46 protein-coding genes (1 of these 46 running past the window's edge) are annotated in these 57,671 nt (G+C 62.5%); 18 read left to right on the top strand and 28 right to left on the bottom strand.

What is annotated here, in order from left to right:
• A protein-coding gene (argS, locus tag EGM97_RS14735) for an arginine--tRNA ligase (protein WP_238961219.1) crosses the window boundary here: on the bottom strand, positions 1–702 show its 5' portion. 1,035 nt of this gene lie to the left of the window's left edge; 702 of the gene's 1,737 nt are visible here — the first part of the coding sequence; it begins with the start codon at positions 700–702; its stop codon lies beyond the left edge, outside the window.
• A 229-nt stretch (positions 703–931) separates the two neighbouring features.
• Positions 932–3,151: a primosomal protein N' gene (locus EGM97_RS14730; RefSeq protein WP_238961217.1), complete on the bottom strand. Its 2,220-nt coding sequence runs from the start codon at positions 3,149–3,151 to the stop codon at positions 932–934.
• Between the two features lie 293 nt (positions 3,152–3,444).
• On the opposite strand from EGM97_RS14730, the gene rpmE reads away from it, so the two are divergent.
• The 3 genes from rpmE (at position 3,445) to EGM97_RS14715 (ending at position 5,944) form a co-directional block, all read left to right on the top strand.
• Positions 3,445–3,666 carry a 50S ribosomal protein L31 gene (rpmE, locus tag EGM97_RS14725; RefSeq protein WP_053147746.1) on the top strand — a complete coding sequence of 74 codons (222 nt, stop codon included), beginning with the start codon at positions 3,445–3,447 and terminating at the stop codon, positions 3,664–3,666.
• A gap of 41 nt (positions 3,667–3,707) precedes the next feature.
• A complete protein-coding gene (locus tag EGM97_RS14720) occupies positions 3,708–4,493 on the top strand; it encodes a thermonuclease family protein (RefSeq protein ID WP_238961216.1) in 786 nt (261 codons plus the stop codon).
• 182 nt (positions 4,494–4,675) lie between these two features.
• Entirely contained in the window at positions 4,676–5,944 is a 1,269-nt protein-coding gene (locus tag EGM97_RS14715; protein ID WP_053147743.1) for a malic enzyme-like NAD(P)-binding protein, read from the top strand.
• Positions 5,945–6,088: 144 nt separating this feature from the next.
• On the opposite strand, the gene EGM97_RS14710 is transcribed toward EGM97_RS14715, so the two are convergent.
• Complete coding sequence (locus EGM97_RS14710) at positions 6,089–8,533, bottom strand: penicillin-binding protein 1A (RefSeq protein ID WP_238961306.1); 2,445 nt, start codon at positions 8,531–8,533, stop codon at positions 6,089–6,091.
• Between the two features lie 209 nt (positions 8,534–8,742).
• Between EGM97_RS14710 and EGM97_RS14705 the strand changes: the two genes are divergently transcribed.
• From EGM97_RS14705 to hemE, 11 genes are all read left to right on the top strand, one after another.
• The gene (locus EGM97_RS14705; protein WP_238961214.1) at positions 8,743–9,807 is read left to right on the top strand and encodes a type IV pilus assembly protein PilM; all 1,065 of its coding nucleotides are present in this window, start codon (positions 8,743–8,745) and stop codon (positions 9,805–9,807) included.
• Positions 9,807–10,373, top strand: a complete 567-nt coding sequence (locus EGM97_RS14700; RefSeq protein WP_238961212.1) for a PilN domain-containing protein — start codon at positions 9,807–9,809, stop codon at positions 10,371–10,373. Before EGM97_RS14705 ends, EGM97_RS14700 begins: the two co-directional genes overlap by 1 nt.
• A complete protein-coding gene (pilO, locus tag EGM97_RS14695; RefSeq protein WP_238961211.1) occupies positions 10,370–10,993 on the top strand; it encodes a type 4a pilus biogenesis protein PilO in 624 nt (207 codons plus the stop codon). Before EGM97_RS14700 ends, pilO begins: the two co-directional genes overlap by 4 nt.
• On the top strand, positions 10,990–11,535 hold the full coding sequence (locus tag EGM97_RS14690; RefSeq protein WP_238961210.1) for a pilus assembly protein PilP: 546 nt from the start codon (positions 10,990–10,992) through the stop codon (positions 11,533–11,535). The genes pilO and EGM97_RS14690 overlap by 4 nt, the downstream gene beginning before the upstream one ends.
• The gene (locus EGM97_RS14685) at positions 11,532–13,619 is read left to right on the top strand and encodes a type IV pilus secretin PilQ (protein WP_238961209.1); all 2,088 of its coding nucleotides are present in this window, start codon (positions 11,532–11,534) and stop codon (positions 13,617–13,619) included. The genes EGM97_RS14690 and EGM97_RS14685 overlap by 4 nt, the downstream gene beginning before the upstream one ends.
• A gap of 4 nt (positions 13,620–13,623) precedes the next feature.
• Complete coding sequence (gene aroK / locus EGM97_RS14680) at positions 13,624–14,142, top strand: shikimate kinase AroK (RefSeq protein WP_053147728.1); 519 nt, start codon at positions 13,624–13,626, stop codon at positions 14,140–14,142.
• A gap of 177 nt (positions 14,143–14,319) precedes the next feature.
• Positions 14,320–15,420 (top strand): 3-dehydroquinate synthase, encoded by a 1,101-nt coding sequence (gene aroB / locus EGM97_RS14675; protein WP_232777145.1) that lies wholly within the window; start codon positions 14,320–14,322, stop codon positions 15,418–15,420.
• Positions 15,421–15,430: 10 nt separating this feature from the next.
• On the top strand, positions 15,431–17,020 hold the full coding sequence (locus EGM97_RS14670) for an AAA family ATPase (protein WP_238961208.1): 1,590 nt from the start codon (positions 15,431–15,433) through the stop codon (positions 17,018–17,020).
• Positions 17,021–17,371: 351 nt separating this feature from the next.
• Positions 17,372–21,820: a glutamate synthase large subunit gene (gene gltB / locus EGM97_RS14665; RefSeq protein ID WP_053147721.1), complete on the top strand. Its 4,449-nt coding sequence runs from the start codon at positions 17,372–17,374 to the stop codon at positions 21,818–21,820.
• Between the two features lie 33 nt (positions 21,821–21,853).
• A complete protein-coding gene (locus EGM97_RS14660; protein ID WP_003196992.1) occupies positions 21,854–23,272 on the top strand; it encodes an FAD-dependent oxidoreductase in 1,419 nt (472 codons plus the stop codon).
• Between the two features lie 243 nt (positions 23,273–23,515).
• The gene (gene hemE, locus EGM97_RS14655; protein WP_238961207.1) at positions 23,516–24,583 is read left to right on the top strand and encodes a uroporphyrinogen decarboxylase; all 1,068 of its coding nucleotides are present in this window, start codon (positions 23,516–23,518) and stop codon (positions 24,581–24,583) included.
• 88 nt (positions 24,584–24,671) lie between these two features.
• Here hemE and EGM97_RS14650 read toward each other — a convergent pair whose 3' ends face one another.
• On the bottom strand, positions 24,672–25,946 hold the full coding sequence (locus tag EGM97_RS14650) for an MFS transporter (RefSeq protein ID WP_238961206.1): 1,275 nt from the start codon (positions 25,944–25,946) through the stop codon (positions 24,672–24,674).
• A 119-nt stretch (positions 25,947–26,065) separates the two neighbouring features.
• On the opposite strand from EGM97_RS14650, the gene EGM97_RS14645 reads away from it, so the two are divergent.
• Positions 26,066–26,962 (top strand): LysR family transcriptional regulator, encoded by an 897-nt coding sequence (locus EGM97_RS14645; protein ID WP_238961205.1) that lies wholly within the window; start codon positions 26,066–26,068, stop codon positions 26,960–26,962.
• A gap of 84 nt (positions 26,963–27,046) precedes the next feature.
• On the opposite strand, the gene EGM97_RS14640 is transcribed toward EGM97_RS14645, so the two are convergent.
• From EGM97_RS14640 to EGM97_RS14545, 20 genes are all read right to left on the bottom strand, one after another.
• Positions 27,047–31,132 carry a dermonecrotic toxin domain-containing protein gene (locus EGM97_RS14640; protein WP_238961204.1) on the bottom strand — a complete coding sequence of 1,362 codons (4,086 nt, stop codon included), beginning with the start codon at positions 31,130–31,132 and terminating at the stop codon, positions 27,047–27,049.
• A gap of 148 nt (positions 31,133–31,280) precedes the next feature.
• Positions 31,281–32,507 (bottom strand): beta-ketoacyl-ACP synthase, encoded by a 1,227-nt coding sequence (locus EGM97_RS14635; RefSeq protein WP_053147709.1) that lies wholly within the window; start codon positions 32,505–32,507, stop codon positions 31,281–31,283.
• Positions 32,507–33,235 (bottom strand): 3-oxoacyl-ACP reductase FabG, encoded by a 729-nt coding sequence (gene fabG / locus EGM97_RS14630; RefSeq protein WP_238961203.1) that lies wholly within the window; start codon positions 33,233–33,235, stop codon positions 32,507–32,509. The genes EGM97_RS14635 and fabG overlap by 1 nt, the downstream gene beginning before the upstream one ends.
• Positions 33,232–33,699 carry a hotdog family protein gene (locus EGM97_RS14625; RefSeq protein ID WP_238961202.1) on the bottom strand — a complete coding sequence of 156 codons (468 nt, stop codon included), beginning with the start codon at positions 33,697–33,699 and terminating at the stop codon, positions 33,232–33,234. Before EGM97_RS14625 ends, fabG begins: the two co-directional genes overlap by 4 nt.
• Entirely contained in the window at positions 33,696–34,892 is a 1,197-nt protein-coding gene (locus EGM97_RS14620) for a beta-ketoacyl-[acyl-carrier-protein] synthase family protein (protein WP_238961201.1), read from the bottom strand. The genes EGM97_RS14625 and EGM97_RS14620 overlap by 4 nt, the downstream gene beginning before the upstream one ends.
• Positions 34,889–35,392: a hypothetical protein gene (locus tag EGM97_RS14615; RefSeq protein ID WP_238961200.1), complete on the bottom strand. Its 504-nt coding sequence runs from the start codon at positions 35,390–35,392 to the stop codon at positions 34,889–34,891. The genes EGM97_RS14620 and EGM97_RS14615 overlap by 4 nt, the downstream gene beginning before the upstream one ends.
• Positions 35,389–36,117, bottom strand: coding sequence for a class I SAM-dependent methyltransferase (locus EGM97_RS14610; protein WP_238961199.1), 729 nt, complete (start codon positions 36,115–36,117; stop codon positions 35,389–35,391). The genes EGM97_RS14615 and EGM97_RS14610 overlap by 4 nt, the downstream gene beginning before the upstream one ends.
• Positions 36,118–36,127: 10 nt before the next feature.
• Positions 36,128–37,375 (bottom strand): NAD(P)/FAD-dependent oxidoreductase, encoded by a 1,248-nt coding sequence (locus EGM97_RS14605; RefSeq protein ID WP_238961198.1) that lies wholly within the window; start codon positions 37,373–37,375, stop codon positions 36,128–36,130.
• 42 nt (positions 37,376–37,417) lie between these two features.
• Positions 37,418–39,769 carry an MMPL family transporter gene (locus tag EGM97_RS14600; protein WP_238961197.1) on the bottom strand — a complete coding sequence of 784 codons (2,352 nt, stop codon included), beginning with the start codon at positions 39,767–39,769 and terminating at the stop codon, positions 37,418–37,420.
• Positions 39,753–40,346, bottom strand: a complete 594-nt coding sequence (locus tag EGM97_RS14595; protein WP_238961196.1) for an outer membrane lipoprotein carrier protein LolA — start codon at positions 40,344–40,346, stop codon at positions 39,753–39,755. Before EGM97_RS14595 ends, EGM97_RS14600 begins: the two co-directional genes overlap by 17 nt.
• The gene (locus tag EGM97_RS14590) at positions 40,343–40,768 is read right to left on the bottom strand and encodes an acyl-CoA thioesterase (RefSeq protein ID WP_238961195.1); all 426 of its coding nucleotides are present in this window, start codon (positions 40,766–40,768) and stop codon (positions 40,343–40,345) included. The genes EGM97_RS14595 and EGM97_RS14590 overlap by 4 nt, the downstream gene beginning before the upstream one ends.
• Positions 40,761–42,305, bottom strand: a complete 1,545-nt coding sequence (locus EGM97_RS14585) for an HAL/PAL/TAL family ammonia-lyase (protein WP_238961194.1) — start codon at positions 42,303–42,305, stop codon at positions 40,761–40,763. Before EGM97_RS14585 ends, EGM97_RS14590 begins: the two co-directional genes overlap by 8 nt.
• The gene (locus EGM97_RS14580) at positions 42,286–43,224 is read right to left on the bottom strand and encodes an LpxL/LpxP family acyltransferase (RefSeq protein ID WP_238961193.1); all 939 of its coding nucleotides are present in this window, start codon (positions 43,222–43,224) and stop codon (positions 42,286–42,288) included. The genes EGM97_RS14585 and EGM97_RS14580 overlap by 20 nt, the downstream gene beginning before the upstream one ends.
• Entirely contained in the window at positions 43,221–43,955 is a 735-nt protein-coding gene (locus tag EGM97_RS14575; RefSeq protein ID WP_238961192.1) for a glycosyltransferase family 2 protein, read from the bottom strand. The genes EGM97_RS14580 and EGM97_RS14575 overlap by 4 nt, the downstream gene beginning before the upstream one ends.
• Positions 43,948–45,627 (bottom strand): acyl-CoA synthetase family protein, encoded by a 1,680-nt coding sequence (locus EGM97_RS14570; protein ID WP_238961191.1) that lies wholly within the window; start codon positions 45,625–45,627, stop codon positions 43,948–43,950. The genes EGM97_RS14575 and EGM97_RS14570 overlap by 8 nt, the downstream gene beginning before the upstream one ends.
• On the bottom strand, positions 45,624–46,169 hold the full coding sequence (locus EGM97_RS14565) for a COG4648 family protein (protein WP_238961190.1): 546 nt from the start codon (positions 46,167–46,169) through the stop codon (positions 45,624–45,626). The genes EGM97_RS14570 and EGM97_RS14565 overlap by 4 nt, the downstream gene beginning before the upstream one ends.
• A complete protein-coding gene (locus EGM97_RS14560) occupies positions 46,166–46,420 on the bottom strand; it encodes an acyl carrier protein (RefSeq protein WP_238961189.1) in 255 nt (84 codons plus the stop codon). Before EGM97_RS14560 ends, EGM97_RS14565 begins: the two co-directional genes overlap by 4 nt.
• A gap of 9 nt (positions 46,421–46,429) precedes the next feature.
• Positions 46,430–46,687, bottom strand: coding sequence for a phosphopantetheine-binding protein (locus EGM97_RS14555; protein WP_238961188.1), 258 nt, complete (start codon positions 46,685–46,687; stop codon positions 46,430–46,432).
• Positions 46,668–47,477 carry a lysophospholipid acyltransferase family protein gene (locus tag EGM97_RS14550; protein WP_238961187.1) on the bottom strand — a complete coding sequence of 270 codons (810 nt, stop codon included), beginning with the start codon at positions 47,475–47,477 and terminating at the stop codon, positions 46,668–46,670. Before EGM97_RS14550 ends, EGM97_RS14555 begins: the two co-directional genes overlap by 20 nt.
• The gene (locus EGM97_RS14545; RefSeq protein ID WP_238961186.1) at positions 47,453–48,181 is read right to left on the bottom strand and encodes a beta-ketoacyl synthase chain length factor; all 729 of its coding nucleotides are present in this window, start codon (positions 48,179–48,181) and stop codon (positions 47,453–47,455) included. Before EGM97_RS14545 ends, EGM97_RS14550 begins: the two co-directional genes overlap by 25 nt.
• 344 nt (positions 48,182–48,525) lie before the next feature.
• On the opposite strand from EGM97_RS14545, the gene EGM97_RS14540 reads away from it, so the two are divergent.
• On the top strand, positions 48,526–49,296 hold the full coding sequence (locus EGM97_RS14540) for a ParA family protein (RefSeq protein ID WP_238961185.1): 771 nt from the start codon (positions 48,526–48,528) through the stop codon (positions 49,294–49,296).
• A gap of 35 nt (positions 49,297–49,331) precedes the next feature.
• Here EGM97_RS14540 and trxC read toward each other — a convergent pair whose 3' ends face one another.
• Positions 49,332–49,766, bottom strand: a complete 435-nt coding sequence (trxC, locus tag EGM97_RS14535; protein ID WP_238961184.1) for a thioredoxin TrxC — start codon at positions 49,764–49,766, stop codon at positions 49,332–49,334.
• Positions 49,767–49,914: 148 nt separating this feature from the next.
• Here trxC and EGM97_RS14530 point away from each other — a divergent pair, with 148 nt between their 5' ends.
• Complete coding sequence (locus tag EGM97_RS14530; protein WP_238961183.1) at positions 49,915–50,196, top strand: hypothetical protein; 282 nt, start codon at positions 49,915–49,917, stop codon at positions 50,194–50,196.
• Positions 50,197–50,255: 59 nt separating this feature from the next.
• Here EGM97_RS14530 and selO read toward each other — a convergent pair whose 3' ends face one another.
• From selO to EGM97_RS14515, 3 genes are read right to left on the bottom strand one after another with little or no spacing between them, the layout of a single operon-like run.
• Positions 50,256–51,719 (bottom strand): protein adenylyltransferase SelO, encoded by a 1,464-nt coding sequence (selO, locus tag EGM97_RS14525; RefSeq protein ID WP_238961182.1) that lies wholly within the window; start codon positions 51,717–51,719, stop codon positions 50,256–50,258.
• Positions 51,720–51,757: 38 nt separating this feature from the next.
• The gene (gene mscK / locus EGM97_RS14520) at positions 51,758–55,120 is read right to left on the bottom strand and encodes a mechanosensitive channel MscK (protein WP_238961181.1); all 3,363 of its coding nucleotides are present in this window, start codon (positions 55,118–55,120) and stop codon (positions 51,758–51,760) included.
• 35 nt (positions 55,121–55,155) lie between these two features.
• Positions 55,156–56,898 carry a potassium/proton antiporter gene (locus tag EGM97_RS14515; protein ID WP_238961180.1) on the bottom strand — a complete coding sequence of 581 codons (1,743 nt, stop codon included), beginning with the start codon at positions 56,896–56,898 and terminating at the stop codon, positions 55,156–55,158.
• Positions 56,899–57,155: 257 nt separating this feature from the next.
• Here EGM97_RS14515 and EGM97_RS14510 point away from each other — a divergent pair.
• Positions 57,156–57,671, top strand: a 516-nt coding sequence (locus EGM97_RS14510; protein WP_477788817.1) for a POTRA domain-containing protein, incomplete at its 3' end; no start/stop codon positions are given.

Genomic DNA, 57,671 nt, shown 5'->3' with positions numbered 1-57,671 from the left:
CTTGAACCGGGTCCACAGCGCCAGGCAGTCGGCATCGCCGGCCTGCAACTTGACCACCAGGCCACGGGCGCGGTCGGCGAACTCCGGGGATTCGTCGAAGCGCTGCTTGGCGGCGCGGTAGAAGTTCTCCAGGTCCGACAGTTCATCGCTGGTGATCGGGTTTTCCTGGAGATAAGCCATCAGCATGCCGAACTGGGTGCCCCAGTCGCCCACGTGGTTCTGGCGGATCACGGTGTCGCCAAGGAACTCCAGCACCCGGGCCACGCCGTCGCCGATGATGGTCGAGCGCAAGTGGCCGACGTGCATTTCCTTGGCGAGGTTGGGGGCCGAGAGGTCGATCACGGTGCGCTGCACGGGGCCGGCCTTGCGCACGCCGATGCGCTCGTCGGCCAGGGCCGCGTCCAGGCGCGAGGCCAGGGCCTGAGTGTTCTGGAAGAAATTGATGAAGCCAGGGCCGGCAATCTCCGCCTTGGCGACGTTTTCGTCGGCCGGCAGCGCGGCGATGATCTTCTCGGCCAGGTCCCGTGGCTTCATGCCGGCCGGCTTGGCGAGCATCATCGCGATGTTGCTGGCGAAGTCGCCGTGGGTCTTGTCTCGGGTGTTTTCGACCTGAATCGCCGGCGACAGGCCTTCTGGCAACACACCTTCAGCGACGAGTTGGGTGATGGCTTGCTGGATGAGCTGGCGAATGGTGTCTTTCATGGTCTTCTCTTTCAACCGCAGGCGCGGCGGCGCTTCGATGCGCTGGTGGAAAAACTGGGCATTATCCGTGGCGAAGGCGGGCTTGCCAACTGTAGCGGGTCGGTTGGAGCTGTTTGGTGCCTAAATCCCTGTGGGAGCGAGCTTGCTCGCGATAGCGGTATATCAGGCACCAGTGATGGTGAATTTGATGCCCCCATCGCGAGCAAGCTCGCTCCCACAAGGTGTGGGATCAGTAGAGATCCACCGGATCCACATCCAGCGACCAGCGCACCGCCCGACCACTGGGCATTTGTTCCAACACCAGCAGCCAGGCACTCAATAGCCGGTGCAGCGGCGCCCGGGCGTTGGCCTGTAATAATAGCTGCGCCCGATAGCGTCCGGCCCGCCGCTCCATCGGAGCCGGCACTGGGCCCAACAGTTCGATCCCGGTGAGGTTCTGCTCCGCCAGCAAACGCTCGGCCTCGCTGCACGCGTCGTCGAGGAAGCCTTCGGCCTGTCCCGGTTTATGGGCTTCGGCCCGCAGCAGTGCCAGGTGGGCAAACGGTGGCAGGCCGGCGCTGCGCCGTTCGCTCAGGGCCTGCTCGGCGAAGGCGAAATAGCCTTCTTCAGTCAGTTGTATCAGCAGGGGGTGGTCCGCCAGATGGGTCTGGATGATCACCCTGCCCGGCTCCTCGGCGCGCCCGGCCCGGCCAGCAACCTGGACAATCAGCTGCGCCATGCGCTCGCTGGCGCGGAAGTCACCGGAGAACAGCCCTCCGTCGGCGTCGAGGATCGATACCAGCGTCACTCGGGGGAAGTGATGTCCCTTGGCGAGCATCTGCGTGCCCACCAGGATGCACGGCTGGCCTTTCTGGATGGTGGCAAACAACTGGTTCATCGCGTCTTTGCGCGATGTACTGTCGCGATCCACCCGCAGCACCGGGTAATCGGGAAACAAGATGCCCAGCCGTTCTTCGGCGCGCTCGGTGCCGGCGCCTACCGGGCGCAAGTCCACTTTGCCGCATTGCGGGCAGTGCCTTGGCACCCGTTCGGTGTGTCCGCAATGGTGGCAGCGCAATTCACCGTAGCGTTGATGCACGGTCATCCGGGCGTCGCAGCGCTCGCAGCCGGACATCCAGCCACAGTCGTGACACAACAGGGTCGGGGCGAACCCTCGGCGATTGAGAAACACCAGGACCTGCTGTCCGGCGGCCAGGGTCTGGCCGATGGCTTGTTGCATCGGCCCGGAAATGCCGCTGTCCAGTGGTCGGCTTTTTACGTCCAGGCGCAGGAAGCGTGGTTGTTTCGCGCCGCCGGCCCGTTCGTTCAGGCGTAACAGGCCGTAGCGGCCGGTGTAGGCGTTGTGCAGGCTTTCCAGGGATGGTGTCGCCGAACCGAGGACGATGGGGATATTCTCCTGGCGGGCGCGCACCACCGCCAGGTCGCGGGCGTGGTAGCGCAGGCCTTCCTGCTGTTTATAGGAGCCGTCGTGTTCTTCGTCGATGATGATCAGGCCGGGATTTTTCATCGGCGTGAACAGGGCCGAGCGGGTGCCGATGATGATATCGGCCTCGCCATCCCGTGCCGCGAGCCAGGCTTCGAGGCGCTCGCGGTCGTTGACCGCCGAGTGCACCAGGGCAATCCGGGCGTTGAAGCGTTGTTCAAAACGCGCCAGCGTTTGCGGGCCGAGGTTGATTTCCGGAATCAGTACCAGGGCCTGCTTGCCGGCTTCAAGGGTCTGGCGGATCAGTTGCAGGTAGACCTCGGTCTTGCCGCTGCCGGTGACGCCAGCCAGCAGGAATGCATGGTAGCTGTCGAACCCGGCGCGAATCGCCTCGCAGGCGGCCCGTTGTTCGGCATTGAGCGGCAGTTCCGGCTGGGCCAGCCAATGTTCGTGGCGCACGCCCGGCGCGTGCCGGCGGACCTTCACCTGCACCAGCTCTTTTGCCAGCAGCAGGTCGAGGCTGTCCTTGCTGAGCATCAGCTTGCTCAACAAGGCGTGGGCCACACCATGGGGATGTTGGGCCAGGGTCGCCAGGGCTTCGCGCTGACGGGGTGCGCGGGCGATGCGCGGGTCGTCCGCCGACGCCCCCGGCGCCACGGACCAGAATCGCTCCTGGCGCGCCTCCGCCGGTTCGCCCTGACGCAACAGCACCGGCAGTGCCCAGCTCAAGGTGTCGCCAAGGCTGTGCTGGTAATACTGGGCCGTCCACAGGCACAGCTTGAACAGTGACGCCGGCAGCGGAGACGTGGCATCGAGCAGCGCAAGGGCCGGTTTGAGCTTGTCGGCCGGGACCTCGCTATGGTCGGTGACTTCCACCAGAATGCCGATCATTTCGCGTCGACCGAACGGCACCCGCAGGCGCATGCCGGGTTGCAACCGGGCGCGTGGGACCCCGGCCGGGGCGCGGTAGTCGAACAGGCGGCGCAAGGGCGAAGGCAGGGCGAGGCGCAGGATGGCGTCGGGCACGCGGGGAAGTCTCGGTAGACGATCGGGTTCGCAAGGGCTGGGCACTTTTCCTGTGGGAGCGAGCCTGCTCGCGATAGCGGTCGATCAGCCAAAGCGATGTCGACTGGCTCACCCCAATCGCGAGCAGGCTCGCTCCCACAGGGGGAATCGTGCTTGAGGCGGGGAGCCTAGCAGACGGTTGGTACAAGGCATAGCTTGCGTCATTGTCGATGTCTGGTAGAATCCGCGCCCTAATTACGTGCGGTATTCAACAATAGTGTTGGGTGGCGGCACGCTAGCCTGAGGAAAACACCATGAAAGCCGATATCCATCCAGAATACCCAGCCGTTGCCGTGACCTGCAGCTGCGGCAACAAGTTCGAAACCCGTTCGACCTACGGCAAAGCCCTGGCGATCGACGTTTGCAACGAATGCCACCCGTTCTACACCGGTAAGCAAAAGACTCTGGACACCGGTGGCCGCGTTCAGAAGTTCGCCGACCGTTTCGGTGCTTTCGGCGCTACCAAAAAGGCCTGAGGCTGATCATTTTGGAGGCTCGTTCCGGCGGCTCCAGATTGATGAAAAAGGCGTCCCTGGTGGGCGCCTTTTTTGTGTCCGCGATTTGGCTGAGCGGGGCCGAAGCCTTCTGTCCGGCGCCGGCAGGCCTGGTCCGGGCGAAGGTCCAGCGGGTGGTCGATGGCGACACCCTGCGCCTGGCCGATGGCCGAAGCGTGCGCATGATCGGTCTCAACAGTCCCGAACTTGGTCGTCAGGGCCGCTCCGACGAGCCCTTCGCCGTTGCGGCCCGTCGTCGTCTCGAAACACTGATAGCTGCCAGCGACGGGCAGGTGGGCCTGCTTCCCGGTCGGGAGGGGCGGGATCGCTACGGGCGCACTTTGGCCCATGTCTATGGTGCCGACGGCAATAACCTCGAAGCGCAACTGCTCGCCGAGGGCCTGGGTTTCCAGGTGGCGGTGGCGCCGAATACCGACTTGGCGGACTGCCAGCGGACCGCCGAGCGTCAGGCCCGTGAAGCGCGCCTCGGGCTCTGGAAGCGTTCGCCGGTGCTCAAGGCGCAGCAGGTCGGGGCGCCTGGTTTCGCGGTGCTCAGCGGTCGCGTGAATTCCGTCAGGCGCAATCGTGGTGGTGTTTGGCTCCAATTGGAGGGTGCGGTTGTACTGCATGTTGCTCCCAATTGGATAAGCCGTTTCGATATGGCTTCGCTTGAACGTCTGCAGGGGAAGCCGGTCGAGGCGCGCGGCTGGGTGGTGGATCGGTCGAGGCGTGGGGCGCTCGAACCGGGACGGGATCGCTGGTTATTGCCTTTGACTGATCCGGCGATGCTGGTCGTCCTGTCTCGATAAAAAAATTGTAGACATTTTTCAGTTGAATTGTATGCATCAATCCCTTGTGTTTAGCGGCTCTTGGCCCAAAGTCGTAGGGCAGGGCGCTTGACAGGGGTGACCGGTCAGTCTTGTAGGGACTTTGCGAGGGGCGTATCCTCGGCGGTCCGTCTGTCCAACACAGTAAAAAGCGGAATGCCCACATGTCTGATCTGAAAACTGCCGCTCTCGAATATCACGCTAATCCTCGTCCAGGAAAGCTGAGTGTCGAGCTCACCAAGGCCACCGCTACTGCCCGCGATCTGTCGCTGGCCTACAGCCCCGGCGTAGCCGAACCCGTACGCGAAATCGCTCGCGACCCGGAACTGGCCTACAGATACACCGGCAAGGGCAATCTGGTTGCAGTCATTTCCGATGGCACCGCGATCCTCGGTCTGGGTGACCTCGGTCCACTGGCCTCCAAGCCGGTCATGGAAGGCAAGGGCGTGCTGTTCAAGCGCTTCGCCGGTATCGATGTGTTCGACATCGAAGTCGACTCCGAGAGCCCGCAAGCCTTCATCGACACCGTCAAGCGTATCTCCATCACTTTCGGTGGCATCAACCTGGAAGACATCAAGGCTCCCGAGTGCTTCGAGATCGAGCGCGCCCTGATCGAGCAGTGCGACATTCCGGTGTTCCACGATGACCAGCACGGCACCGCGATCGTGACCGCGGCCGGCATGATCAACGCCCTGGAAATCGCCGGCAAGACCCTGCCGGAAGCCAAGATCGTCTGCCTGGGTGCCGGCGCTGCGGCCATCTCCTGCATGAAGTTGCTGGTGAGCATGGGCGCCCGGATCGAGAACATCTTCATGGTCGACCGTACCGGTGTGATCCACTCCGGCCGTACCGACCTGAACCAGTACAAGGCGGTCTTCGCCCACGCTACTGACAAGCGCACCCTGGCTGAGGCGCTGGACGGCGCCGACGTGTTCGTCGGCCTGTCGGGTCCGAACCTGCTGAGCCCGGAAAACCTGCTGCGCATGGCGCCGAACCCGATCGTGTTCGCCTGCTCGAACCCGGACCCGGAAATCTCCCCGGAGCTGGCTCACGCCACTCGCAGCGACGTGATCATGGCCACCGGCCGTTCGGACTACCCGAACCAGGTGAACAATGTGCTGGGCTTCCCGTTCATCTTCCGTGGTGCCCTGGACGTTCGCGCCAAGCGCATCAACGAAGAAATGAAAGTCGCGGCCGCCAACGCCCTGCGCGAGCTGGCCAAGCTGCCGGTTCCCCAGGAAGTGTGCGATGCCTACGGCGGCATCAAGCTGGAATTCGGCCGTGAGTACATCATTCCGAAGCCAATGGATGCCCGCCTGATCACCCTGATCTCCGACGCCGTGGCCAAGGCCGCGATCGAGACCGGCGTGGCCACTCTGCCGTATCCGAAGAACTACCCGCTCAAGAGCGTGGATGATGTGTTCAACGGTTAACGGCAGCCGCCCATAAAAAACCTGGCTTCGGCCAGGTTTTTTTATGGGCTTCGAGCGGCAAGCTTCAAGCTGCAAGTTAAGAGCGGTGCGTACTACCCTGGCTTTTCACTTGAAGCTTGCCGCTTGAAGCTCGCCACTGCTTCCCTAGAACAAATCAATCGGCGCCGCTTCGTCCGCTGGCAGCGGGCTGCCTGGCGCGACGCCGTTGCCCAGTTCGTTGACCGACGGCGGGGTGTCTTCGCTCTTGAACAGTTCGAAGTAGGCACCCGGAGTTCCTGGCGTAGCGGCGCGACCGCTGACCGGGTCTACGCGCAGGCTGAGGATGCCTTCCGGCTCCGGTTGGGTGTGGGGCGGTTTGTCCTTGAGGGCGGCGCCCATGTAACTCATCCAGATCGGCAACGCCACGGTGCCACCGAACTCGCGACGACCGAGGCTTTCCGGTTGGTCGAAACCGGTCCAGACAGTGGTCACGTAATCGCCGTTGTAACCCGAGAACCAGGCGTCCTTGGATTCGTTGGTGGTGCCGGTCTTGCCCGCCAGGTCGGTACGGCCCAAGGCCAGCGCACGGCGGCCCGTACCGAGCTTGATCACGTCCTGCAGCATGCTGTTGAGGATGTAGGTGGTACGTCCATCGACAATACGTTCGGCGATGGCCGGCGCCTGCGGCACCGCCGGGGCAGTCGCGGCTTCACCCGGGGTCGCGTTCACGGTGAACGTTTCGGTGGCTGGCGCCGCAATGCCGTCGCTGGCCTGCTCGCCTGTGGGTACCCGTGGTGGGTTGGCAACGAACAACGTCTCGCCATTACGGCTTTCGATTTTTTCGATGATGTACGGGGTGACCTTGTACCCGCCATTGGCAAAGGTGCTCCAGCCCGTGGCGATTTCCATCGGCGTCAGGGTCGCCGTGCCCAGGGCCAGGGACAGGTTGCGCGGCAGGTCCTGCTTGTTGAAGCCGAACCGGCTGATGTAATCGATGGTGCGATCCACGCCCAGCGCCTGCAGCAGGCGGATCGACACCAGGTTGCGGGACTTGTACAGCGCTTCGCGCAGACGGATCGGACCGAGGAAAGTGTTGGTGTCGTTCTTCGGTCGCCAGACCTTGTCGAGGTACTCGTCGACGAACACGATCGGCGCATCGTTCACCAGGCTGGCGGCGGTGTAGCCGTTATCCAGGGCGGCGCTGTAGACGAACGGCTTGAAGCTCGAGCCCGGCTGGCGCTTGGCCTGCAAGGCGCGGTTGTAGTTACTCTGTTCGAAGGCGAAGCCACCCACCAGCGAGCGGATCGCGCCGTCTTGCGGGTCGAGGGAGACCAGTGCGCCCTGGGCGGCCGGGATCTGACTGAATTTGAGCGTATTGTCCGGTTGGCGTTGCACCCGGATCAGGTCGCCGACCTGGGCAACGTCCGACGGTTGCCGGGGAGCGGCGCCCATGCTGTTGGTGTTGAGAAACGGGCGTGCCCACTTCATCGATTCCCAGCTGACATGCTCTTCCAGCTCGCCGTTGCGGGTCAGGACCTTGATCCCGTCCTTCCCCACCTCGGTGACGATTGCCGGCTCCAGCCCGCTGATGGCGCGCTGCTTGGTCAGTTCCAGGGCCCAGGCTTCGCGAGTCTTGCCCGGCAGGCGTGATTCAGGCCCACGGTAGCCGTGGCGCTGGTCGTAGGTCATCAGGCCTTCGTGCAGTGCGGTGTTGGCCATTTCCTGAAGGTTGCTGGGCACTGTGGTGGTTACGCGAAAACCTTCGGTGTAGGCATCGCTGCCGTAGCGGCCGACCATCTCGGCGCGGGCCATTTCGGCGATATAGGGCGCATTCACTTCCGGCGTCGGTACGTGATAGCTGGCGTTCAATGGCTCGTTGATCGCGGCGGTGTACTCGGCTTCGCTGATCTTGCCGAGCTTGTACATGCGCCCCAGGATCCAGTCGCGACGTTCCTTGCTGCGTGCGGGGTTGGCCAACGGGTTGAAGCGCGACGGCGCCTTGGGCAGGCCGGCAATCATTGCCATCTGCGCCAGGCTCACGTCGCGGATCGACTTGCCGTAGTAGACCTGTGCAGCCGCCTCGATGCCGTAGGCGCGGTTGCCCAGATAAATCTTGTTTACGTACAGCTCGAGGATCTCGTCCTTGGTCAGCTGCCGCTCGATTTGCAGGGCCAACAAAATCTCAGTGGTCTTGCGCGAGAAGCTGCGCTCGCTGGTCAGGAAGAAGTTCTTGGCCACCTGCATGGTGATGGTACTGCCGCCGGACTGGATGTGCCCGCTCTTGACCAATTGGCTTGCGGCCCGCATCAGGCTGCCGGGATCGACGCCGTAATGATTGGCGAAGTTGTCGTCTTCAGCACTTAGTAACGCATTGATGAAATTGGGTGGAATGTCTGCGAAACGGATCGGTGTGCGGCGCATTTCGCCAAATTCGGCGATCAGCTTGTTGTCGCTGCTGTAGACCCGCAGAGGAATCTGCAACTGAATACTTCTCAGCGCCTCCACAGACGGCAATCCCGGACTAAGGTAAAGAAACGCACCGCTCAGACCCAGGAGCAGTCCGCAGAAAACGGCGACGATGGACCATCCGAAAAATTTCAGCAGACGAATCAAGGCTTTTGGATATCCAGGCAAAGAATGAAAAAGGCGCCAGGTGCAGGGGAAGGACCCGAGCGTGCAACAAAGCGAAAAAAAGCGCTGCGCATTATAAGCATTTTTTTTCGTCGGGAACGCCATCCGGACGTCCGTCGGGCCGGCGTGATTGAACGCAATGCGTATTAGAGAGTCCGTAACTCACGGATAGTCATAGGGAATTGGTAGTGCTGCGACTCTTCAATAAAAAAGCCCATGCGTTGCTGGGGATAGATATCAGCTCCACGTCGGTGAAGCTGCTCGAGTTGAGCCGCCAGGGCGACCGATACCGTGTCGAGTCCTACGCGGTCGAGCCGCTGCCGGCCAATGCCGTGGTCGAGAAAAACATCGCCGAGCTCGAAGGGGTGGGCCAGGCGCTGTCCCGGGTGGTGGCCAAGGCCAGGACACCCTTGCGCAGCGTGGCGGTGGCCGTGGCGGGATCGGCCGTCATCACCAAGACCATCGAGATGGATGCCGGGCTGTCCGACGATGACATGGAGAACCAGCTCAAGATCGAGGCCGACCAGTACATTCCTTATCCGCTGGATGAGGTGGCCATCGATTTCGAGGTCCTGGGCGTGTCGCCGCGCAACGCCGAGCGGGTCGAGGTGCTGCTGGCCGCCTGTCGCAAGGAAAACGTCGAGGTGCGCGAGGCCGCGCTGGCACTGGCCGGGTTGGCGGCACGGGTGGTTGACGTCGAAGCCTATGCACTGGAGCGCGCCTTCGGTCTGCTGGCCACTCAGTTGGCCGCTTCCCAGGAGCGATTGACGGTGGCGGTGATCGACATTGGCGCCACCATGACCACCCTGAGCGTGCTGCACAACGGTCGAATCATCTACACCCGTGAGCAATTGTTCGGCGGTCGGCAACTGACCGAGGAGATCCAGCGCCGCTACGGCCTGACATTCGAGCAGGCGGGGCTGGCAAAGAAACAAGGGGGGCTGCCCGACGATTATTCCGGTGAGGTGCTGCAGCCCTTTCGCGAAGCCTTGGTGCAGCAGGTGTCGCGTTCGCTGCAGTTCTTCTTTGCATCGGGCCAGTACAGCGCGGTAGACCACATTCTGCTGGCAGGCGGTACGGCGTCGATCATGGGGCTGGATCGGCTGATCGAGCAGCGCCTCGGCACGCCTACCCAGGTAGCCAACCCGTTCACCAACATGGCCCTTGGCAGTCGGGTCAACGCCGGAGCCCTGGCCAGCGATGCGCCCGCGCTGATGATTGCCTGCGGGCTGGCCCTCAGGAGCTTCGACTGATGGCGCGGATCAACCTGCTTCCCTGGCGCGAAGAGCTGCGCGAGGAACGCCGCAAGCGCTTTTTACTGGCGTTGGCCGGGGCGTTTGTCGGCGCAGTGGGCGTGATATTGATCGCTGTCCAGTACCTGAACAGTGCCATCGATTACCAATTGGCCCGTAACGGCCACATCTCGCAGCAGATCGCGGAGCTGGACGAGCGCATCAAGCAGATCAGCGAATTGAAAGCCCGTCGCCAGCAACTGCTGGAGCGCATGCGCATCATTCAGGACTTGCAGGGTAATCGGCCGGTCAGTGGGCGTATCTTCGACCAGTTGGTGCGTACGTTGCCCGATGGGGTGTATTTCACCGAGGTGAAGATGGAAGACCATACGCTCTCCATCAAGGGCGCCGCGCAGTCGAACAACCGGGTCTCTGACCTGATGCGCAACCTGGACGCATCTGACCTCTTCGATGCCCCGAGCCTGACGGAGGTAAAGGCAACCACGGCCGGCCAGCTCGACCAGGCTAATGTGTTCCAGTTGACGGTTCGCCAGACCCGTCCGGTCGACATGGAGGAGGCCCAATGAGACCGGCGGAGTGGTTCGACGCGCTGCGCAAGATCGATATCAGCGACCTGGACACCAATAACATCGGTTCCTGGCCAATGCCGGTCAAATGGCTGGCCGGTGTCCTGCTGGTAATCCTGATTCTGGGCCTGGGCTATAAAATTGCGCTGAGCGACCTGGAAGATCAGTTGCAACAGGTGCGCGGGGAAGAAGGCACCCTCAAGGCGCAGTTCGCGGGCAAGGCCCATATGGCCGCGAACCTCGAACGCTACACTGAACAAATGAAGCAGATGGAGGCGTCGTTTGGTGTGCTGTTGCGCCAGCTGCCCAGCGACACCGAGGTGCCCGGCCTGTTGGAGGACATCACCCGTACCGGCCTGGGCAGCGGCCTGGAATTCGAAGAGATCAAATTGCTGCCCGAGGCCACCCAACCGTTCTACATCGAGCTGCCGATCCAGATTACCGTGACCGGTGGCTACCATGACCTGGCGACCTTCGTCAGCGGTGTTGCCGGGTTGCCTCGTATCGTCACGCTGCATGATTTCGACATCGCCCCCATGGAGCCCGGCGGGGGGACGAAACTGCGCATGAGCATCCAGGCCAAGACCTACCGCTACAACGAGCAGGAGGCGCAGCCATGATGTCGCTTCGCTGCGTAGGCCTGTTGGCGGGGCTGGTCGTGCTGGCGGGCTGCAGCGGCGGTGATGGCTTCGACGACCTGGACGCCTACATGAACGAGGTGCGCCTGCGCCCGCCCGGCAAGATCGAGCCAATGCCCGTATTCAAGCCCTACGAAACCTTCACCTACAGCGCCGCCAACCTGCGCAGCCCGTTTTCCCGGCAGGTCCCGGTGGACCAGGCCGGCAGGCAACAGGGCTCGCGCAATGTCCGACCCGATCCCAACCGGGTCAAGCAATACCTGGAAGGCTTCAATATCGAGCAGTTTGAAATGGTCGGTACGATCGCCAATGCCGGCGGCTCCTACGCGCTGCTGCGTGGCGCCGGGGGGGTGCATCGGCTCAAGGTCGGTGACTACCTGGGACGCAACGACGGGAGGATCGTCGCCATCAGTGCCACCCAGGTCGATGTGGTCGAGATCGTACCTGACGGCGAAGGGGCCTGGCTGGAGCGACCACGGACCATTCCTTTGAAAGAGCACTCATTAGTGGAATCCCAACAATGAACAGGATTTTGACAGCCTTCGGTATTTCGCTAGGGATAGCGCTGATGTCGCCGATGGTTCTCGCGGCCAGCCTCAAGACGCTGGACGTCGCGGCGTTGCCGGGGGACCGCGTCGAGTTGAAGCTCACCTTCGACGGGCCGCCGCCGACGCCTCGCGGCTATACCACCGAACAACCGGCCCGCATTGCGCTGGACCTGCCCGGGGTCACCAATCAACTGGCGCGCAAGACCCATGACCTGGGTGGCGGCAATGCCCGTAGCGCGACCGTGGTCGAGGCAGGGGATCGCACCCGGCTGATCATCGGTCTTACGCAACTGGCGCCCTATAACGCCCGGGTCGAGGGCAACAACCTGTTCGTGGTGGTCGGAAAAGGCGCTGCTCCCAGGACCACCGTCCCCAGGACGGCTGCTCAGCCCCAAGGGACGGCAGCGACCAGCGCTGCGCCTGCCAGGAGCAACGCGCCGGTGGGCCGGGCCATTCGTGGCGTGGACTTCCAGCGAGGGACCGAGGGCGAAGGCAATGTCGTGATCGACCTGTCGGATCCATCCATTGCCCCTGACATCCAGGAGCGTGAAGGCAAGATCATCCTCAAATTCACCAGGACCCAACTGCCCGAACCGCTGAGGGTACGCCTGGATGTCAAGGATTTCGCCACTCCGGTGCAGTTCGTCAATGCCAGTGCCGGATCGGACCAGGCCACCATCAGCATCGAGCCCGGTGGCACCTACGATTACTCGACCTACCAGACCGACAACCGGCTGACCGTCAGCGTGCGGCCGATGACCGTGGAAGACCTGCAGAAACGCAACAGCGATCGTGCCGCCTACAGCGGTGAGAAACTGTCCCTCAACTTCCAGGACATCGAGGTGCGTTCGGTCCTGCAATTGATCGCCGATTTTACCAACCTGAACCTGGTGGCCAGTGACACGGTGCAGGGCGGCATCACCCTGCGCCTGCAGAATGTGCCGTGGGACCAGGCCCTGGACCTGGTGCTCAAGACCAAGGGGCTGGACAAGCGCAAGGTCGGCAATGTGTTGCTGGTGGCCCCGGCCGACGAAATCGCGGCCCGCGAGCGCCAGGAACTGGAGTCTCAAAAGCAGATCGCCGATCTTGCTCCGTTGCGGCGCGAGCTGCTACAGGTCAACTATGCCAAGGCAGCGGACATCGCCAAGCTGTTCCAGTCGGTGACCAGCGCCGAAGCAAAGGCCGATGAGCGCGGTACCATCACGGTCGACGAGCGAACCAACAACATCATTGCCTACCAGACCCAGGACCGGCTCGACGAGCTGCGGCGGATCGTCGCTCAACTGGACATTCCGGTGCGTCAGGTGATGATCGAGGCACGAATCGTCGAGGCCAACGTCGATTACGACAAGAGCCTGGGCGTGCGCTGGGGCGGTTCGATACAGAACAAGGGTAACTGGAACACCTCCGGGGTCAGCACCGGCAACTCCACCACCATCGGTACGCCGGGCAGTACCAGCACCAACCAGCCGTTCGTGGACATGGGCGCGTCGGGCAATACGTCGGGAATCGGCATCGCGTTCATTACCGACAATGTCCTCCTGGACCTGGAACTGACCGCCATGGAGAAAACCGGAAACGGGGAAATCGTCTCACAGCCCAAGGTGGTGACGTCCGACAAGGAGACGGCGAAAATCCTCAAGGGCACGGAAATTCCGTATCAGGAAGCCAGTTCCAGCGGCGCGACCTCGGTGTCGTTCAAGGAGGCCTCGTTGTCGTTGGAGGTGACGCCACAGATCACCCCCGACAATCGCATCATCATGGAGGTCAAGGTCACCAAGGATGAGCCTGACTACCTGAACAAGGTGCAGGAAGTACCACCCATCAAGAAAAACGAGGTCAACGCCAAGGTGCTGGTCAATGATGGCGAAACCATTGTGATTGGCGGCGTTTTCTCAAATACTCAGAGCAAGGTTGTAGATAAGGTGCCATTTCTTGGCGATGTGCCGTATCTTGGCCGCCTTTTCCGGCGTGATGTGGTTTCGGAGAAAAAATCCGAGCTGCTGGTATTCCTCACTCCGCGTATCATGAACAACCAGGCGATTGCTGTGAGTCGTTGATTCTGTGCGAAATTTGATTCTTGTTGGGCCGATGGGCGCTGGAAAAAGCACCATCGGCCGTTTGCTGGCCAAAGAGCTGCGCCTGCCTTTCAAAGATTCCGACAAGGAAATTGAATTGCGCACGGGCGCCAATATCCCATGGATCTTCGACAAGGAAGGCGAGCCGGGCTTTCGTGATCGTGAGCAGGCGATGATCGCCGAGCTGTGCGCATTCGATGGCGTGGTGCTGGCCACCGGTGGTGGCGCAGTGATGCGCGAGGCCAATCGTCGGGCGCTTCACGCGGGCGGACGAGTGGTCTACCTGCATGCTTCCGTCGAACAGCAGGTCGGTCGTACCGCCCGGGATCGCAATCGTCCTCTGTTACGCACCGCCGACCCGGCCAAGACCCTGCGGGACTTGCTGGAACTGCGCGATCCGCTGTATCGCGAGATCGCCGATGTGGTGGTGGAAACCGATGAGCGGCCACCGCGTATGGTGGTGCTGGACATTCTCGAGCGCCTGCAGCAGTTGCCCCCCCGTTAATGCACCACGGGAAATGCGCTATCCTCGGCGTCTCGTCCTGGCTGCCAGGGGCGCGTCGAAGGCCATCCCGTGGTGTCATGGCAAGCACTGGGACCTGTGGCGAGGGGATTTATCCCCGTTGGGCACTTTCGTTAATTGCAGGCAGGACGCCTGATTCCATCTTCAGCGTGGGGAAACATGCAGACACTTAAGGTCGACCTGGGCGAGCGCAGCTACCCGATTCACATTGGCGAAGGCTTGCTGGACCAGCCGCAGCTGCTGGCGCCGCATATCGCCGGGCGGCAGGTGGCGATCATCTCCAATGAAACCGTCGCCCCGCTGTATCTGGAGCGTCTGGCGCGCAGTCTGTCGGCCTTTTCGGTCATTTCCGTCGTACTGCCCGACGGAGAAGCCTTCAAGAACTGGGAAACCCTGCAACTGATCTTCGACGGCCTGCTGACGGCCCGACATGACCGTCGCACCACGGTCGTGGCCCTGGGGGGCGGCGTGATCGGCGATATGGCCGGTTTCGCCGCTGCCTGCTATCAGCGTGGGGTCGATTTCATCCAGATTCCCACCACGCTGTTGTCGCAGGTCGACTCCTCGGTGGGTGGCAAGACAGGGATCAACCATCCGCTGGGCAAGAACATGATCGGCGCCTTCTATCAGCCCAACGTGGTGCTGATCGATACTGCGACCCTGAAGACTTTGCCTGCCCGCGAGTTGTCTGCAGGGCTGGCGGAAGTCATCAAATATGGCCTGATCTGTGACGAGCCGTTCCTGGGCTGGCTCGAAGAGAACGTCGACCGCTTGCGTGCGCTGGACCAGACCGCCCTGACGTACGCCATCGAGCGCTCCTGCGCCGCCAAGGCGGCGGTGGTGGGCGCCGATGAGCGGGAGTCGGGTGTGCGCGCCACGCTCAACCTGGGTCATACCTTCGGCCACGCCATCGAGACCCATATGGGCTATGGTGTCTGGCTGCACGGCGAGGCAGTCGCGGCCGGCACGGTCATGGCCCTGGAAATGTCCGCGCGCCTGGGCTGGATCAGCCAGCAGGAACGTGATCGCGGCATTCGCCTGTTCCTGCGAGCCGGGCTGCCGGTGGTTCCGCCCGAGGAAATGACCGAAGCCGATTTTCTCGAACATATGTCTGTCGACAAAAAAGTGATCGACGGTCGTCTGCGCCTGGTGCTGCTGCGCCGCATGGGCGAAGCGGTAGTGACCGACGATTATCCGAAAGAGGTTCTACAGGCCACGCTGGGAGCGGATTACCGTGCCCTGGCTCAGCTTAAAGGTTAATAAGATTCCGATGACTAGTTTGCATGCCGACGAGGCTTTCCTCGGCCATTTCCAGTTGAGTCACGACCCTTTCGCTCCACGGGTCCCGGGCTTCAAGTTCTTCCCGGCCCAGCGCAAGCCGGTGCTGGGGCAATTGCATCACCTGGCGCGCTACAGCCAGTTGCTGCTCGTGGTCACCGGTCCCCAGGGCAGTGGCAAGACGTTGCTGCGCCAGGCCCTGGTGGCCAGTACCAACAAGCAATCGGTACAGAGCGTGGTGGTCTCGGCCCGTGGGGCTGGTGACGCCGCTGGTGTGTTGCGCCAGGTGGCCCAGGCGTTGAATGTCGCTCAGGCCGAAATCGGCGCGATTCTCGAGCAGATCGTGCAGTTGGCGCTGACCGGGCAGGAAGTCTATCTGCTGGTGGACGATGCCGAGCAGCTCGACGAGTCCGCCCTCGGGGCCTTGCTCGAGTTGGCGGCCGGCGCGCCGGAAGGTCGCCCCCATGTGTTTCTTTTTGGCGAGCCATCGCTGATCGCCGACCTGGAGCAGTTGCAGCTCGAGGAAGAGCGCTTCCACATCATCGAACTGGCGCCCTACACCGAAGAAGAAACCCGCGAATACCTGGCTCAGCGCCTGGAGGGGGCGGGCCGGGGTATCGAACTTTTCACCGCCGATCAGATCTCTGAGATTCACGAAAGCTCCGACGGCTGGCCTGGCAACATCAATCAGGTCGCCCGCGATGCTTTGATCGAAGTCATGATTGCCAGCCGCTCAGCGGTGAAGCGTCCAAGTATGGGGTTCAACATGCCGAAGAAACACGTATTGGCGATTTCCGCAGTGGTTGTGGTCGCAATCGCGGCTGCCTGGCTGATGCCGGGGCGCAACAAGGCGCCGTCCACGGGCGCACCGGCCAACGAACAGGCCCAGTTGCCCCTGGGCCAGGGTGCGCCACAACCCAACGGTGGTGCCCCGGCGGTGGAATTTGCCGGAAGTACCCAGCCGATGCCGCTGCCGTTGGTCGGCCAGTCGCAACCGGTGATGCGCGGCCCCCTGGCCGAAGCGGCCGGCGGAATCACCGAGGGCGACGACGGTACTGCGCCACCGATCGACGACAGCAGCGACACGCCGCCCACCGTGACCACCACCGCGCCGCCCGTAGGCGTGCCGGCGGGTCCGGCGCCAACGCCAACGCCTGCTCCTGCACCTGCCGTCAAGCCGGCGCCTGCTCCCACCCAGGTGGCTACCGCCAAGCCAGCGCCGGCGCCCACACCCGCTGCCAAGCCCGCGCCGACGCCGGCCGCCAAGCCTGCCACTACCGCGGGCAAGGCCACGGGGGGTAGCTGGTACGCAGGCCAGGCTCCGGGCAACTATGTGGTGCAAATTCTCGGCACCAGCTCCGAGTCTGCTGCGCAAAACTTCGTCAAGGAGCAGGGCGGCGAGTACCGTTATTTCAAGAAAGTGCTCAACGGCAAGCCGCTGTATGTCATCACCTACGGCAGCTTCGCCAGCCGCGATGCAGCTGTTTCCGCCATCAAGGCCTTGCCAGCGAAGGTTCAGGCTGGTAAACCTTGGCCTCGCACTGTCGCCAGCGTCCAACAGGAACTGGCAGCAACTCGCTGAAGATTCGGCGGCCTTACCCAGGCCGCCTCTCCCGGCAACCTCAACATTTCCGCAAGGGCGGGCGACCTTTCCAGGCCGCGCGCCTTGTGGTGTCTGCGTCATAGTAGCGTTTGAGTCGCAGCGGTCGAACCCAAAAAAGTTTTGACTAGCACAGCGTATAGCTTTAAACCTTTCACAAATGCGACATGGATTTGCGACAGTTCGTCGTCAAATTTGTGGGCGCCTGTGTCGGCATGTACAATGACCACCCTTTTGCCCCCGCAAAGCCGGCGTACGTTCGGCGCGATATGCAACTGGTTGAATTGAAAAGAAATTTGTCTCGATAAGAGGCAGCCTGGTGAGAAAGTGTCTATGAAAGCAGGTCTGTACCAACCCGATGAGTTCAAGGATAACTGCGGTTTTGGCCTGATAGCCCACATGCAGGGCGAACCCAGCCATACCCTTTTGCAAACCGCCATTGAGGCCCTGACCTGCATGACCCACCGCGGTGGGATCAACGCTGACGGCAAGACCGGCGACGGTTGTGGCTTGCTGATTCAAAAGCCTGATGAGTTCCTGCGTGCCGTTGCCCAGGAAACGTTTGGTGTGACCCTGCCCAAGCAGTACGCCGTGGGCATGGTGTTTTTCAACCAGGATCCGGTGAAGGCCCAGGCGGCTCGCGAAAACATGAATCGCGAGATCCTGGCCGCCGGCCTGCAATTGGTGGGCTGGCGCAAGGTGCCGATCGACACCAGCGTCCTGGGTAGCCTGGCCCTGGCGCGCCTGCCGCAGATCGAGCAAGTGTTCATCGCCGGCGAAGGCCTGAGCGACCAGGAAATGGCGATCAAGCTGTTCAGCTCCCGTCGTCGTTCGTCCGTGGCCAACGCCGCCGACACCGACCACTACATCTGCAGCTTCTCCAACAAGACCATCATCTATAAAGGCCTGATGATGCCGGCGGACCTTACCGCCTTCTATCCGGACCTGAGCGACGAGCGCCTGAAGACCGCGATCTGCGTATTCCACCAGCGCTTCTCCACCAACACCTTGCCGAAATGGCCGCTGGCCCAGCCGTTCCGCTTCCTCGCCCACAACGGCGAGATCAACACCATCACCGGCAACCGCAACTGGGCCCAGGCCCGTCGCACCAAGTTCGCCAATGACCTGATGCCGGACCTGGACGAACTTGGCCCACTGGTCAACCGCGTAGGTTCGGACTCTTCGAGCATGGACAACATGCTCGAACTGATGGTGACCGGCGGCATCGACCTGTTCCGTGGCGTGCGCATGCTGGTGCCGCCGGCCTGGCAGAACGTCGAAACCATGGACCCGGACCTGCGGGCTTTCTACGAGTACAACTCCATGCACATGGAGCCGTGGGACGGCCCGGCCGGTATCGTGATGACCGACGGTCGCTACGCCGTGTGCCTGCTGGACCGTAACGGTCTGCGCCCGGCGCGCTGGGTCACTACCAGCAACGGTTTCATCACCCTGGCTTCGGAAATCGGTGTCTGGAACTACCAGCCCGAAGACGTCATCGCCAAGGGCCGCGTAGGCCCGGGCCAGATCTTTGCCGTGGACACCGAAACCGGCCAGATCCTCGACACCGACGCTATCGACAACCGCCTCAAGTCCCGTCATCCCTACAAGCAATGGCTGCGCAAGAATGCCCTGCGCATCCAGGCGACCATGGAAGATAACGACCATGGCTCGGCGTTCTACGATGTCGATCAGCTCAAGCAGTACATGAAGATGTACCAGGTCACGTTCGAAGAGCGTGACCAGGTGCTGCGTCCGTTGGGCGAGCAGGGCTACGAAGCGGTCGGCTCCATGGGCGACGACACGCCGATGGCGGTGCTGTCGCAGCGCGTGCGCACGCCGTACGACTACTTCCGCCAACAGTTCGCTCAGGTGACCAACCCGCCGATCGACCCGCTGCGCGAAGCGATCGTCATGTCGCTGGAAATCTGCCTGGGCGCCGAGCGCAACATCTTCCAGGAATCGCCGGAGCACGCCTCGCGGGTGATCCTGAGCTCGCCGGTCATTTCCCCGGCCAAGTGGCGTTCGTTGACCAACCTTGACCGCCCAGGCTTTGCGCGCCAGGTCATCGACTTGAACTACGACGAAAGCGTCGGCCTGGAAGCGGCCATCCGCAACGTCGCCGATCAGGCTGAGGAAGCCGTGCGCGCCGGTCGCACCCAGATCGTGCTCAGCGACCGCCACATCATGCCGGGCAAGCTGCCGATCCACGCTTCGCTGGCCACCGGTGCGGTGCACCATCGCCTGACCGAAAAAGGCCTGCGCTGCGATTCCAACATCTTGGTGGAAACTGCCACCGCCCGCGATCCGCATCATTTCGCGGTGTTGATCGGCTTTGGTGCTTCGGCGGTGTATCCGTTCCTGGCCTATGAAGTACTGGGTGACCTGATCCGTACCGGTGAAGTGCTGGGTGACCTCTATGAGGTGTTCAAGAACTACCGCAGGGGCATCACCAAGGGGCTGCTCAAGATCCTGTCCAAGATGGGTATCTCGACCATCGCGTCGTATCGCGGTGCGCAGCTGTTCGAGGCCATCGGCCTGTCCGAGGAGGTGTGCGAGCTGAGTTTCCGTGGCGTGCCGAGCCGCATCAAGGGCGCGCGTTTCGTCGACATCGAAGCCGAGCAGAAGGCCCTGGCCGCCGAAGCCTGGAGTCCGCGCAAGCCGATCCAGCAGGGTGGCCTGCTGAAGTTCGTCCATGGTGGCGAATACCACGCCTACAACCCGGACGTGGTCAACACCCTGCAGGCCGCCGTGCAGCAGGGCGACTACGCCAAGTTCAAGGAATACACGTCGCTGGTGGACAACCGTCCGGTGTCGATGATCCGCGACCTGCTCAAGGTCAAGACCCTGGACACGCCGCTGGACATCAGCGAAGTGGAGCCGCTTGAATCGGTGCTCAAGCGCTTCGATTCCGCCGGCATCTCCCTGGGTGCGTTGTCGCCTGAGGCTCACGAAGCCCTGGCCGAAGCCATGAACCGTCTCGGTGCGCGTTCCAACTCCGGTGAAGGCGGTGAGGACCCGGCGCGCTACGGCACCATCAAGAGCTCGAAAATCAAGCAGGTCGCCACCGGCCGCTTCGGTGTGACACCGGAGTACCTGGTCAACGCCGAGGTGCTGCAGATCAAGGTTGCCCAAGGCGCCAAGCCCGGCGAGGGCGGTCAGTTGCCGGGCGGCAAGGTCAATGGTCTGATCGCCAAGCTGCGTTATGCGGTACCTGGCGTGACGCTGATCTCGCCGCCACCGCATCACGACATCTATTCGATCGAAGACCTGTCGCAACTGATCTTCGACCTCAAACAGGTAAACCCGAAGGCCCTGGTCTCGGTGAAACTGGTAGCGGAGGCCGGCGTCGGTACCATCGCCGCCGGTGTCGCCAAGGCCTATGCCGACCTGATCACCATCTCCGGCTACGACGGCGGCACCGGTGCATCACCGCTGACGTCCATCAAATATGCCGGCGCGCCGTGGGAGCTGGGCCTGGCGGAAACCCACCAGACCCTGCGTGGCAACGACCTGCGTGGCAAGGTCCGGGTGCAGACCGACGGTGGCCTGAAAACCGGCCTGGACGTGATCAAGGCCGCCATCCTCGGCGCCGAGAGCTTCGGCTTCGGTACCGCGCCGATGATTGCCCTGGGTTGCAAATACCTGCGCATCTGTCACCTGAACAACTGCGCCACCGGCGTGGCGACCCAGAACGAGAAGCTGCGCAAGGATCACTACATCGGCACCGTCGACATGGTGGTGAACTTCTTCACCTACGTGGCCGAAGAAACCCGTGAATGGCTGGCGAAGCTGGGCGTGCGCTCGCTCGAAGAACTCATCGGCCGTACCGATCTGCTGGAAGTGATCGAGGGCCAGACTGCCAAGCAGCATCATCTGGACCTGACCCCGTTGCTGGGCAGCGAGCATATTCCGGCGGACAAACCACAGTTCTGCCAAGTGGACCGCAACCCGCCGTTCGACAAGGGCGAGCTGGCCGAGAAGATGGTCGCGATGGCCGCTTCGGCGATCAACGACCTGAGCGGTGCCGAGTTCGAACTGGACATCTGCAACTGCGATCGTTCCATCGGCGCGCGGATCTCCGGCGAAATCGCTCGCAAGCATGGCAACCAGGGCATGGCCCAGGCGCCGATCACGTTCCGCTTCAAGGGCACGGCGGGCCAGAGCTTCGGCGTCTGGAACGCCGGCGGCCTGAACCTGTACCTGGAAGGCGACGCCAACGACTATGTCGGCAAGGGCATGACCGGCGGCAAGCTGGTCATCGTTCCGCCCAAAGGCAGCGCCTATAAGACTCAGGACAGTGCCATCATCGGCAACACCTGCCTGTACGGCGCCACCGGCGGCAAGCTGTTCGCCGCCGGCACCGCGGGCGAGCGTTTCGCCGTGCGCAACTCCGGGGCCCACACTGTGGTGGAAGGCACTGGCGATCACTGCTGCGAGTACATGACCGGTGGTTTCGTCTGTGTACTGGGCAAGACCGGTTACAACTTCGGCTCTGGCATGACCGGCGGTTTCGCCTATGTGCTTGACCAGGACAACACCTTCGTTGACCGGGTCAACCACGAACTGGTGGAAATCCAGCGGATCAGCGGCGAGGCCATGGAAGCCTACCGCAGCCACCTGCAACGCGTACTGGACGAGTATGTCGAGGAAACCCAGAGTGAGTGGGGGCGTGAACTCGCCGAAAACCTCGACGACTATGTGCGTCGCTTCTGGCTGGTCAAGCCCAAGGCTGCCAACCTCAAGTCGTTGCTTTCCAGCACCCGTGCCAACCCGCAGTGATATGCGCCTGAAGAGTTTGATGAGGTTTTAATAATGGCTGAACGTCTGAATAACGACTTCCAGTTCATCGATGTCGGGCGCAAGGATCCGAAGAAGAAACTGTTGCGTCAACGCAAGAAAGAATTCGTGGAAATCTACGAGCCTTTCAAACCCCAACAGTCGGCCGACCAGGCCCACCGTTGCCTGGGTTGCGGTAACCCGTACTGCGAATGGAAGTGCCCGGTGCACAACTTCATTCCCAACTGGTTGAAGCTGGTGGCCGAGGGCAACATCCTCCAGGCCGCCGAGCTGTCTCACCAGACCAACACCCTGCCGGAAGTCTGCGGCCGGGTGTGCCCGCAGGACCGTCTGTGCGAAGGTGCGTGCACCTTGAACGACGGTTTCGGCGCGGTGACCATCGGTTCGGTGGAGAAGTACATCACCGACACCGCGTTCGCCATGGGCTGGCGTCCGGACATGTCCAAGGTCAAGCCGACCGGCAAGCGCGTGGCGATCATCGGTGCCGGCCCGGCGGGCCTGGGCTGTGCCGACGTGCTGGTGCGCGGCGGCGTGACCCCGGTGGTGTTCGACAAGAATCCGGAAATCGGAGGTCTGCTGACCTTCGGCATCCCCGAGTTCAAGCTGGAAAAGACCGTTCTGAGCAACCGTCGCGAAGTCTTCACCGGCATGGGCATCGAGTTCCGCCTGAACACTGAGGTGGGCAAGGATGTGACCATGGAACAACTGCTCGAGGAATACGATGCGGTGTTCATGGGCATGGGCACCTACACCTACATGAAGGGCGGTTTTGCCGGTGAGGACCTGCCGGGCGTGTATGACGCGCTGGACTTCCTGATCGCCAACGTCAACCGCAACCTGGGCTTTGAAAAGTCGCCGGAAGATTTCGTCGACATGAAGGGCAAGAAGGTCGTGGTCCTGGGCGGTGGCGACACGGCGATGGACTGCAACCGCACCTCGATCCGCCAGGGCGCCAAGTCGGTGACCTGCGCCTACCGTCGTGACGAAGCCAACATGCCCGGCTCGCGCAAAGAGGTGAAGAACGCCAAGGAAGAAGGCGTGAAGTTTCTCTACAACCGCCAGCCGATTGCTATCGTCGGTGAAGACAAGGTCGAAGGCGTGAAGGTGGTCGAGACCCGTCTCGGCGAACCGGACGCCCGTGGCCGTCGTAGTCCCGAGCCGATCCCGGGCTCCGAAGAAATCATCCCGGCCGACGCCGTGGTGATTGCCTTCGGCTTCCGCCCGAGCCCGGCGCCGTGGTTCGAGCAGTTCAGCATCCAGACCGACAGCCAGGGCCGTGTCGTGGCCCCGGAGCAGGGCCAGTACAAGCACCAGACCAGCAACCCGAAGATCTTCGCCGGTGGCGACATGGTGCGTGGTTCGGACCTGGTGGTGACGGCGATCTTCGAAGGCCGCAATGCGGCGGAAGGGATCCTGGATTATCTGCAAGTCTGACCAGACGACACACAACCCTAATGTGGGAGCGGGCTTGCTCGCGAATGCGGTGTATCAGTTGATAAATATGTTGCCTGACACACCGCTTTCGCGAGCAAGCCCGCTCCCACAGGTTTTTGTGGAGTTGCCAGAAACCGGGCTCCACCGCGACAAATTGCCCCGATAGATAAAAGGCACGGCTCTCGCCGTGCCTTTTGCGTCGCGCTCTGAGAAAATGCCCGCACTTTTTTTCCGGATGCCGACATGACTGCCCTGAAGAACGACCGTTTCCTTCGCGCCCTGCTCAAGCAACCCGTTGACGTCACCCCGGTGTGGATGATGCGCCAGGCCGGTCGCTACCTGCCCGAGTACCGCGCCAGCCGCGCCAAGGCCGGCGACTTCATGAGCCTGTGCATGAACCCGCAGTTCGCTTGCGAGGTTACGCTGCAACCGCTGGATCGCTATCCGCAGCTGGACGCGGCGATCCTGTTTTCCGACATCCTGACCATTCCCGACGCCATGGGCCAGGGCTTGTACTTCGAGACCGGTGAAGGTCCGCGTTTCAAGAAAGTCGTCAGCACCCTGGCCGACATCGAGGCCTTGCCGATCCCCGATCCGCAAAAGGACCTGGGCTACGTCATGGACGCGGTCAGCACCATCCGCCGTGAACTCAACGGTCGCGTGCCGCTGATCGGCTTCTCCGGTAGCCCCTGGACCCTGGCGACCTACATGGTCGAGGGCGGTTCGTCCAAGGACTTCCGCAAGACCAAGGCCATGCTCTACGACAACCCACAAGCCATGCACCTGTTGCTGGACAAGCTGGCGCAGTCGGTCACGTCCTACCTCAATGGCCAGATCCTGGCCGGCGCGCAAGCGGTGCAGATCTTCGATACCTGGGGCGGCAACCTGTCGGCAGCGGCGTATCAGGAGTTCTCCCTGGCCTACATGCGCAAGATTGTCAGTGGCCTGATCCGCGAGCACGAAGGTCGCCAGGTACCGGTGATCCTGTTCACCAAGAACGGCGGTTTGTGGCTCGAAAGTATCGCCGATGCCGGTGCCGACGCCCTGGGCCTGGACTGGACCTGCGACATCGGCAACGCCCGTGCGCGCGTCGGCGACAAGGTCGCGCTGCAAGGCAACATGGACCCGACCGTGCTCTACGCCAAACCTGAGGCTATCCGCGCTGAAGTCGGACGCATCCTGGCCAGCTACGGCAAGGGCAGTGGCCATGTGTTCAACCTGGGTCATGGCATTACGCCGGAAGTCGACCCGGAACACGCCGGTGCGTTCCTGCGGGCGGTGCATGAATTGTCGGCGCAGTATCACGACTGATTACAACGCCTTGAACAAGATCGCGGCCTGCGTCCGCTTCTACTCAGAGTGAATCTGTAGAAGCGGACGCAGGCCGCGATCTTTTGCTTCAGGCGCTTATATTTTCCAATGGTGGCAGCTTCGCCAGTTTCACCGCTACCAGCAACGCCACCATCAGCAGCGTGGCAATGAACAGGCCGATGCCGTTCCAACCGCCGAGGTGCCAGGCCACGCCGCCTGCGGTACCCGCGACGCTCGACCCGGCGTAATAGCTGAACAGATAAAGTGACGAAGCCTGGCCCTTGGCTTTAAGGGCGCGGCGACCGATCCAGCTGCTGGCGACCGAATGTGCACCGAAGAAGCCGAAGGTGAACACCAGCATACCCACGATCACCACCGACAGCGGCGTCACCATGGTCAAGGCGAGGCCAGCCAGCATCAGTGCGATAGTCACCCAGAGCATCTTGCGCCGACCGACCTTGTCAGCCAGCGCACCGACTTTCGCCGAACTGTAGATCCCCGACAAGTACACCACCGACAGCAACCCGACGAACGCCTGATCCAGATGATAGGGCGCGGCCAGCAGCCGGTAGCCGATGTAGTTGAATAACGTCACGAACGCGCCCATCAAGACAAAGGCTTCGAGGAACAACAACGGCAAACCGGCATCGCGAAAGTGCAGGGTGAAACCGTCCAACAGGCTGCGTGGATGCAGCGAGCGTGGGCGGAAGTTGCGCGACTCTGGCAGGATCCGCCAGAACACCGCCGCGGCAATCAGTGCGAGGCCGCCGATCACCAGCATTGCGGTATGCCAGCTGACGAAATCGATCAAAACACCGGCGATCAGCCGCCCGCACATGCCGCCGATGGCGTTGCCGGCGATATACAGTCCCATCGCCAGGCCGATGTGCCTGGGGTGGATTTCTTCGCTCAGGTAGGTCATCGCGACCGCTGCCAGCCCGCTCAATGACAACCCTACGAGGGCACGCAATACCAGCACGCCGTGCCAGGTCGGCATCATCGCGCTGGCAATCGTGCACAGCGCCGCAGCGAACAGTGCGGCGACCATCACTGGTTTGCGGCCGATGCGATCGGAAATCGGACCGGTGATCAACAGGCCGATGGCGAGCAGGCCGGTCGCCACCGACAGGATCAGGCTGCTCTGGGCGGCGTTGATGGAAAACTCCGACGACAGCAACGGCATCATCGGCTGCACACAATACAACAGGGCAAAAGTCGCGAAGCCTCCGCAAAACAGCGCGAGTACCGTGTGCATGAACATCGCGGTGCCTTTTTCGATGTAGATGTCTTTCAGTTCGGCAGCGACTTCGTCCTGTATGCGAGGGGGGATTTCATGGGCCAGCGGAGCGACAACGGTTTTCACGATGAACCTCGGGAGAGCACGGCCAGGCAGGCAATGAAAAAAGCATATAGCCGGCTAATGTTTCTATCCAATATATTGTTCGACCTGTTTAAGACGTTCAGCGACTTATTGGGATGCCTATGGAATTGCGTCATCTGCGTTACTTCATTGCCGTGGCCGAGGAACTGCATTTTGGCCGTGCCGCGCTGGCGCTGGGCATCTCCCAGCCACCCTTGAGCCAGCAGATCCAGGCACTGGAACAAGAGATCGGTGCGCGATTGTTCGAGCGCACCAATCGTCGGGTCGAGCTGAGCGAGGCTGGGCGGTTGTTCCTGGAAGAGGCGCGTCGGGTGTTGGCCCAGGTCGATAAGGCGGCTGACGTGGCCCGCCGCGCTCAGTTGGGTGAGCTGGGGGAACTGAAGATCGGTTTCACCTCCTCGGCGCCGTTCAATTCCACCATTCCCCAAGCGATTTTCACCTTCCGCCAACGTTATCCCGCCGTGCATTTGACCTTGCGGGAAATGAGCAGTACCCAAGTGGCCGACGCACTGATGGACGAAACGATCGAGGTCGGCATCATGCGTCCCTTGCCACTGCCCGATAGCCTGGGCGTCATTGAACTGAGCCGCGAGCCGCTGGTGGCTGTGCTCAGCGCCAAACATCCACTGGCCCAGGGCAACAAAAAAGGACTGTTTCTCTCGGCGTTGGCCCAGGAACCCTTCGTGTTCTTTCCCCGCAGCTACGGCAGCGGCCTGTATGCACAACTCCTGAACCTGGCACGAGATGCCGGCTTCAGTCCGCATTTCGCCCAGGAAGCTGGAGAAGCCATGACCATCATCGGTCTGGTGGCGGCGGGGCTGGGCGTCTCGGTGTTGCCAGCCTCCTACCAGCGGATGCGAATCGATGGCGTGGTCTATCTACCGCTGCTCGATCCGGCGGCAGTCTCGGCGGTGTGGTTGGTACAGCGCAAGGACCAGCGTTCGCCGATGGCGAAGGGGTTTGTGGCGTTGTTGACCAGCGATACCGAAACCTCCTGACCTGTCTGTCAATATCGTCCGAGATCCTCATTCTCCAACAAGCCCCCAGCCTGCAGGGGCTTGTGTTTGCTCGCGTATTGTTATTCAACCCTCCCAGACCGTCGCAGGTTTATTGACGTGGTAGTCATAGAAACCCTGCAGCGTCCAGGTATCGCCCTTGCGTTCGAACGCCGCACGCCATGCGCCTCTGCCGCTTCCGGGGGAGAGCTGGGCCATGTCATACCAATAGTATTTGTGGATTCGCTTGGTGGTTGCCCTGCCGGCGCGAATGTCGTCCATGATCTCCGTGATTTTGGTCTTGGCCGCGTCCGGGAAGCTGTTATAGGACATCTGTGTTTCCGCCAGGGTGCTGGCGCTTACGACGAACGTATCCTTGACCGGCGATGTTTCCGGCGGGGTTGCAGGCGTGCTGACGGTCGGGGTCTTGCCAGGTACTTTTTTCGAAGGGACCTGGGTCATCACCTCGATATCGAAAGTGTCGTAGTTGGAAAGTTTTTTATTGAAATCGGTGATGTCCTCCTGAGTTACCAGCAGGGTTTTGCGCAGCGATTTGCCTTTGTTGACGATGAGATAGGGAATCTTATTGTTGCGGATCTCCGTCAAGAGTCCGGGCTTGTGTCGTTTCTTCATTTCTTCCCTGAAGATTTCCAGCTTCTTGCTCTTGTACACCGCAAAGTTTTCAGGCGTTTCCTTGTACTTTCTCTTTGCGGCGTCGACGTCAGGTCCTTCCCCGGGGAAGTCGGTCCCCAGCTCGGTCCAGACTCTTTGTTCGGCGGCGGCCACCACGTCATTGATATCCGCCTGTATCTTGGTCATTGCGGCTTTCTTCTTGCCCTGTTCAGGAATGATCGTGACGAACAGTGCACCGGTGAGGTTGTCGGGCAGGGACGACATCATCATCTTGAAATTGCCTTCACGGTCGAAAAGCTCACGCCTGAGCGGCAGTGTCATGTCGAAGATTCGGATTTTCTGGGCCGAGTTGAGTGGCACGCCTTGGGTCTGGAGGTCCTGGGTACAGTAATCGACGGCTTGCCAAACGTTGTATTTGTACATCAGGTTTTCATGGTGGGTCTTATGGGGCGTGAAGCTGCGCAGTCCTTTGTTTATGGCGTCTATCCGTGAGCGATAGGTGTTTATGTCGTCGAGGCCGAGGTCGCTCATGCTCTCGCGCAGGATGCGCTCGGCCAGTTCGTCGGGCATCGAGTGGATGACTTTTCTCGCGATGGAGAGCACCTTGCGGGAGGGCCAGTGATGATCCACCAGGACCCCTTCGACCAAGGCGTTGTAGGTTTTGCGCTGCGCGGTCTCCGGGGTCCGGCTGAACGGGTTCTGCAGGTTTCCGCCACCGAGCAGTCGCAGCGGTTCCTGGAGTTGCCAGCGACCGTTTTTCCAGGCCACCCTTCGCTGGTTCGACCGGTTGTTGGACGCGTAGATAATCTGCTCGCCTTCCTGTATCGCGGTCTTGCAATAGTCCTTGCCCAGCTTCAGGTAGCCTTGCCCGCCGGCGTCCCGATACCGGTCACGTCCTTCGGGCACCCAACCCTTGCCATTGAAGCCTTTCAGAACGAAGGGTTCCAGCTCGGGGGCCGGCATGCGAGGCAGCGAGGACAGCATCGGGCGCCCCATGCTGCGACGACGCGCCGCGCCGGCCATGATCAGATCCTGTCCGGCCTCTGCCAGCACATCGCCCAATCCGCTGATAAAGTCTTGCGCCCACTGACTGAAGCTGCCGCCTTCATCCTGGACCGCCGATACCGCGGCACCGCCCGCCATGGTCGGCAGGATCGCGCGGCCCAGCACTCCGCCCAGGCGGCCGGCGTAAAACATGGCCATTGCGCCGGTCAATAACGCGACACCCTTGCGACGTCCGTCCTGTGCCGCGGCGCTGTCGCGTTCGGCATTGCTCACGATCAGCGAACCCGCGGTCTGGAGCGCGTGGGTGATCTGGGTCTCATGCAGTGCCTTGAACAGGTTTTCCTTGACCACGGGCGAATAGACATTCGACGCAAAATCATCCTGGACCCTGTGTTTTATCCACGAGAAGCTCGGTTGCGTAATCTTCTTGATCTGCTCGTTGAGCGTCAGGTTTTCCGATGCAGGGACCAGGCTGGCCAGTTGATCGGCCTGTTCCGGCAGTGGCAGTTGCGAGATCAGCCAGCGGGTCATTTCCAGCGTGGCGGTAAGCGTTTGCACCAAGGCTGTTTCCAACGCTCGATCACTGTTCGCATCGACGTCCCTGAATGTTTTGCCGTCCGGTGCCCCCGGGGTGTACAGCGTCAGCGAGGGGCGGCTCGCCAGTGTCTTGACCCCGAATACAAGGATTTCCTTCAGCACGCTGCGGCCCCATTGAATCTGTCGGACCACCACCTCGTGGCCGTTGACCTGTCGACGGCCTTGCGGCTCCGGGCTGTCCAGCGCGGTCAGCACCAGGTTGAGTCCGGTCTTGTCCTTGTCATGCCTCAAGTCGCCGGAGATATGGGCGGCCCAGGCCTGGGCGCGCATCTGTCTGGCTTTCACAGCCATCCATTGCGGCTGGCGACTGCGCGCTGCCAGTTGCAGTTCGGCCGGTAGCCGGGTGCCTACGTTCGCTCGCTCGATGACATGCACGATCTGCGCGAAGCTCAGTGGTCCTTCCACGGTTACGTGAGCGGCATTGCGTTCGTCCGGGGTCAGGTTGGACATCGCCCACTGCGTCATGGAACGGCGGTCATCGACTATGGCTTTGACCTTGTCCAGCGCTACGCCTGAGCCAAATGGCGATTCACCTGTCGGCGCGTGTGGATCGAGGACCTGCTTGCGGATACTCAGGATGATTCGGTCAGGGTCGGCCGGGACGTGCTTTTCCTTGATGAACCGGACAAGCAGTCCACGAACCCGCTCCTGGAGCGCGTCCTGGGTGGCCAGGGTCACCGGATCCGGTGATGGCGACACGTCTTCCAGGGTTTTTTGTAGATCCTGCACCGCTCTCCACCACGCCACGCGGTCGCTGCCAGTGACGTTCGGATTGCCATGCAGCCAGTCATCCAGTTTTTTCTGGTTCAATCGCAGTTCGCGCTCGTCCATGACCCCCGCCAGGTCCAGCCTGTCGCCGATGCTCGCCGTGGCGTCCATCCTGCTGACCCATCCGCTGAGTTTTTCGCCTTCGGCCGGGCCGTCCAGCAAGACATCATTCAGGGCTGCCTTCTGAGTCGCCCGCAAGTCCGCGACCAGATGGGCGAGGAAGTTCTCGGCCACAGGGGTGATGCCCACCCTGTCAGCGGCGCCAGCCTCTTTTTTCAGGCCGGCTTTCAGTGCTGCCAGGTCCCCGTGGATCTCCAGCGGGTCGCCCGGGCTGTACAACACCGCGTGTCCCGGATGGTCGTTGCTGTCGTGTTGGGTAAGTGCGATGGCAGAGCTCAGCGGTACGCTGAATCCCCATCCCTCGGGCGTAATGTCCGCAACGTAGACGCCGGGTCGCAAACGCTCTGCAATGCTGGCGCGAGACGGCGCGTCCAGGGCCGCCAGCGCCAGGTCTGCCACCGCCTTATGCATCTGCAGGCTCAGCGTCCCGTCCAGGAGATGAAGATCGACCTGGGCCTTGAGTTGTGTACCGAACTGCAGCGCCAGCCAGTCGCCGACGTGGTGTCCCTGGCTGAACCCGGCAGGTTTGTCCCAGAAGTCATTCAATGCCTGCGTCAGTAGCTGCCCGAAGGATGCCGCCAGGGTGCCGACCATTCGCCTGAGTTCTTCCTTTGCGCTACGGCTGTTCAGCGCTGGCAACATTTGCGTGGTTTCGCCCTGATTCGCGATGACATCGATGTCGTCCAGTTCGAGGAAAAATTCGCGCGTATCGACCTTGCCGGCGATGGTCCGCCAGACCAGCGTGTCGAGGGCCACCGTGTCCGTCACCCGGCGTGTGACGGGCCCTTCGTTGGTGCGCTCGGTTGGAGGAATAGCCTCTTCTCGTCGTGTGTACACGGCCAGTTCATTGACGTGCACGTTGTCCGCCAAGGCGGGAAAGGTGTGTTTGAACCAGTAGTCCAGATGCTGCTTCGCGATTTGCGAAGCCCGCGGAATGGCATCGTTCAAGCGGATCATCTGCTGTTGCGATGCCGTGAGTCGGTTCGTCAACGCAGCGCTATCGGCCTGGGGCGAGCTGAAAGAGGGAGTGGATGGATTGTTGTCCGGCATGTGCTCTTCCTGAGTTGTTTTCGGAAGAGCAACCTATTGGAGTGGCGCCAGAAGCGTGCGGTATATAGATACCGCACCTGGCGGCGCGAGGCGGCATAAGAAAGGGAGTGGATTCTGTCTCCCATCGTCTGACCACGGTAGACAGGGTTCAACGCCAACGACGGAAAATCAGCGACGTGTTGACCCCGCCAAAGGCGAAGTTGTTGTTCATCACGTATTCGTGGCTCATCGAGCGGAATTCGTTGCGCAGGTAGTCGAGCTTGCCGCACTGGGGATCGACTTCGTCCAGGTTGAAGGTGTGCACATAGCGGTCGCGGTTCATCATTTCGATGCTGAACCAGGACTCCAGCGCCCCGCAGGCCCCCAGCGTATGGCCGAGAAAGCTTTTCTGCGAGCTGATGGGCATGTGTTCGCCGAACAGGCTGCTGGTGGCCAGGGTTTCGGCGATGTCGCCCTGCTCGGTGGCGGTGCCGTGGCCATTGACGTAGCCGATGGCAGCGGGCGCAAGGCCGGCGTCCTCCAGGGCCAGCTCCATCGCCCGGCGCATGGTGGCCTGTTCAGGACGGGTGGCGTGCTGGCCGTCGGCATTGCTGCCGAAGCCGACGACTTCGGCATGAATGCGAGCGCCACGCGCCAGGGCATGTTCCAGTTCTTCAAGGACCAGCATGCCGGCGCCTTCGCCGATCACCAGGCCATCGCGGTCCTTGTCATAGGGGCGCGGACTGGTGTTGGGCGCATCGTTCTTCAGGCTGGTGGCGTAGAGGGCGTCGAAGACCATCGCTTCGGTCGGGCACAGCTCTTCCGCGCCGCCGGCCAGCATCAATGGCAACCGGCCGAACTTGATCGCCTCGTAGGCATAGCCGATGCCATGGCTGCCGCTGGTGCAGGCGCTGGACGTGGGGATCATCCTCCCGGTAAGCCCGAAGAAGATGCTGATATTGGCCGCCGTCGTATGGGGCATCATCCGCACGTAGGAATTGGCGTTCAGCCCTTCGGCCACGCCGTTGAGCAGCATGTTGCCGAATGCCTTGACCTCGTCGGTGCTGCCGGTGGACGAACCGCAGGAAACGCCCATGCGCCCGTCCTTGATCGATTCGTCATGCAGCAGGCCAGCGTCGGCCAGGGCTTGTTCCGCAGCACTCACCGCCATCCGGGAGACCCGGCCCATGCTGCGCAACTGCTTGCGTGTCCAGTGGGCGGGGACCTGGAAATCATCCACAGGCCCGGCCAGGCGCGTATTCAATTCGGTGAAACGATCCCACTCATGCATGCGCCGGATGCCGCTGCGGTTGGCGGCGAAGTTGGCGGCGATGGTTTCCCAGTCGCTGCCTACGGAGGTGATGCCGGCCATGCCGGTGACGACGACACGCTTCATCAGCACAAGCCTCCGTTGACGGCCAGGACCTGCCGGGTGATGTAGCCGGCCTCGGCGGACATCAGGAAGTTCACCGCGCCGGCGACTTCTTCCGGGGTGCCCATGCGTTGGGCGGGGATCATTTTCATCAATTCTTCCACGGGCACGTTTTCATCGAGCATAGCGGTATCGATCAGGCCGGGCGCGACGCAGTTGACGGTGATCTTGCGCTTGCCCAGTTCGATCGCCAACGCCTTGGCCGCGCCGATCAATCCGGCCTTCGAGGCGCTGTAATTGACCTGGCCACGGTTGCCGATCAGCCCCGAGACCGAGGTGATGCAGACGATTCGTCCGGCGGCGCGACGACGGATCATCGGCATCATCACCGGGTGCAGCACGTTGTAGAAACCGTCGAGATTGGTGCGCAGCACGCTGTCCCAGTCCTCTTCGCTCAAGGCCGGGAAGGCCCCGTCGCGGGTCAGGCCAGCGTTGAGTACCACGCCGTAATAGGCGCCGTGAGTCTCGACATCCGCTTCGAGAATGGCCTTGCAGGCGGCGCGGTCGGAGACGTCGAATTGCAGCACCCGGGCGTTGCGGCCCAAGGCCTGGATTTCAACCTGAACAGCGTTGGCCTCGGCACGACCGCTGCGGCAATGCAGCACGATGTCATGCCCGGCCTGGGCCAGGCGCAGGGCGATGGCGCGGCCGATACCACGGCTGGAGCCGGTGACCAGTACGGATTCAGTCATGGCTGGTTTCCTGTTGCGGACGGTTCATGAAGATAGTGGGCCGCCTGGGGTGGGCGGAATACGTTCAGCCGAGCGCTGGCATGAATGCCGGGTGCTTCGATATGGCACTCGAATACACCCATGCCGTTGTCGTCTTCCAGGGACCGCATGCCATGGATGCTCAGCTCGCTGCCGGCTGGAAAATATTCGACGTTGCACTCGAACTTACGGGTGCCGAGTAAAAAGCCCAGCGCCACGGCGTCGCCACGCTGGCGTGCATGACAACCGGCGAAGGCCGCGACGCTCTGGGCCATCAGCTCGATGCCGACCCAGGCCGGCATTGCGCCATTGTCGAGGCTGAACAGACCGCCGGGCTTGACGGTGGCATGGGTACGGATCTGTTCATCATCGAACGCCACGACGCGGTCGATAAGGATCATGTCACCCGCGTGGGGCAGCAGCTCGGCGAGCGGCCAATTGATCATGGGGCGTCTCCGATAATCAGGCTGACGTTGTTGCCGCCGAAGGCGAACGAATTGCTCATCAGGCGGCGGGGCACGGTCGGGTCCAGGCGGCTGTGGGCGTCGGTCCAGGCCAGGGGCGGCAGGTCGGGGTCGGCCTGACCGTCCCAGACATGCGGCGGCAGGGCCCCTGCGGTGTTTTCGGCGCTCAGGCACAACCAGCAGAATGCCGCTTCCAGTGCCCCGGCAGCGCCGAGTGTGTGGCCGGTCATGGGCTTGGTGGAGGAGCAGGGCACGCCCGCCGCGAACAGCCCGGCCACCGCGAGGCTTTCCATGGCGTCGTTGTGTTGCGTGGCGGTGCCGTGCAGGTTCAGGTAGTCGATCTGGCTGGCCTCGAGACCTGCGCAGCGCAAGGCTTTTTCCATGGCCTGGCGCGCCCCGCGACCGCTGGGCTCCGGGGCGGAAATATGGTGGGCATCGGAGCTGGCGCCGTCGCCCAGCAGGGCAATCGGCGCGCCTTCGCCAGGCGTCTTGCTCATGAGAAACAGCACAGCCGCTTCGCCGATGTTGATGCCGCTGCGGTTCACCGAAAACGGATTGCAGCGCTCCTGGGAGACTGCTTCGAGCGCCGAGAACCCGTTGAGGGTCAACTTGCACAGGCTGTCCACGCCACCGCAGAGCACCGCGTCGCACAGGCCCAGGTCGAGCAGCCGTCGGGCGCTCATCAAGGCACGGGCACTGGACGTGCAGGCCGTGGAGATCACATAGGAGGGACCGCTCAGGCCAAGCCAGTCGGACAGGAAGTTGGCCGGCGCGCTGAGTTCCTGTTGCTGGTAATCGTAACCCGCGGGAAAGTGTTGCTCGCGCAGGTAATGGGCGATGCCATGGCTGGCTTCGTCGATCCCCGAGGTGCTGGTGCCCAGGACAATGCCGATGCGGGCGCGACCATAGGCCTGGATGGCCCGGTCGATCTCGGGGCGAATCTGCAATCCGGCTTCCAGCAGCAACTGATTGTTGCGGCTGCCATGGGCCGCGAGGGCGTGGGGGATGGGCGCCAGTTCACCCGCTACAGCCGCCACCGGCAACGCCCGTTCGGCCACCCAGCCTTCCTCGACCCGCAGGCCCGAGCAATCGCCGGCGAACAGATGGCGGGCAACGCTGTGTTTATCGCGGCCCAGGGCACAGATCACACCGAGGGCATTCAAATAGGCGGTCATGGGGGGCTCTCGGTCAACGACGTGATGCGGTAGCGCGGGCCTTCGGGCAGGCTCAGTTCAAAATCCAGCGGCTGCTTGTAGCGCACCTGCCAACGGGAATCCAGGGTTCGTTGCTGCGGTTGTTCCTGGCGCCGGGCCGCGGGGTAATTATCGAACAGTTCGGCTTCGGGCGTCAGGGCAAACAACAGCGCGGCGAACAATTCCCGGGCCTCGGCATTGGGTGGTAGCAGCCCATCGGCCTGCCACTGGCCATCGACCAGGCGTTGCCGGGCTTGTGGAATCCCCAGCGGGTCCATCATCGACCAGCGAATGCCGGCGCCTTCGCGCTGGACCACCAGCAGCCAATCCTGGCGCTGGCCGTCCAACTGGCGCTCGATGTGCAATTGCAACGGCAGGGCCAGGGTTGGCGTGCGCTCAGGCAGAGGTGCGTGGCTGGCGCAGGCGCTGAGCAGCAACAGGCAGCCCCATAACAAGCTGTGGAAGAACGCCGTTCGCCTCATCCTGCAGCTCCTTCGAGCGGTTTGCGGGCTACCACGTTGACCAGGGTTTCCTCTCGCTGGCCGAACGGCTTGGGACGGCGCAGGCCCCAGCGCTCCAGCAGGCCGAAGTCCTTGGCGCGGCTCCACCACAGGTAGGGATAGGACACATTGCGGTCCTCGAACCGGAAGCCTTGGCGACGAATCATCTCCAGGTACTGCGCGGCGCTTTTCTGTACCTGCATGGGATGACGGAACAGCCAGCGGATCACCCAGGTATCGATATAGGCCTCGGTGGACTCGGCGAACATCAGGTAGCCGCCGGGCTTGAGCACACGATGGAACTCGGCGAGGGCTTTTTCCTGCTCCACCAGATGATGGAAAGTCTGGTGACAGAACAACAGGTCGACGCTGGCATCCGGTACCGCCAGCACCGCGCAGTCGCTGCCGATCAGCTCCACGGCCATGCCCTGGCGCTCGGCTTCTTCGGCACTCAGTGCGAGGCTGTGGGGATCGGCGTCGACCCCGATCAGCCGTTGCGGCGCGAATACCTGACGCAGGTACTGGAACGACTTGCCCTGTCCGCAACCCGCGTCCAGCAGCACCGGGTTGGCGGGCAATGGATGGTCGAACAGGCTGCGCAAGTCATTGATCGCCACGCGCAGCACATGGTGCTGCCAGGTATGGCTGCGCAGGAACCAGAAGCCGAAGCGGGTTTCTTCGACGTAACTGTCGCTCAGGTAGCTCATGGTCGCTCCCTCATGGCGCCGTGCTCGCACAGATTTCCGAGAGCATGCGCAGCCGGCGCTTGGGTTCGCTGACGAAAGGGTTGCGTTCATCCCAGGCATAGCCGGCCAGGATCGAACTGATCATGCGACGGATATCCGCTGAGCCTTCGGTGTAATAAATCACGTCCTGGAAGGTGCCGGCGTACCAGCCTTCGACGTAGCAGCGGAAGGTATCGACGCCGCGCTTGAGTGGTTCGGTGAATTCGCCCTGCCAGTCCACGCTGTCGCCCTGCAACTGGCGATGGAGCACGTCGGCGGCCATGCTCGCCGAACGCATGGCGATGGTCACGCCGGAGGAAAACACCGGGTCGAGGAATTCGGCGGCGTTGCCCAGCAGGGCAAAGCCTGGACCGTGCAAGGTTTTCACGTTGGCGGAGTAGCCGCCAATGGTCCGCGCCGGGGTGTCCCAGACCGCATGGGCCAGCACGCCGGACAGGCTGGGGGTTTCGTCGATGAAGCCGCGCAGGCAGGCATCAAGGTCGTCGGTGCGGCCGGCGAAATGTTCCGCCGCCGCGACCACACCCACCGAGCAGCGCCCGCCGCTGAATGGAATGGTCCAGAACCATATGTCGCGTTTGCTGGGGTGAGTGGTGATCAGGATCTTTTCACGGTCGAACGCCGGAGCATCGATCCGGTCTTCGATGTGCGTGAACACCGCTTGGCGTACCGGGAAATTCGACGGCGCTTCCAGGTCCAGCAAGCGTGGCAGGACCCGGCCATAGCCGCTGGCGTCGAGCACGAATTGCGCCTCGACGCGGTACTCGCTGCCGTCCTCGCGCAGCACCCCCAGTTGCGGTTTGGCGAGGGTGAAGTCAGCGCTGGCGATGGCTTCGCCATAACGGATCTCCACCCCTTGCAACGCCGCCTGGTCGGCCAGCAATTTGTCGAAGTCTGCGCGCTGGACCTGGAAGGTAGTGGGTTTGCCTTCACTGAACGTGTCACCGAAATCGAAGGCGCTGTAGCGCTCGCCCCAGACGAAGGCCGCGCCATTCTTGCGCTGGAAACCGGCGGCATTCACCGCCTCCAGCATGCCAGCCTCTTCGACGAAGTCCAGGCAATGGGACAACAGGCTCTCGCCGATGGAGAAGCGCGGGAAATGCTGGCGCTCGATCACCAGCACATCGTGGCCCTTGCGCTTGAGCAGCGCGGCAGCGATGGCGCCGGAAGGGCCTGCGCCGATGATGACGACCTGGCGACGTTCCATTTCAATCGTAGACATGTGGACTCCTTGCCGAGGCAGCGATGTTCGAATGAGTAGTCTTCATTGGGTCGATTCCTGCGCGGGCATTCGGTGTGCCTGGCGTCCGGCCCAAGGCGCCAGCAGGAAGCTGAACGCCAGCCCCAGGCTGACCGCCAGGCCGAAATTGCTCACCGCCGGTGTGCTGGAAAGCGCCAGCAGGCCGAACGACAGCCAGGTAGTGACCGCCGCCAGCAGCGTGCCCAGCAGGCTCACTGCGGCACCGCCGATCTGTTCGCGCATCAGGATTGCGTAGTCGACACCGATGGCGGTGACCAGCAACAGGCCGAACAGGCTGAACAAGGTCAGCGGCTGTCCCAGCCAACCGAGGCTCGCCAGGCTACACAGCGCCGCCAGCAGTGGCAGGGCGACGATGCGCAGGGCTGCGCCGACACCGAAGGGCCAGATCAGCAACAGCACAATCAGCACGCAGGAGGCCAGCTTCAACTCGGCGGCGCTGATTTGCGTGGCGGCGAACACCCGGTTCAGGTCCCCCAGGCGATCCACCAGCTGTACGCCGGGCAAGTCCACCGCCTGCACCCGCAGCAGCGCCGCATCGTTCAAGCCCTGCAGGCTGACCACTGCCGCCACGCCCTGCTCTGCGTCCAGCCCCGTCGGACCGAGCCAGAGCGTGCGATACGGCTCGGCCAGCGGCCCGCTGAGCGCGGCATCTATATCGGTCACGGGCAAGGCCTGCAATTGCGCCAGTTCCGCCTGCAACGCGCTGACGGGTACCCCCAGGTCCAGCAGCGGTTGCCAGAACGCCGGCAGTCGGGCCAGGGCTTCACGGACTTTCTGCTGTTCGGCGGGCGCGCTGACCAACTGATTCAGCGACAGGTAGCCTTGGAGTTTTTCCAGGCCGACCAGTTGGTCCAGACGCTCGTTGAGTGCGGTCTGGCGTTCCAGCAGTTGAGCCTGATCCTTGGCGCGGATCAGGAAGAACTGGCTGGTGGGTTGGAAACCGGTGATGCGGGCGATGACCTGAGCTTCCTCGGTCAAGTGTCGAGGTGTGCCGATCCATTGGCGGATATCGTTTTTCGTGGTCAGGTGCCACAGCCCGCCGGCGCAGAAGATCAACAGCAGCGCCAGCAAGATCGGTGTGCACATCCGCGCCAGCAGCGCTTGGCGAAGTTCGAGCAGGCGTTCGCAAAGCCGCAACGGCCATTGGGCCGGACGCAGTTCCACGCCGTTGAGCAGCGCGGGCAGCAGGCAGACCGCCGTCAGGTAGGCCCCGGCCAACCCGGCGGCGGAAAAGATTGCGATCTGGGTCAGCGCCGGGAACGGAGTCCAGGCCAGGGCCAGATAACCGATGCAGGTGGTCGCCAGGCTCAGGCTCAGCCCCGGCAGGGTCAGGCGCAGGGCCGGCCAACTGCGCCATGGCTTGAGCCTCCAGCTCTTGGACAGGTAATGCAACGGATAATCCACCGCCACGCCGATCAGGCTGGAGCCCAGCACCAGGGTCATGACATGCATGCGTCCGAACAGCGCCACGCAGGCCACCGCGCCAAACAGCATGCCCACCAGCACGGGCACGAACGCCAGCCACACACGCAGGCGCCGGAAGGCCAGTAACAGCAGCAACAGGATGCCGACCGTTGCGCCACCGCCGACCCAGGTGATTTCCCGCGAGGCCTGCTGCTGCCCGTTGGCGGCGTACAGCAGGCCACTGGCGGCCAGCAATTGCCCCTGTGCCTGGCCTGCCTGGTCGCGGCTGCGTTGCAACAGCTCGGCCACTTGCAACGGCAGGTTCATGTCGAAGGCATTGCCATGGGTGCGGGCCCGCAGCATCACCCAGTGTTTGCCGTCGGCTTCGGCCACCAGTGCACCGCTGCCCACGTCCAGTTGCACCGCGCCGCGTTGGGGCTGGCTGTTCTGGATTCGGGTGGTCAGGCCGAGCCAGTCGTCCTGGCTCGGCACCAGGCTGAAGCCGTTGAACGGGTCGAACAGGGCCTGCACCCGTTGCTGGATGAAGGCCTGGGGCTGTTCGATCAATTGCTGCCGGTCTGGCGCCGAGAGCATCGCCAGCCGCCCGTTGAGCAATTGCGTGCGCAACGCCGGCAGATCGGCTTGCAGGGTCCATTGGACCTTGTCGAACAACCCGCTCGCCTGCCATTGCTCGCCGAGGGTCTGCGCCAGGACGATGGCCCGTTGGCGATCGTCATGGCCCACCAGCACCAGTACTTCGCGGTTCAGCGGCTCCTGCATGCGCTGTTCGGCGATAAGCTCCAGAGCGTCGGGGGAGGTGCCCGGCACCAATTCCATGAGGTTGGCCGACAATGGCGCGCCGTTACGCCACTGCCAGCCGGCCAGCGCCAAAACCGCCAGCAGCAGGATCAGGAACAGCCGCGGCAGCGTGCGCTCACTCGGCAAAGTCATGTTGCTCCGCTTCGCTCAAGGGCTGCGCGCTGGTGCTGTCCTGCATGCGCAGCACGGTGCTGTCGCCTTGGGTTTCCAGCAGTTCGATGCGCTGCACCAGTTCACCGCCGTCGATGTTGATCTGGTTGAAGACTTGTTTGAGCAACACCGAGCGTGGGGTCAGGGTGAGCTTCCATTGCTGCGGCGTACCCGACAGGCTCAGCTCGAAATCCCGTTGCAGGCCACTGCTGTCGCCCTGCAACACGGCCAGGAACAAGCGGTTCTGCTCGGCGCCGGCGCTCTTGTTGGGCAGCACCTGCCAGGTGTTGCCTTCGCGCCGGGCAATGCCTTTGGCAGTGATCCGATAGTCCTGTTGCAACGGGGTTTGCAAAAGCCATAGCAGGCCGTGTTGTTTGGCCAGGACAAAAAGCCCCTTGCTGGTGAGGGGCTGGGACAGGGCGCGCAGGTGTTTTTCCTGGATGAATTGTCCGTGGATCACTTCCGGACGGGCCAGTTGATCGCTCAACTGTTGCAAGTCAAAAGCCTGGGCCAGGGGCGCCAGGCAGCACAGCCACAACCAGAGAAACAGGCGCTTCATGGCAGTTTCCTTTCTACGGCGTCGACAAAGACCCGGGGCGAGGCCAGCAGCATTTCGCGAGTCGCGATGTTCACCGCCACCTGCACCGAGCTGGCGCGGGTCAGGCGTTCGCCGGTCGCTGCGTCGCTGATCAGGTAATGGATCTTCAAGCGGTTCTCCCACTCCACCAGGCTGGCGCGCACGGTCAGCACCTGGCCGAACACGGCGCTGCGTACATAGCGCAACTGCAAGTCGATCACCGGCCAGGCATGGCCGGATTCGAGCATATCGTTGTAGTTGTGGCCGATCAGGTCGAGCAGCGCACAGCGGGCCACTTCCAGGTATTTGACGTAATGGCCGTGCCAGACCACGTTCATCGAATCGACATCGAAAAACGGCACCACGACCTGGGTGTCGACATGCAGCACGCCCTGACTACGCATGCAGCCTCCAATGCTGTCCGGCGATGCGTTGCAGGCACAGACGCAGTTCGCCTTCCAGGGCGCGGTCTTCGATGACGGGCGGGAAATCCTCGGCCAACTGCGCGTGCATGGCGGCCAAGGCTGGCGGTAGCGGTCGGGCGTCTTCGGCGCGGCTGCGCAGCCATACGCCCTGGTTGGCCGCCAGTAGCGTCGCGGCGGCGACTTGCTCGGTCAGCTCCAGCACGCGGATCGCGTCCCGGGCGGCGATGGTGCCCATGCTGACCTTGTCCTGGTTGTGGCACTCGGTGGAACGTGAGAAGACGCTGGCCGGCAGGGTGTTTTTCAAGGCTTCGGCAGTCCAGGCGCTGGCGCCGATCTGCACGGCCTTGAAGCCATGGTTGAGCATCGCCCGCTCGGCGCTGGCGCCGGACAGGTTGCTCGGCAGGCCATGGTTGTAGCGTTCGTCCACCAGCAGGGCGAGCTGGCGGTCCAGCAGGTCGGCGACGTTGGCCACCAGATTCTTGAGGCTGTCCATGGCGAAGGCGATATGCCCGCCATAGAAATGCCCGCCATGCAGCACCCGTTCGGCTTCGGCGTCGATAATCGGGTTGTCGTTGGCGCTGTTGAGTTCGGTCTCGATGAACGACCGCAGCCAGCCCAGGCTGTCGGCCAGCACGCCGAGCACGTGGGGCGCGCAGCGCAGGGAGTAGCGATCCTGCAGACGGTGCAGCGGCGCGGTCGGGGCGTCGATCGCCAGGTCCTGGCGCAGCCACGCGGCCACTTGCGTCTGCCCCGGATGGGGCTTGGCGGCGAACAGGCGCTCGTCGAAGTGTTCCGGGTTGCCTTGCAGGGCGACCACGTTCAGCGCGGTGATGCGGGTGGCCAGTTGCAGCAGGTAGTCGGCCCGGGCGAAGGCGAGGCAGGCCAGGCCGGTCATCACGGCGGTGCCGTTCATCAGCGCCAGGGCTTCCTTGGGGCGCAGCACCAACGGGGTCCAGCCCAGCTCGCGGTGTACGTCGGCGGCCGAGCGGCGCTCGCCACGGAACATCACTTCGCGTTCGCCGGACAGGGTCGCGGCCACGTAAGACAGCGGCGTCAGGTCGCCGCTGGCGCCCACCGAACCTTCTTCGGGGATCAACGGCAGAATGTCATGTTCGAGGAAGCCCTGGAGCCGCTCCAGCAGCTCCACTCGCACCCCGGATACGCCGTGGCACAGCGACTGCAAACGCGCCGCCAGCACCGCGCGCGTGGCCTGGGCGTCCAGCAACTTGCCCAGGCCACAGCCGTGGAATGTGTACAGGTGACGCGGCAGGGCCTCGACGTGGTGCAGTGGTACGGCCACGACGCAGGAATCGCCATAGCCGGTGGTCACGCCGTAGATCACGCCTTCCTTGTCCAACAAGGAATCGAGGAACTGCGCGCCCTTGGCGATGCGCTGGCGGAACCCAGGCTCGTCCTGCAGTTGCGTCGGCGCCTGACGGTTGGCCAGGGCCAGCACGTCTTCGATGCGCAAGGGGCGTTCGCCGAAGGTTACCGGCTCAAGAGTGGGCATCGTCATCGGTCTTCCAGAAAGGGTAAAAGTTGAACCACTGTTGCGGGGCTTCGAGGCAATACTGCGCCAGGCGCTCGGCGTACTGACCGGCCCAGTGGGCGATCACTTGCTCGCGGTCGCCGCGTTTCCACACCACGGCCTCGGCGAACGGTTCGAGGGTGACCCGATAACGCCCCTCGTGCTTGAGGCACATGAGCAGGTTGGCCGGGCATTTCAACAGGCCGGCCAGCAACCACGGTCCCTGGGGAAACGCGGCGGGAGAGCCCATGAAATCTACGGTCACGCTGCGTCCGCCGTGCAGCGGTACGCGGTCGCCGGCGATGGCCAGCCATTCGCCGCGTTCCAGGCGCTCGCTGAGCTGCAACATGATCACCGGATCCAGCTCGCTGACCTGGATCAGTCGCAGGTGCGTGGCACCGGCCTCGCCCAGCAAGCGGTTGAACTGCTCGGCGTGCTTGGTGTGCACCAGCACATTCATGGTCACCTTCTCGCCGAGCTCGGCCAGGGCCCGGCACATTTCGAGGTTGCCCAGGTGAGCGCCCACCAGCATCTGCCCCCGTTCGCCGCGCAGATGGTTGCGCAACAGCGCTGTGTCGACGATTTCGATCTGTTCGATGCCGAGCTTGCCGTTCCAGACGTCGAGTTTGTCCAGCAGGGAGTCGGCGAATGCCATGAATTGCCCGAAGACTCGCCAATGTGTCGGGCGTAGCTCGGTACGGCCGCTCCAGTCGGCCAGGCGCTGCTGGTACTGCCACGCCGCATGCCGGGCGCTGCGGCCGAAGATGAAGAAGTACAGGACGATGCCGTACAGCAACGGGCTCAACAGTCGGCGGCCCAGTACCCTGGCGGCGAACGCGGTGAACTTCATCAGCCAGAAACTGCCGCGTTCCTGGCGATCGGCCCAGTGCTGCTGGTCGCTGCTCATGTCCGCCACCGTCGCCAGAGAATCAGCGGCAGGCGCACCAGCATGCCGAAGAACAGCCGGGTGTGCATGCGGGTAATCAGTACGTTGTCGTGGAACAGGCGGAAATGCGAGACGCCGTCCTGGGGATAGTGAACCCGGGTGCGCAACCAGCGCATCGGCTGGTTGCGCCACGCCAGACGTACCAGGACGTCCGAATCGAAATCCATGCGCTTGCCGATATTCGCCGAGCCAATCAGCGCCAGGGTCACAGGCAGGGGATACACCCGGAAGCCGCACATGGAGTCGCGGATTTGCAGGGACAGGCTGTTGATCCACACCATGACATGGGTCAGGTAGCGGGCGTACAGGCGGCCTTTGGGCACGCTGGCGTCATACTGAGGATAGCCGCAGATCAGCGCATCGGGATAAGTGCGGGACTCGTCAATGAAGCGCTTCACGTCGCCCAGGTCATGCTGCCCATCGGCGTCAACCTGCAAGGCGTGGCTGAACCCCAGGCGCGAGGCTTCCCGCAGGCCCGTCATCACCGCGCCGCCCTTGCCCTGGTTGACCGCCAGCCGGACCAGGTAGACCTGCTCATTCTCGGCCAACTGTTCCAGTACCGCAGCGCAGGCCGGGCTGCTGGCGTCATCCACCAGCACACAGGGCAGGTTATTGTCGAGCAGGGCCCGGACCACCGCCGCGATGGCGGTTTCGTGGTTGTAGACGGGGATGACGGCGCAGGGGTTATGCATCAGCTACTCCCAACACAATCCGCCCGCTGGAGCAGGTGGCCGTGTCATTGCGGTAAGCGAAATAGAGCTTGCCGCGTTCCCGGTCAAAGCGCAGGTGCAGTTGGACCTCATCGCCGGGGCGAATCAGTTGCTGGAATTTCAGCACTTCCATGCCGATGAATCGGGGGGGCAGGTCCAGCAGCTGTCGGCCAAGGCTCAGGGCCCAGTCGACCTGGACCACGCCGGGCAACACCGGCGCGGTGGGAAAATGCCCGCTGAAGTACGCCAGGTCCGGGGGAACCGCCAGTTGCAGGCTCCACTCACCGTCGGCTTCAATTTTCTCCAGCACTTCGGCGGCTTTCGGACGCGGCGCCAACAGCAGGGCTTCGACCTCGGCCTGGGGCAGTTTGCCCTGGGCATTGAAGGGCAACTGCCGTAACCAACGCCAGCGTCGGGGCAGTGCCAAGGGCTCGCAGTGGCCGCTCAGGTGTTGGCGCAAGGCCTCGGTGACGGCGCGTCGTCCCAGGCTACGCAAAGCGTGGAGGCCGGTTTCGTTCAGTACCACCAGCGCGCCGAGAGACGCACGATTTTCCTGTACCACGCCGAGCCGTGCTTCGCTGACCCATTCGTGAGCCAGCAGGGCCTGTTCGAGCATCGGCAGGGAGATGCGTTTTTCTTCGAGCTTGACGATGCGGTCCAACCGGCCAAGCAGTTCGAAGCGCCCGTCGGCCGCGATCCGTACCGCGTCGGCGGTGTGTTCCACATGGCCGGGCGGCAAATAGGGCGAAGCGATCAACAACGCACCGTCGCGGTCCTGGCTCAGCTCGACGCCGGCAAAGGGCAGCCACGCTCCGTCGCCCTGACGCCAGGCGATACCACCGGTTTCCGAACTGCCGAATATTTCCGTCGGCCATTGTCCCAGGCGCTGTTGCAGACTTTGGGCAGCCTCTGTCGGCAACGCGCCGCCGGAAGAAAATACCCGGCGTACGCCGCTCAGGGCTGTCCAATCGAGGTTGTCGCCCATGCGCTTGAGCAGCGCCGGGCTGGCGACCCAGGCAAAGGCCGGGTGTTCACGGCTGGCGCGTTGCAGGTCTTCCGGAAAAGCCACTTGCCGGCGCACGAACGGGCGACCTGCGCACAACGGCCAGAGCACCCGGAACAGCAAGCCATAGATGTGCTGGGCGGCCACACTGCCAATGATGCAGGCCGGCCCCAGGTCGGCGCCCCAGAGTTGTTCCAGGGCCTGTACTTCCTGGCTCAGCTGTCGCAGGTTTTTCTCGATGCGCTTGGGCTCGCCGCTGGAGCCGGAAGTGCACAGGGTCAGCCAGCATAGCGCCGGATCCAGCTCGGCGGGGGACAGCGGTGCTGGCTGCACGTCACGGGGATGGGTGTCGCCGGTTTGGTCGGTCAGCCACAAGTCGACATCCGCCGACCAGCGTTGGCGGGTCTGTGGCTGCAGGTCAGCGGGCAGCAGCACGCGTACTCCGGCGCACCAGGCGCCGAGCAGGGCGATGGCCAGGTCGGCGGCATCTTCCAGGTGCACAGCGACATGGCGTGCCCCCTTGGCCCGCAGGCCTGCGGCCAGGCGCAGTGCCTCGTCCCGCAACTGCGAGTGATCCATGACCGGATCGACTGCCACGAGGCGTTCCGGTCGAGCCTCGAGCAACATCTGCTCAAGCGTTATCCAATTCATGGGCGGCCTCTTACCCGTTGTCGTATGAGCCATTCAATGGCAAACAGCAGCCCCATCAATCCGTAGGAAATCAGGCCGGTGTACAACATCCACCAACTCAGCGGCGCCCAGAGGGTCAGGGCGGCGGCGAGTAAACCGTTACACAGGAAAAACACACACCAGGCCACCGTGACCTGGCGGGTGTAAACCACCGCTTTCGCCGGCAACTGCGGTTCGCGCAGGCGGGCGATGCGTTCGATCATCGGCGGGCCGTACTTCAGGCTCAGGACGAACAGCCCGAGCATGAAGGCGCTGATCAGCACCGGGTACCAGCGCAGCAGGAGCGGGCTGTCGAACAGGGCGAGCAACACGCAGAACACGATCGCCGTCACCGCCATCCAGAGCGTGCCGGGCCCGCCCTTTCCGAGCAATGCGCGGGCCAGCCAGAGGCTACCCAGCAGCAGGCCGAACTGCCACGGAGCGTAGTGCTCCATGCCGAAATACACCGCAAAGGGGTAAAGCAGGCCCGCCAATAGCAGGCCGAGGCCAATCAACCGGCTCATGCGGCCGGTTGGACCAGTCGATAGACCGCCTCGACCACATCGTTGACGGTGCGCACGGACTTGAATTCTTCGGCGGCGATTTTCTTGCCGGTCTGGCGCTTGATGTGGTCGATCAGATCGACCGCGTCGATGCTGTCGATTTCCAGGTCCTGGTACAGGTTCGCATCCAGTGTCACACGCTCCGGTTCCAGCTCGAAGAGCTCGACCAGGGCATCGCGCAGGGTGTTGAAAATGTCATCACGAGTTTGCATGGTCCGGTCTCAAGCGCTTTTTGCAGTGACGAAGGCCGCAAGGCTTGCCACGTTGCTGAAATGGTTGCGGGTGTCCTTGGCGTCGGCATCAATCTTGATGCCCCACTTTTTCTGGATCGCCAGGCCAAGCTCCAGGGCATCCACCGAGTCCAGGCCCAGGCCTTCGCCGAACAGGGGCAGGTGATCGCCGATATCGTCGACACTGATGTCCTCAAGGCCGAGGGCGTCGATGATCAGCTGTTTGATGTCACGGTGCAGATCGCTCATCTTCGGCGAGCTCCTTGATGTAATAGTGATGCAAAAAATCGTTGAGCCTGCGCGAAGCCTGGGGCGCAGGGCCGAGCGTGGCGAATGCCTGTGGATCTATATCGGCCCCCACATGGAAACTGAAGTGCACGCGGCGTTGGGGGATGCGGTACCAGGGTTCGGCCTTGGTCAGGGTGGTGGGGCTGACCTTGATCGTCACGGGCGTGAGAATTTTCGCACCCCGCAGGGCGATGGCCGCTGCGCCCCGATGAAAGGCCGGCGCCTGGCCGGGCTGGGTCCGTGTACCTTCCGGAAACACAATAAGGGTCTGGCCATCCCTCAGGGCATCGCTGGCGGCATCGAGCATGTCCATACTGCCGTCGTTACTGATGTATTGGGTCGAACGCAACGGGCCACGGGTAAAGGGGTTGTCCCACAGGCTTTTTTTCACCACGCAGTTGGCATCGCGCACCAGCCCGATCAGGAACACCACGTCGATCAGCGACGGGTGGTTGGCAATGATCATCTGCCCGGGGCGGCCAAGCTTTTCCGCGCCGTCGATCCGGTAGGTGAGCACGCCGGTGCGGGCCATGAAGCGGATGAAGAACCAGAACAAGCGTCCAACCGTGCGCCGAGCCCGTTGCCGGTGGGCCTGGGCATCGCCGGGCCAGCGGGCCAGCAGCGGAAACACCAGCAGGCGCAGGCACAACCCGCCCAACCCGAACAGGGTAAAGCTTGCAGCGGTTGCGAGCAGGCGCCAGTAATAGGCGTCGCGGTGTTTTCCTGTCACCGGTTGCGTTGCCAGGTCCATACACGATTCTTCCAGGCATGTTGGCAGGTGGTTTCGTTGTTCAGCAGCGTACGCACCAGATCAAGGGCATGGGGCCATTCGCTGCCTTGCGGTTGGGCGTGCGGGGATGACAGGGTCAGTTGCCAATCGTCGCCCCGGGTCAGTAAAAGCCCTACCGCATAGGGAAACGGCACATCGTTCACCCAGGGTGAATACACCTGGGGCGGCTGTTCTTCGGCAATGACCAGCAATACTGCCTGCGCGCCTTCATTCAACAGCGCGACGGCCTCCAGCACGCCATGTTCCAGCCCGTCGCCGGTCGCGGCCAGGGCGGTCATCTCGCTGGTTTCGCCGCGCATGATCGACCACAGACCAATCACCGCGTTATGCACCGACAGGCTGAACTGGGTGGGTGACAACGGCTGGTCGATTGCCAGGTCCTTGAGAATCTCAAAAGTGCGTGGGGTTTCACCGTGGCGGGAAATAAAGACCAACGGCAGGTCCGGCCGATTTTCGGCCAGGGGCCAGCCGACACTGAAGGCCATCCGCGCCAGGCGGCTGAGTCGCCGCCGTTGCATGGCCGGCAGGAACGAGACGTCAGGGGCGCCGTCGCTGGGGGGCAGCATGACCGGCTGTCGGCTCCACGCCTGCCAATCGTCCACGCTTTCGAGCCCAGGGGCCCATGCGCGCCATTGGGCGATGTTGAAATCGATCACAGAATTCATCCCACCCCTGCGGGCTTTTATTGTCACGGTTCAGTGGTTTGACCCGCGTCCAACCCTGCATGATCTTGCGACCCAAGTGGCGCGCATTATCCCGGTGCGGTTGGCTTGTAGCAAATAATGGTTACATTGGCATGCAGGGAGATTTGAAGGCCCCCCGGCCTCAGGGACATCATTGTCGCGATTATGACGAGCCTGTCTGTCAGCTACTTCCGTAAGGCTCTGGGCAAATTGACGCCTCCTATTCGGAAAAAGCCACTAACGCTGTGGTCCATCCATGCCGAAGGTAGCGAAGCGGGGGCTTGCCCTACTACACTCGGGAATCTTTGATACACGGAGGTTTTGACATGCGGCGTGTGGTGTTCAATCAGAAAGGTGGCGTGGGCAAGTCCAGCATCGCCTGCAATCTGGCGGCAGTCAGCGCCAGTGAAGGGTATCGCACGCTGTTGATAGACCTGGATGCCCAAGCCAACTCCACGCAATACCTGACCGGTCTCACCGGCGACGATATTCCCATGGGCATCGCCGATTTTTTCAAGCAGACACTGTCGTCCGGGCCTTTCTCGAAGAAGAACAAGGTCGACATCTACGAAACACCGTTCGACAACCTCCATGTCGTCACCGCCACCGCCGAGCTGACGGATCTGCAGCCCAAGCTGGAGGCGAAGCACAAGATCAACAAGCTGCGCAAACTGCTCGACGAGTTGGATGAGGATTACGACCGGATTTACCTGGATACACCACCCGCATTGAATTTCTATGCGGTTTCAGCGTTGATCGCCGCCGATCGGGTATTGATCCCCTTCGATTGCGACAGTTTCTCTCGTCAGGCGTTGTATGGACTGCTGTCGGAAATCGAAGAACTCAAGGATGACCATAACGACAGCCTTGAAATCGAAGGCATCGTCGTCAATCAGTTCCAGGCGCGCGCCAGCCTGCCGCAGCAGATGCTGGATGAACTGATCGCCGAAGGCCTGCCGGTGCTGCCGGTGTACCTGAGTAGTTCGGTACGCATGCGCGAGTCCCACCAGGCCAGCTTGCCGTTGATCCACCTGGACGCGCGGCACAAGCTGACCCAGCAGTTTGTCGAGCTGCATGGGTTGTTGGAACAGGGCTGAGCCCTGATTGGGTTTGGCTTGTTGTGGGTGTGTTCTTACATGCCCTGGCTACGCAACCAGCCCATCAGCTGCGGCAAGGGCAACGCGCCGCTCTGGCGTGCGACCTCCCGACCGTTCCTGAACAGGATCAGGCTGGGAATCGAGCGAATTCCCAATTGCGCCGATAGCTGCTGATTGGCTTCGCTGTCGAGCTTGGCCAAGCGGCATTTACCCATCAGTTGCGCGGCGGCCTGCTCAAATACAGGCGCGAAAGACTTGCAGGGCCCACACCAATCCGCCCATACGTCGACCAACAGCGGCAGGTCGCCCTTGATCTGGCTGGCATAGTCGCCTTGTTTGAGTTCGAACGGTTTATCCAGCAGCACTGGGGACTTGCAGCGTCCGCATTTGGGCCCGTCCGCCAGACGGTCGGTGGGCAGGCGATTGAGGCCGTTGCACTGGGGGCAGGGAATCAGCATAGGGTCAGGCATGGCGGGCTTCCAAAAGACGGTGATGAGCCTGATCTGGTGCCGTCGGCGTGGATTATCAAGGGGTGCCATTCATCCGATACGTTGCACGGATGGCGCGCCTGGACCTCAAAAAAACACCGTGTACCCATTCGCAACCCATGGAGGTCCCATGAGCCATCCGAGAAATGATGCCCTTGACGAAGTAAGGGACAACCCCAACGACGACGGCTTCGTACTGGGCTCGGCCGGTCGCGACGAAGACCCGAACGCTGCCCCCGCCTATGCAACTGACCGTCGTCATGAGCGGGACGAGCTGACCCCGGAAGATGCCCGCGGCATGCCGGGCTACCCCGAGAAGAAAGCGCCGGAAAAACCGGCGGATGAGCAAAAGGATGCGGAAACAGAGCCGGGAATCGAAACGCCTGAGCAGGGAAACGACAAAGTGGGGTAAGCGGATACCCACATCCGGTCACAGCCACCGATGGTCTGGCTTGATGCCCTGCAGTCTGTTCAGGACGAGCAACTGATCTCCAGATGCTTGCCCCACTCGGGCGGACGTTGGGCGTACGCGTCCATGCCCGGTTGCTCTTCGAACGGGTTGCTCAGCACGCTGTGTAAGCGGCGCACTTCGTCGTAGTCGCCAGACTCGGCGGCGTCGATGGCGTTCTGTGCCAGGTAGTTGCGCAGGATGTATAGCGGGTTGACCGCATGCATGCGAGTACGGCGCTGGTCTTGATCGATGGCGCCTTCGCGGTTGACCCGGGCGATGTAGAGCTCACCCCAGGCGTCGAAACCCTTGAGGTTAACGAAGTCATCGCGCAGGGTGGCGATGGCCTGGCCGGGCGCCTGGTCTCCCAGGCGGCGGAAGAACAGGCTGTAGTCGACGCCGCTGTTCTGCATCAACTGCAGGAGACGTTCCACCAGTTTCTGGTCATCCTCTTCGGCGCGGGTCAGGCCGAGGCGGCGACGCATCAGATCCAGATAGTGGGCCTGGTACAGCGGCAAGTACAAACCGAGGGTCTCGCGCAGGGCCTCGACGCTGATGAAAGGCGTCAGGGCCTGGGCCAGGGCACTGAGGTTCCACTGGCCGATGGGCACCTGGTTGCTGAAGGAGTAGCGGCCCTGGTCATCGGAGTGGTTGCAGATGAAATGGGCGTCGAAGTCGTCGAGGAACGCGAACGGCCCGAAGTCGAAGGTGATGCCCAGGATCGACATGTTGTCGGTGTTCATCACCCCGTGGCAGAAGCCATAGGCTTGCCATTTCGCAATCAGTTCAGCGTTGCGCTCGACGATTTCTCGAAACATTGCCAGGTACGGCTCCGGCTGCTCGCGGCACTCGGGATAATGCAGGTTCAACACATGCTCGGCGAGCGTCGCATGCAGCTCGGGCTTCTTGGTGTAGTAGAAGTATTCGAAATGGCCAAAACGCACATGGCTCGGTGCCAGGCGCAGCACCATGGCGGCGCGTTCCTGTTTTTCACGCCACACGGGGGTGTCCGAACCGATCACGCACAGCGCCCGCGTGGTGGGGATGCCCAGGGCATGCAGCGCTTCGGAGGCGAGGAACTCACGGATCGAGGAGCGCAGCACCGCGCGTCCGTCGCCCATCCGCGAAAAGGGCGTTTGCCCGGCGCCCTTGAGGTGCAGGTCCCAGTGCTGGCCGGCTTCGTTGTACACCTCCCCCAATAACAGTCCGCGGCCATCGCCCAGTTGCGGGTTGTAATGGCCGAACTGGTGCCCGGAATACACCATCGCCCGAGGCTCGGTCTCGGCCCACAGCTTATGCCCGCCGAACAGCTCGGCGAACAACGGCGCCTGGGCTTCGGCCGGGTCCAGGTCCAACAGCGCCATGGCGGCCGGACTGGCAACGACCAGCCGGGGGTTGTCGATGGGTTCAGGCAGGACGTGGGCCGAAAAACCGTCGCCCAGGCGGGCGAAGCGGTTATCGAAGGTCAGGGTTTCCAGCGTTTTCATGGCCATCTCCGGCGCGATGCCTGCTGGCACCGACGCGATCAGTCGAGTGTGTCGTGCGGTGGTTCCGGCACCGGTTTGATGTTGGCTACGGTCGAGGGCACGGCCGTGATGGTCTTCTTGTCGGGCTCGGCGGGTACCAGTTTGTATTCCTGGCCCTGGAGATTCTTCAGGTAGATCTCCATCTGCCGGAAGGAGATGTTGATGTGCTCCTTCTTGAACTCGCGGTTGATGAAGCGGTTGATTTCGTCCAGTACCGGGTTGCGGTCACCGAGGTCGCGCACATGCATGCGCAGCTCATGGTCGAGGGTACTCTCGCCGAAGTTCAGGAAATACACGATCGGTTCCGGCTCCTTCAGCACCCGCGGGTTCTCCCGGGCGGCCTTGAGCAGCAGCTCGCGGACCCGATCCAGGTCGGAGCCATAGTCCACGCCCAGTTTCAAGGTGACCCGGGTGACGGTGTCGGTCAGCGACCAGTTGATCAGTTGCCCGGTGATGAAGGTCTTGTTCGGGACGATGATGTCCTTGCGGTCGAAGTCGGTAATGGTGGTGGCGCGAATGCGGATCTTGCTCACCGTGCCCGACAGGTTGCCGATGGTGATGGTGTCGCCGATCCGCACCGGGCGCTCGAACAGGATCATGATCCCGGAGATGAAGTTGGCGAAGATCTCCTGCATGCCGAAGCCCAGGCCCACCGACAGCGCGGCCACCAGCCATTGCAGCTTGTCCCAGCTCACGCCCAGTGTGGACAGTGTGGTGACGAAGCCGACGCCGGCAATCACATAGGACAGCAGCGTGGTGGTGGCGTAGGCGCTGCCCTGGGCCAGGTTCAGCTTGGACAGCACAAACACCTCCAGCAGGCCCGGCAGGTTGCGTGCCAGGGCGAAGGTGATACCGATGATGATCAGCGCGCCCAGCATGTCGCCGATGCTGATGGGCACCATGCTCATATTGACGCCGGTGCCGCTGGTGTATTCGTAGAGCGTGATGTTGTCCAGGTAGGAGAATACGCTGATCAGGTCCGACCAGACCCAGTACAGTGCGGCGATGAAACCACCCAGCAGGGCCAGGCGGATCAGACGCAGGGACTGTTCGTTGACTTTCTCGATATCCAGGGTCGGTTCCTCGACGACTGCTTCGCCATCGCCGGCTTCCTTGGCCGCCTGGCGCTTGGCCAGGGCCCGCTGATAGGCCAGACGCCGTGCCGCAACCGACAGGCCCCGTACGAAGGTTGCCTCGATCACCAGCCAGAACATCAGCAGGTACAGGGTGTTGATCAACCGGTCGCTGAGTTTGAGGGCGGTGTAGTAATAGCCGAAGCACACCGCCACGAACAAGGCGATTGGCAGGGCGGTGAAAATCACCCCCAGGGCCTTGCGGAACAGTGAGGTATTGCGGTGCGTCGGGCTGCTGAGCAACAGGCGACTGAGCAGCCAGGCCATCAGGGCATAGCAGGTCAGCACCACGGGCATGCCCAGTACGTCGTCGGCCAGGGTCGACGGTTGCAACTCGGCCACGGCCACCACGGCCACCAACGCCAGCACCACCAGACCGAGGCGGCGGATCCAGCCCTGGAGAAATTCGACCTGGGGTTTCTCCCAGCGGAAATGCAATTCGGCCACGCCACCGGGTGCCAGTATCCGATACGCGGTGTAGAACACCAGCCAGGCCTGGCCAATCTGCAGCAGCGCGGCACCGAGGTTGGCGTTCTGGCCGCGGGCGTCGATCTGCAAGGCATAGCCACACAAGGCCAGTGCCAGGGCTACCGGCATCGCCAGCAGGATGTTGATCAGGATCGCCTGAGGCGTATGCCACTGGCTGTCGCGCTTGAAGTGGCCAACGTCCTGGTGAACCTTGTTCAGGCGGGCATAAAGATGCTTGCGTCGCCACAGCAGTGCGCCAATCAACAACGCCAGGGGCAGGAACAATAGCGGTCGTTGTGTCAGGCCATCGGCCAGCTCACTGAGGCTCGATGCCCAGGGCAGCGAGTCGATCTGTTTTTCCAGGCGGTTCGGTACGCCGCGCATCCATTCGAAATCCAGGGGTTTGTTGCTGGGGATCCAGAACATCTGTTCTTCGAGGGTTGCCCGCAGGTTCTGCGCGGTGCTGAGCAATTGCTTCTGGTTGAGCTGCAAGGTGATGGATTCGTTGAGCACCGCGCTCAATTCGCGGCTCAGGCGTTCCAGCAGGTCGATACGGGTCAGGGCCAGGTCCAGCAGGGTCTTGCGTAGCTGCGGCGTAACCTGCTCCGACGGCTGGGATGCCAACAGGCTGTCGACGTAGGCGCTCGGATTGTTCAGCAACTCACGTTGCTGGCTGACTTCGAACTGGTACAGGCGGATGTCGGCGATCTGGTCGGCCAGGTTCTGGTCCAGCTTGAGGCGCGGCAGTGTCTGGCGTTGTTTGTAGAGAATCTTGGAGAGCAGGAGGCTGCCCTTGAGCACGCTGATCTGCTCGTCCAGGGCTGCGTCGGTCTGGGTGACGCTGTCCAGCAGTTGCTTGGTTTGCAGGTTCTGCTGGGTGACTTCATTAAGACGGTCGGTGCTTTTGAGCAAATAGTCGGAGAGCTTGAGGTTGGCCGCGCTTTCGGTGGCCAGCAAGCTACTGCCACCGGCCTTCTGCGCTTCGATGGATTGCTGGGTCACCGTCTCCTGGGACTGGGCCAGGCGCTTCTGGTTGATCAGGTTCTGCAGGTCCTGGATTTCCTGCTCCATGCGGGCGATTTTTTCCATCAGCAAGTCGTGCTGGCCGTTGCCCAGGTCTTGCAATTGACTGTTGCCGGCCAGCTCCTGGCGCCGCAACGGGATCAGCGCGTTAAGGGCCGCCAGCTCGGCGTTGAGCTGGTCGCGCTGTTCGCTGCTCAGGGTTTTTCCGGCGTCTCTTCCCGCCTTGAGGGTGGCGTTGATTTGCTGGATACGGGTCTGGCTGTTGGCGATCTCGGCCTGGGCCCGCTCGGGACGGGTCTGGGCCGTGATGATCAGGCTGTTGGCGTCGGCGAGGGCCTTTTGCAGATCGCTCTGCTGGGTGGAGCGATCCGTCAGCATTTGTTCGAGCTGGGGAATCGGCAGGTTCGCGTAGCGCTGCGCCACGGGCACCACGGGTGTGTTTTTCAGCCGCGTCAGCTCGCGCTGGTTTTCGATGTTCTGCTTGGGCGCGCTGGCCAATTGCTGTTTGAGGGCCTGCAGTTTCTGCTCGTATTCAGCCTTGTTGGCGAGTTGGGCCAGGGTGCCTTGCAGCACCGCTTGCAAGGCCTTTTGGTCGGCCTCCGGCAGTTTACGGTCGGCGATCTTGTCCAGGCTGGCCTGCACCGATTCGCTCGTAGGCGGTTCAGCGGCCTGCAGCGGGCAGATGGAAAGACTCAGGCCCAGCAGGGCAATGGCGAAAAAGGAGCGCAGGGTAGGCATAGAGACCGGTCAAGCAAATAAAGAATGGGAGCAGTTTAGAGGAACAAGCCGGGGCCCGGGCGACTTCCTTCGGGGAATCTGACGCCCACTTTGCCGATCTTGTTCCCGTCCATGGCCGCGACAGTCCACAAGGTGTTGTTCCACTCCACCTGGTCGCCGACGACTGGCGCACCGCCCACTTTCTGGGCAATGAAACGCCCCAGGGTCATGTCCGGATCGATGCCGTCGAGTTTCAATCCGTACAGTGCCGCAACCGCGGCCAGCTGGGCGTCTCCTTCGAGCACGAAATCGCCGAAGAAGCGCAGATCGAGGCCTCGTTGGGGGGCCTGGCTGAACAGTTTTCCAAGGGCCGGCAAGTCGTGTTCATGGCCGATGACACACAGCAAATCATTGACTTCCAGCACCGTACTACCCGACGGATGGAGCAATTGCTGGCCTCGAAACAGTGCCGCGATACGGGTTCCGTCCGGCATTTTAAGGTCGCGCAAGGGCGAGCCGATGCACCATTTCTCTGCACCGAGCCGATAAATGAACAGTTCCCACTCGCTGGTGACGTGCACTTCCAGCGCGGCCCGGGATATTGGCAGGGGCTCGGGCGGGACGGTGACATGCAGCAGCTTGGCGACCCAGGGCAGGCTCGTGCCCTGCACCAACAAGGACACCAGCACGATAAAGAATGCCAGGTTGAAATAAAGTTGGGCATGGGGCAGCCCGGCCATCAGCGGGAACACCGCCAGGATGATCGGGACGGCGCCGCGCAGGCCGACCCAGGAAATGAAGGCTTTCTCGCGACCATGGAAAGCCCGGAACGGCATCAGGCCCACCACGACCGACAGGGGCCGTGCAAACAGGATCATCCACAGCGCCAGGCCCAGGGCAGGCAAGGCAATCGGCAACAGGTCATGGGGGGTGACCAGCAGACCCAGCACCAGGAACATGCCGATCTGCGCCAGCCAGGCCATGCCGTCGAGCATGTGCAGGATGCCGTGGCGGCTGCGCACCGGGCGGTTGCCCAGCACCAGGCCGCACAGGTAGACCGCCAGGAAGCCACTGCCGTGCAGCGCGTTGGTCAAGGCAAACACGGCCAGCCCGCCGCTGATAACGAGGATCGGGTAGAGGCCGTTGGCCAGGTTGATCCGGTTGACCAGTTGCAGCATCAACCAGCCACCGCCCAGGCCGATCACCGCGCCGATGCCGAACTCGCGCACCAGATGCCCCAGGAGACTCCAGTGCAGGCCGGTTTCTCCGCTGGCGAGCATGCCGATCAGGGTAACGGTCAGGAACACCGCCATGGGATCGTTACTGCCGGACTCGATCTCAAGGGTAGCGCTTACCCGTTCGTTCAGGCCTTTGCCACCCAGCAGCGAAAACACGGCCGCGGCGTCGGTCGAGCCGACAATGGCGCCGATCAGCAGGCCCTGGATCAGATTCAGGTTGAACAGCCACGCGGCTGCGAGTCCCGTCAGCCCGGTGGTGATCAACACGCCGATGGTGGCCAGCGACAACGCCGGCCACAACGCCACCCGGAAACTGGAAACCCGTGTGCGCAAGCCACCGTCCAGCAAGATGACGGCCAGTGCAAGGTTGCCGACCAGGTAGGCCGTTGCGTAGTTATCGAAGAGAATGCCGGCGCCATCGACCCCGGCCACCATGCCCACGGCCAGGATGATCACCAGGATGGGGATACCCAGGCGGGATGAAAGGGAACTGACCAGAATGCTCGCACCCACCAGCAACGCGCCGATCAAGAACAGGCTGTTGATGGTCGTCGCAGTCAAAGGCAGTACTCCGGGAAACTGAAAGACGGGCACAGGCTGACCATGCAGCCTGCGTGCCAGCGATTCTAACCTGTTGAAATGCGATGCTGTCAAAAAGGTTTTGCGGGCCGGGCCGAGGGCACGGGACCGATGCGTCTGATTTTGGATAACGGGTTCTCGGAATAACTCTGGAGACAAATATTCAATTGACGGCGCAAATGAGGCTCCCTAGCATCGCGCCGCTATTTTTGGACGCTGTTTCATTCGAGGGATCGAACATGTTCTCACCCGCCCGTTGGGCGAGGTTGTGCTTGGCTTTGCTGTGCCTTTCTCCGCTGACCCCCGCTCACGCTGCCCCCACCCCCGGTGACACCGACCTGATCCGCGAACGCCAGAACCGTTTGCTCGAAGAACAGCGCCGTCGTCTGGAAGAACTCAAGGACCTGCCCGGCCAGGCGGCGGAGCCGACTCAACCGACAGCACCGGTCGACACCCGTTGCTTCCCTATCAAGACCATCGAGCTCAAGGGCGCCGACAGTCTTTCCGTCCGTGAGCGCGAGCCATTGCTCAAGCCCTACATCGGCCAGTGCCTGGGCGTGCCGCAGCTCAATGAACTGCTCAAGGTCATCACCGACCACTACATCGAAAAGGGCCTGGTCACCAGTCGTGCCTACCTGCCGCAGCAGGACCTGTCGGGGGGCCATCTGCAAGTGCTGGTGGTCGAGGGACGACTGGAAGGCTTGAAGGGCGCCGAGAACAGCCAACTGTCGGACCGTGAGCTGGCAATGGCATTT

The organism is Pseudomonas sp. AF32 (assembly GCF_022342325.2).
Lineage (GTDB): Bacteria > Pseudomonadota > Gammaproteobacteria > Pseudomonadales > Pseudomonadaceae > Aquipseudomonas > Aquipseudomonas uvaldensis.
The sequence above is the reverse complement of the archived record's forward strand: the minus strand, read 5'-3'. Positions and strand labels throughout refer to the sequence as shown.

Coding starts and splice junctions, on each gene's coding strand:
- rpmE (WP_053147746.1), top strand. CDS start 3,445: ATGAAAGCCGATATCCATCCAGAATACCCAGCCGTTGCCGTGACCTGC.
- EGM97_RS14720 (WP_238961216.1), top strand. CDS start 3,708: ATGAAAAAGGCGTCCCTGGTGGGCGCCTTTTTTGTGTCCGCGATTTGG.
- EGM97_RS14715 (WP_053147743.1), top strand. CDS start 4,676: ATGTCTGATCTGAAAACTGCCGCTCTCGAATATCACGCTAATCCTCGT.
- EGM97_RS14700 (WP_238961212.1), top strand. CDS start 9,807: ATGGCGCGGATCAACCTGCTTCCCTGGCGCGAAGAGCTGCGCGAGGAA.
- pilO (WP_238961211.1), top strand. CDS start 10,370: ATGAGACCGGCGGAGTGGTTCGACGCGCTGCGCAAGATCGATATCAGC.
- EGM97_RS14690 (WP_238961210.1), top strand. CDS start 10,990: ATGATGTCGCTTCGCTGCGTAGGCCTGTTGGCGGGGCTGGTCGTGCTG.
- EGM97_RS14685 (WP_238961209.1), top strand. CDS start 11,532: ATGAACAGGATTTTGACAGCCTTCGGTATTTCGCTAGGGATAGCGCTG.
- aroB (WP_232777145.1), top strand. CDS start 14,320: ATGCAGACACTTAAGGTCGACCTGGGCGAGCGCAGCTACCCGATTCAC.
- EGM97_RS14670 (WP_238961208.1), top strand. CDS start 15,431: ATGACTAGTTTGCATGCCGACGAGGCTTTCCTCGGCCATTTCCAGTTG.
- gltB (WP_053147721.1), top strand. CDS start 17,372: ATGAAAGCAGGTCTGTACCAACCCGATGAGTTCAAGGATAACTGCGGT.
- EGM97_RS14660 (WP_003196992.1), top strand. CDS start 21,854: ATGGCTGAACGTCTGAATAACGACTTCCAGTTCATCGATGTCGGGCGC.
- hemE (WP_238961207.1), top strand. CDS start 23,516: ATGACTGCCCTGAAGAACGACCGTTTCCTTCGCGCCCTGCTCAAGCAA.
- EGM97_RS14645 (WP_238961205.1), top strand. CDS start 26,066: ATGGAATTGCGTCATCTGCGTTACTTCATTGCCGTGGCCGAGGAACTG.
- EGM97_RS14640 (WP_238961204.1), bottom strand. CDS start 31,132: ATGCCGGACAACAATCCATCCACTCCCTCTTTCAGCTCGCCCCAGGCC.
- EGM97_RS14635 (WP_053147709.1), bottom strand. CDS start 32,507: ATGAAGCGTGTCGTCGTCACCGGCATGGCCGGCATCACCTCCGTAGGC.
- fabG (WP_238961203.1), bottom strand. CDS start 33,235: ATGACTGAATCCGTACTGGTCACCGGCTCCAGCCGTGGTATCGGCCGC.
- EGM97_RS14625 (WP_238961202.1), bottom strand. CDS start 33,699: ATGATCAATTGGCCGCTCGCCGAGCTGCTGCCCCACGCGGGTGACATG.
- EGM97_RS14620 (WP_238961201.1), bottom strand. CDS start 34,892: ATGACCGCCTATTTGAATGCCCTCGGTGTGATCTGTGCCCTGGGCCGC.
- EGM97_RS14615 (WP_238961200.1), bottom strand. CDS start 35,392: ATGAGGCGAACGGCGTTCTTCCACAGCTTGTTATGGGGCTGCCTGTTG.
- EGM97_RS14610 (WP_238961199.1), bottom strand. CDS start 36,117: ATGAGCTACCTGAGCGACAGTTACGTCGAAGAAACCCGCTTCGGCTTC.
- EGM97_RS14605 (WP_238961198.1), bottom strand. CDS start 37,375: ATGTCTACGATTGAAATGGAACGTCGCCAGGTCGTCATCATCGGCGCA.
- EGM97_RS14600 (WP_238961197.1), bottom strand. CDS start 39,769: ATGACTTTGCCGAGTGAGCGCACGCTGCCGCGGCTGTTCCTGATCCTG.
- EGM97_RS14595 (WP_238961196.1), bottom strand. CDS start 40,346: ATGAAGCGCCTGTTTCTCTGGTTGTGGCTGTGCTGCCTGGCGCCCCTG.
- EGM97_RS14590 (WP_238961195.1), bottom strand. CDS start 40,768: ATGCGTAGTCAGGGCGTGCTGCATGTCGACACCCAGGTCGTGGTGCCG.
- EGM97_RS14585 (WP_238961194.1), bottom strand. CDS start 42,305: ATGACGATGCCCACTCTTGAGCCGGTAACCTTCGGCGAACGCCCCTTG.
- EGM97_RS14580 (WP_238961193.1), bottom strand. CDS start 43,224: ATGAGCAGCGACCAGCAGCACTGGGCCGATCGCCAGGAACGCGGCAGT.
- EGM97_RS14575 (WP_238961192.1), bottom strand. CDS start 43,955: ATGCATAACCCCTGCGCCGTCATCCCCGTCTACAACCACGAAACCGCC.
- EGM97_RS14570 (WP_238961191.1), bottom strand. CDS start 45,627: ATGAATTGGATAACGCTTGAGCAGATGTTGCTCGAGGCTCGACCGGAA.
- EGM97_RS14565 (WP_238961190.1), bottom strand. CDS start 46,169: ATGAGCCGGTTGATTGGCCTCGGCCTGCTATTGGCGGGCCTGCTTTAC.
- EGM97_RS14560 (WP_238961189.1), bottom strand. CDS start 46,420: ATGCAAACTCGTGATGACATTTTCAACACCCTGCGCGATGCCCTGGTC.
- EGM97_RS14555 (WP_238961188.1), bottom strand. CDS start 46,687: ATGAGCGATCTGCACCGTGACATCAAACAGCTGATCATCGACGCCCTC.
- EGM97_RS14550 (WP_238961187.1), bottom strand. CDS start 47,477: ATGGACCTGGCAACGCAACCGGTGACAGGAAAACACCGCGACGCCTAT.
- EGM97_RS14545 (WP_238961186.1), bottom strand. CDS start 48,181: ATGAATTCTGTGATCGATTTCAACATCGCCCAATGGCGCGCATGGGCC.
- EGM97_RS14540 (WP_238961185.1), top strand. CDS start 48,526: ATGCGGCGTGTGGTGTTCAATCAGAAAGGTGGCGTGGGCAAGTCCAGC.
- trxC (WP_238961184.1), bottom strand. CDS start 49,766: ATGCCTGACCCTATGCTGATTCCCTGCCCCCAGTGCAACGGCCTCAAT.
- EGM97_RS14530 (WP_238961183.1), top strand. CDS start 49,915: ATGAGCCATCCGAGAAATGATGCCCTTGACGAAGTAAGGGACAACCCC.
- selO (WP_238961182.1), bottom strand. CDS start 51,719: ATGAAAACGCTGGAAACCCTGACCTTCGATAACCGCTTCGCCCGCCTG.
- mscK (WP_238961181.1), bottom strand. CDS start 55,120: ATGCCTACCCTGCGCTCCTTTTTCGCCATTGCCCTGCTGGGCCTGAGT.